Here is a 57,671-nt window from a genome sequence, read left to right as displayed (position 1 = left end):
TTGCCACAAGCCAGTTCAACAACCAGGGGTTGGGTGTTACAAAAGTAATCTTGCTTCCAATGACCTTTTATATCATTGTAAATCTCTTTCCCGCGCTCAACGACCATTGAACTTTGTGAATTGTAATCAAATCGATGCTGTTTCCTTCTGGTCACTATTGTAAATTATCTAGTTCTGCAACAATGTAATTACTGCCCGTTACGAGAATCAACTCATATTTGGTTGACATTTGTAAAGCACTAAACAGGGCCGTATTGACGTCTGGGTAGCTCTCACCGAGTTTACCGAAGTTAATTGCTTCCTGCTGTAGTTGATTGGCCGGAAGCGCGCGGGGCGACTGCGCCTGACAGAAATAATACGCAGCGTCGTTGGGTAAAATCGACAGGACTTTCTCCCGATCCTTGTCACTCACGAGCCCAATGACGATCCTGAGTTTGTCGTACGACAGCGAGCGAACCGTTTCCAGCAGGGCCATTAAACCCGCTTGGTTATGGGCTGTATCCGCGATAACCCGGGGGGATTCCTGCAGGATCTGGAAGCGGCCCAGCAGCCCCGTCAGCCTCGCAACGGCACCCAGTCCGGCCTGCTGAGCCTGGCCCGTTACGGGGAATTTCTCCTGCAATACTGAAACCGTCGCCAGAACAGCCGCCAGATTTTTGAGCTGGTACAGGCCGATCAAATCAAGTATTGTCTCGGAAGGGGTGCTGGCCGGGTATTCGTCAAGGGGAGTAATTAGGGAGGCTACCCCTATCCGACGCCGACCGTTCACCAAGCCTTGGTCGGTGAGCTGATAGTGCTGATCGGCGAACGTAATGGGCGCCTGGTTCGCGGCCGCTACAGACCGGAAAACCGGTGCCGTTTCGGGATGGGTTTCGCCCACGATGACCGGTACGTTCGGTTTGATAATCCCCGCTTTTTCCCCCGCAATCTGCGGCAGGGTATCCCCTAATATATCGGTATGATCGTAACCGATGTTGGTAATGACCGATGCCAGCGGGGTAATGATATTGGTGGAATCCAACCGCCCGCCAAGCCCTACTTCGATGATCGCTACGTCCAGGTTCTGCTCAGCAAAGTAAGCAAACGCCATAGCGACGGTCACCTCGAAAAAGGATGGCTCAACGTCTTCGATCAGCTCCCGGTGCTGGTCAACAAAGGCGGCAACCTCCGCTTCGGGAATCGGCTGGCCGTTAATGCGGATCCGCTCAGTAAACGATTTCAGGTGGGGCGAGGTATACAGGCCCACCCGGTACCCCGCCGATTGATAGACGGCCGCCAGCATATGGGAGGTACTCCCCTTCCCGTTCGTGCCGGCTACGTGGATACTTTGGAATTTATGCTGGGGATTTCCCAGCGCTTCGCACAGGCGAAGAATGTTGGTCAGCCCCGGCTTGATCGCCTTGGGGCCAATTCGATGAAAAACGGGGAGCCGACTATAGAGATAATCGATTGCTTCCGGATACTGCATTTATTTAGAAGTAATGATAAACGTAATCGTGCCGGTAGCGCTCGGTGGTGTCGCGCCCCCTTTTGGCCGAAGCCGGAGCCGCTGTACCGCTTTCCGGTACACATCCACCACGGCCGGGCTAACGGTGGTCTGACGGGTAATCACATTAACGATGTCCCCACTCGCGTCTACTTTGATTTGAAAAACAATCTTGCCGGTTTCATCTGAGTTATCGTTCACACTCGGACGCCCCGCCAGCGACCAGCCTGATACGTCGAAGGCAACCCCCGAACTGGCCCCACCGGGGGTTCCGTATAACGACTTCGCGTCGATTTTTCCGTTGGGATTTCCTTTGTCGCCAACACCACTCGCGTCATCACCGTTGTTATTGCCGCCCGTACCGGATGCTTTTCCTACGGTACCGTTGGAGCCACCGCCCCCCGACGAACGTTTGAAGAGGGCATCGTTATTAACGGTTTCTACTTTTTTGGTCGGCGGAGCCGGGGGCGCTACGCGTTCAACGGGCGCCGTAGTACGGGTAGCTACTTTGGTGGGTTCGGGGCGGGGGGGCGTACTCACCGGGCTTTCGACCTTACTGCTGATGTCGGGTTTCTCGGTGGCCGTTTTAGCTGGTTTAGCATTCTCCGCTTTAGCAACGGGGGTTACGCGGGTCCGTTCAACCCGGGGTGTTGTCGTCGTTTTCGGATCAGGCCGTTTCTCGGACGGGCGCACATCGACGGGGTTCGGCGAATCTGAGGCCTTGTTGCGGGTCTGGATCTTACCACTCCCCCGATCGTCGGTCCCGAAGTTGACTTCAACAAACTGAATCGGCGGGGGCGACACGGGCATCGTCTGCGACAGATGCACCAGCAGCAGTACCACCACCAGGGCTACGTTAATGGCCAGAGCCCCCGCCAGGGATTTCACCCGGATCTCTTTCTCGTTTTCGAACGTAATGCGGTTCATGCAGCAAATCGGTTTCAGGTCTATAACGTAGCACGGGCCCGCTTCGTTTATCCCGCAACGAGCCAATGAACGCATCCTCTAAACAAAGTAACAGAAAATCCAGCACAGATGACCGAGCGGGCTGCCGCTTCATTGGTTATGTTTGTGGCCAAAACCGTTTACACTAGTCGTATGCCCGTTCTACAACCCATCCTCTCCATTGCCGAACTATTGGTTCAGAAAGGTGTTACTGATGTCGTAGTGTCGCCGGGTTCCCGCTCAGCCCCCCTCACGCTGGCCGTGGCCCGACACCCCCGTCTTCGGGTACGGGTGCTGGCCGACGAGCGTTCAGCGGGCTTTGTGGCGCTGGGAATCGCCCAGCAGCAGGGACGGGCCGTAGCGGTGATCTGTACCTCGGGCAGCGCCGTCTACAACCTGGCCCCCGCCGTGGCCGAAGCCTTCTTCCAACAGGTCCCTCTCCTGCTGCTCACCGCCGACCGGCCCCACGAGTGGCTGCACCAGCAGGATGGGCAGACAATGGATCAGGTCGGCGTATTTGGGGCGCAGGTAAAACGGAGCTACGATCTCCCCGCCGACTATACCCACCCGGATGCCCGCTGGTTTATCGAACGGTCTCTCAATGAAGCCGTCACTCTCAGCCAGTCGGCCCCTCACGGCCCCGTCCATATCAACGTACCGGTACGGGAGCCGTTCTATCCCGGCCCAACCGAAGTTTTTGATTACGGACGCCCACGACTCATTGACGTACTGACGGCGCAGCCAACCCTGGCCCCCGAGACCTGGCACACCCTCCTCCGGGAGTGGGATCAAAACGACCGGATTCTGATTGCCGTTGGTCAGCTGCCGCGTAATCCGGTATTGGTAAACGTACTGGGTGAACTGAGCAAGGAATGGGGCATTCCGGTGGTCGGCGAAATTACGGCCAACCTTCCGCGGAACGATCGCTTCATTACCCATACCGATACGTTTCTGTCGGGGCTGTCGGCAGAACTGGGTGAACAGCTTCGTCCCGATCTCTTGATTACACTGGGGAATTCGTTGGTGACCCGCAACCTCAAAACGTTTTTCCGTACTTACCCCGCCCGGCGGCACTGGCACCTGCAGCCCACGGTGGACCGGATCAACGATTCGTTCCAGAGCCTGACGACGCTGATTCCGGCCGAGCCGCTGGCGTTTCTGGAGAAGCTGGTCGCCGATATCGATTACCAGCGGTTTCTGCAGGGTGACGACGACGATGACAACCGGGACTTTTTAACGACCTGGCAGCAGACCGACCGCCGGGCCGCCCGGCTCGTTCAGCAAACACTCGCCCAACCGGATCAGCCCCTCACCGACTGGGCCGCCGTACAGCAACTGCTCGAACACCTGCCCGATGAGTCTACCCTTCACCTGGCCAACAGCATGCCGGTCCGCTACGCGAATCTGTGCGGGGTGGCCGAGTCGCAGCAGGTCAGCGTCTGGAGCAACCGGGGGGTCAGCGGTATCGACGGGTGTCTGAGTACGGCGGTGGGCGCGGCTCTGGCCAGTCCCGAGCAACTCGTTACGGTACTGATTGGCGATGTTGCCTTTTTTTACGACCGGAACGCCCTCTGGTCGGGCCCTGTTCCGTCAAACCTCCGCATCGTGCTGCTCAACAACGACAGCGGGCATATTTTCCGAATGATCGATGGGCCCGCCCGTCAGCCCGAACTGGAAACGTATTTCGAAACGCCCCACGGCTATACCGCCCGCAACACCGCCAGCGATGCCGGGCTGATTTACCACGTCTGCGATACGCCGGAAACCCTCCGCTCCCTCCTCCCCGACTTTTTCCAACCGGGCAACCGGGCACAGCTCCTGGAGATCACGACGGATAAATACCAGAACCAGGAACAATTCTCAGCGTATAAGACGAGCATTCAGAAAGCCATTCACAACTAAAACTACAGTTATAGTTCATATATTCCGAGAATTACTATCTACTTCTCCAAAGTGGACTGCTGGTCATTTACGAACTGGCCTGCACAACCAGTCGGGTTCGATACGACATTTGCCCCAGTACGACGCACGTGACCATGGAAACAATCACCATCCGCAAAGCCTCTGCCAGCGACCTAAACCTGGTTCAACAGATTAGTCGGGAAACCTTCATTGACACATTTGCCCGGCATAACTCAGCCGCCGACATGGCAGCGTACGTGGAAAAATGTTTCAACCCCGAAAAGGTCCATGCCGAGTTGACCAATCCCAATTCGCTTTTCTTTATTGCCTGGGATGCGGACCGCCCCGTCGGCTATTTAAAAGTGAACACCGGCGGAGCACAGACGGAGCTACTGGATGAGACAGCCCTCGAGATCGAACGGATTTATGTAAACCGTACGCATCAGGGCAGGAACGTCGGCTACCTCCTCTATGAAAAGGCACTGGACATAGCCCGGCAGAAAAACAAAGAATACATCTGGCTGGGCGTTTGGGAAGAAAACCCGAGAGCCATTCGGTTCTACGAAAAACAGGGGTTCGTTCCCTTTGCTACACACCTGTTTATGCTGGGCGAGGATGAGCAGACGGATATTCTTATGAAAAAGACACTGGCCTGAAGCGCCACCTACCCTGGGCGAGGATGAAATGACCTTTTCGTTCCGGTGTTCCCGGTTCCATCCGATTTTCTCGACCCGTTTCCCCTTCTCCCGTCCGATGTACGTTCCCAGACCATTCCAGTTTACCGACAAGCCCGAGTTAATTGCGTTCATGAAACGGTACAGCTTTGCTACGATTGTTACCGTCAGGGAAGGCGTTCCGATCGCCACCCAGTTACCGTTCGTTATTGATGACAGCACCGAAGCACTACGGCTCTGCGCCCATTTTTCGCGGGTGAATGAACAGGCCAGGTATATGGAGACCGAAACATCCCTGGTTATCTTCACGGAACCCCACGCCTACATTTCCCCGTCCCACTACGACAACCGGGAGAGCGTTCCCACCTGGGATTACGTAGCCGTCCATGCCTATGGCAACGGAAAAATCCTGCCGGATCAGGAGGCCAAAACTCGTTCCCTGCTCCAGACAATTCAGTTCTACGAACCAGCCTACCTGGAGCAGTGGAATACCCTATCCGAAACCTATAAACAGAGCATGCTGCAGGGAATTGTTGCCTTTGAGCTGGAAGTAACCGATCTGCAGGGGCAGAAGAAATTGAGCCAGAACAAAACGGCGGCTGAAAAACAGCGGATCATACAGCATCTGGAAGCCAGCGAGGTTAGTGGAGAACGGGATGTAGCCGCTTACATCCGTACTCTGTAGAGCCAGCCACCTTATTCCAACTATCCTTTGAGCACCCAGGCCGTCAGTGGGCAGCGCGCTGGGCCAGTACGTCCCGAATATCGGTCCAGCGTACGGCTGGGTAACGGTCGTTGTCGAGCGGATCATTCTGTACGCTGAACATACTCTGCATGTACTGACTCTGCTGCCAGACCGGATAGAGTTCCTGCTCACCTTCGGGGTGGGCGGCCCGCTCCCGCCGGTTATACGCAGCCAGATCGTCCAGACTCCCCAGCCGAACAACGGCAAAAGGCTCCGTACCAATCTCCTTCATCACGGCCGCCAGTTCATTTGGGCTGATCTGAAAGCTGGCAATACGTAGTACCCGTGGGGTCATATTGTCCAGGGCCACCGCAGCCGTATAAGCCGCCGTGTCATCCATGGTCGTGAAATCAATCCGCCAATCGGCATCGCCCCAGTAGCCAATCTGTTTTTTCTCGAAATTCAGCAGCGGCATCCCATAGCTCAGCAGATCGGCAAACGCTCCGTTAAGAATCGAGGTGGCCTGTAGTACATCCCCCGATATACCATCGACGCGTTCATTGAATGCCCGCCGAAGATCGAAGTTCCGGTTTTCGCCCGCGGGAAGTTTTGTAAAATCACTCGAAAAATCAGACGGAATAAACCGGGGGACACCAGCCGCAATGGCCGCATCAAGCAGACGCGTTTGCGTATCAACGATTACGTCGCGCAGGCCCTGCAGGGCCGAAACCACGCAGCTTACCCCCTCGCAGGCCTTAGCCAGTTCATCCGGTTTCCCGAAATCGGCGTTAACAACCGCCACACCCTGTTGCGCCAGTTTATCAATCTTCGCCGGGTCGCTGCTCGCCCGAACCAGGGCCCGTACGTTGGCGCCCCGCTTCACTAACTCCCTGGTGATACGTCCACCAAGATTACCCGTTGCTCCCGCGACCAAGATTGTTGTTGCCATGTGTAGTCTGTCGATATACGCAGTCAACCGGCTGTCCGGGCTGAATGTTCGACGTTCGCTCATCAACCCGCCCGGTTCTACTAGCTCGTTCGGGTTACCGACACTGAACCTGCCGTTCCCGCCGGGCCAGTTCATCGCCCGCTGCATCGCCCCGTTGCCAGGCCGCACAGGCCCCCGCTTGGTTACCCGCAGCCTGTTCGGCCGTACCGATATAATAATAGAGCTGATCGACCGAGGCATCGAGCTGCTCAGCGCGCCGGAATGCAGTCAGGGCATTGGCCGTTTGCTTCTGCTTCAGGTAATAGATACCCCGGCTCCGGTACGCCCAGGCGTTCCTGTCATCTAGGCGCAGCGACTCCTCGATGAGGGGCAGGGCCTCCGCCGGACGATTCAGCATCAGCAGGAGGTACGCTTTGTTATTTTGATAGTAGGGTTGATTCGGCTGAGTTGCCAGCGCCCGGTCAACAAAGGTCAGTGCCTCGGCGTAATTGCCCTTGCGAGCTAACAGCAAGCTCTGGTTATTCAGCGCGGCATCCTGCTTGGGATTCAGCTGGATGGCTTTCCGGATATCGCTTTCGGCCGGTCCGTACGCTTTCTGGTTAAAATACAGCGCCCCCCGGTTGGTCAGGGCTTCGACGTTATTGGGGACTAGTTGAATGGCCCGGTCATAGGCCACCTGGGCGGGCGCGGGCTGATTCAGCCGCACGTACGTATCCCCCAGCCGGGTCTGATAGCCCGTCGAGTCGCGGTATTCCTTTTCAATTCGCTGGAGATCAGCCAGGCTCCCGGCTGCATCGCCGGTTTCCAGCAACACCTCCGCCCGGTTTAGGTAGGCCGCAGCAAAGTCGGGGTCGCTGTTAAGGGCTTTGGTGTAATCGGCAAGCGCTCCCTCCCGGTCGCCGTTCCGGAATTTAGCCAGCCCCCGGTTGTTGTACGCGTCGGCAAAGTCGGACTTTTTCTCGATGGCTTCGGTATAATACCGAATGGCTTCCCGGTACTCCCGCTTCTGCAGTTGCAGGTTGCCTTTCAGGAAAAACTGAGCGGCTTCGTCGGTCCGGCTGTCACAGTTGGTCAGAAACAACGTACTTTGCCCCACCAGCAGGGCCCCCATAGCCAGGCCACGCAGCCGCGGGCCAATTTTAAAATCTACCATTACTCAGTAACATCAGCCATTTCGTATGCGTTTCGTGCAGGACATTCCGCATCCCCAGTTCCGTATTGGTCTCTACGCCTGGAACAGCAAATATATCGTCAAAATCGAAGCGGGCCCCTACGAACAGACGTATAAGGTCAGCGAACTCGACGTAGCCGACCTCAACGATGTTCTAACCATGCTCGACGGACCCTTTCTGGATACCGTCACCCAGCGCTTTCAGGCTATGGACACCGACTGGCAGGCTACCGGCGAACGTAACGAGACCTTTTTATAAAGAGCATTCATCAAAGAGCGAAAGAATGATAGAGCGAAAGAGCGATTGTGCCGGTGTGGAGCGGTTTCCCCGAATGGCTTCGCTCTTTCGTTCTATCATTCTTTCACTCTTTGGCCTATCCATAACTTCTTCTTATCGCCCATAACCAGAAGTTGGGCACATTCAGAACCTTTTGCCGGTCTATTTACTTTATACTTGTACCTGAACTACTCAGAAAACAGACGCCGATTGATTTCGGCGTTTCGTTTTATCACATAGTCTTTTAACTCTATAGAGAATATACCTTATGGCTATTCACTTGACAGACCGGGTTAGCGAAGCCGCCCGGCGCGACATTCTGGATCTGGATCGTAGAATCAATTCGTTCCGCTCTGGCGAAATAGCCGACGAGGCCTTTCGGAAGTTCCGGCTGACACGGGGGGTGTACGGCCAGCGGCAGCCGGGCGTGCAGATGATCCGGATCAAACTACCCTACGGCCGTATTACCGCCGACCAGCTCGTGCGTATTGCGGATCTATCCGATACGTACGCGACCGGGAACCTACACGCGACCACCCGGCAGGATATTCAGCTTCACTTTGTCAAGCTGGAGGATTCGGTACAGCTCTGGGCCGATCTGGAAGATGCGGGGATCACCTTGAAGGAAGCCTGCGGGAACACGGTTCGGAACGTAACGGGCTCGGCCCGCGCGGGTATCGACCCGGCAGAGCCGTTTGATATCACCCCCTACGCCTACTCGATTTTCGATTACTTTCTGCGCAATCCAATTTGCCAGGATATGGGCCGGAAGTTTAAGATTGCCGTATCGTCCAGCGAGAAAGATTCCGCTTATGGCTACATGCACGACGTGGGCCTGATTCCCCGTCTGCGGGATGGTCAGCGCGGTTTTAAAGTCGTACTGGGCGGTGGCTTAGGCGCCCAGCCTTTCCCGGCGCAGACGGCCTTCGAGTTTCTGGAAGAAGATCGGGTGATTCCGTTTATTGAAGGCGTTATCCGGGTTTTCGACCGGTACGGCGAACGGCAGAAACGCCATAAGGCCCGGATGAAATACCTCCTGAACGACATCGGTCTGGAAGAGTTTCTTCGCCGGGTTAGTGACGAAACCCCTGCCCTACGCAGTCAGACCTACGCGGTTTCGCACGACGACGTCCCGGTTGTGCTGCCCCAGTACGACGGTACAGCCCAGACAGGCAGCGTTACGTCGGAAGGAGAAAACGATGCGGCTTACCAGACCTGGTTGAAAACAAACGTGTTTGAACAGAAACAGGCGGGCTGGTACGCGGTGCAGCTTCGGGTGCTGCTGGGCGATATGTCGTCCGACACAGCGCGGGCACTGGCCCAGGTTGTTCGCCAGTACGCAGCCGATGATATTCGGGTAACCGTCAACCAGGGCTACCTGCTCCGGTACGTAAAACCGGAACATCTCCCCGCCGTTTTCCAGGCGCTCAGCGCGCTGGGGCTGGCGAATCCGGGTTTCGATACCACGGCGGATATTACGACCTGCCCCGGCACGGACACCTGTAATCTGGCCATTTCGAGCAGCTACGGCATCACCCGTGCCCTCGAATCGATGATGCACGAGGAGTTTCCGGACCTGGTCTTCAACGATGACATCAAGATCAAAATTTCGGGTTGTATGAACGGCTGCGGTCAGCACTCGGTGGCCAACATCGGTTACCACGGCTCGTCGCTGAAAAACGGAGCGTATGTATTACCGGCCCTGCAGGTGCTGCTGGGCGGTGGTTTCAACGGCAAAGGGGAAGGCCTGATCGCCGATAAAGTAATCAAGATTCCATCCAAGCGGGGACCCGATTCGTTACGCTTTCTCCTGCGTGATTACGAAACCAACGGCTTTGATGGCGAATACTACTCGGACTATTACGCCCGGCAGGGGAAAAACTATTTTTATCAGTTGCTGAAACCGCTGGCCGATCTGAAGACGCTGGTCGATACGGATTACATCGACTGGGATCATACCGAGCAGTACGTCACGGAGGTTGGTATTGGTGAGTGCGCCAGCGTCCTGATTGACCTGGTGGCTACCACACTGACCGAAGCCGAAGAAAAATTAAGCTGGGCGCAGGAAGCCCTGGCCGGTGAGCGCTGGGCCGACGCCATCTACCACGCGTACAATACGTTTATCACCGGTGCCCGGGCGGGCCTGATGAGCCGCGACGTACCGACGAACACACAGCACGGCATCGTGTCGGACTTCGACCGGGTCTTCGCTAGCGAATCGCTGTTCCACCAGCAGGAAGGCGACTTCAAAGCGCTCGTTTTCAGCATCAATAAAAACGAACCGACCGAAGCGTTTGCCCGGCAGTTCCTGACCGAAGCGGAAGCGTTCTTGGGTGCCGTTCAGGCGTTCCGCGCTGAACAGATCGAACGCGAGGGTTTCTTCCCCGAGCTTCAGGAACTCGTCCAGGCCAAAGACAGCTAAATCAATGAGTGAATGAGTGATTTGCGAATGAGCGAATAGGCTGACGTCTGCTTTATTCATTCACAAATCACTCATTCACTCATTCACTCATTGACCTTATGAAACTTACCCTTGTTGGTGCGGGACCGGGTGATCCGGACCTGATCACCTTGAAAGGTGTCCGGGCGCTGCAACAGGCAGACGTTGTTATGTACGATGCGCTGGTGCATCCGGACCTGTTAAATTATTGTCATCCTGATGCCCTGAAGGTTTACGTCGGCAAACGCCGGGGTGCGTATGCCTGCATGCAGGAAGATATAAACCCACTGATCGTGCATTACGCCCGGCAGTACGGGCATGTCGTTCGCCTGAAAGGGGGCGATTCGTTCGTGTTTGGCCGGGGTTACGAAGAACTGGAATACGCGAAACAGCACGGTCTGGAAACAGCCGTCGTGCCGGGTTTGTCGAGTAGCTACGCCGTTCCAGCCTCGGCGGGGATTCCGCTGACAACGCGGGGTGTGTCGGAAAGCTTCTGGGTGGTAACCGGCACGACGAAAGCCGGCCAGTTATCATCGGATCTTCAACTGGCCGCTCAGTCTTCGGCAACGGTGGTGATCCTGATGGGGATGCACAAGCTGGCTGAGATTATGGCGGTTTTCGACGGCGCGGGCAAAGCCAATACACCCGTCGCCATTATTCAGAACGGATCTCTTCCCAACGAGCGGGTTGTCACTGGACGCGTTAGTGATATTCAGCAACGTGTCATCGAGAGCGGCATTGATAACCCCGCTATTATTGTTGTTGGCGACGTAGCGGCCCTGGGCAATGCGGCAACCAAAGCAAACTTACTCGCTCTGGATACCCCAACGGATGTTGAGTAGCTGATCGTTTTATAGCATCAAAAAAAGCCCTGACTCAGACTGAGTCAGGGCTTTTTTTGATTTAGTACTTTTGTTTACTGATCAAGCGGCATATCGATAAGCAGGAGGATGGCTCCGTCCGATAACGCTTCAAATTCCATGTCACGATGGGTATCTGCCGGCTCGTAGCGAAGGGAAAGACCGTCTTTTTCGTGCAGCAACCGGTTGGCTACTTCAAATACGCCCCGCAGGACAACCACAAAAACGTTACGTCCTGCCGCGGGCACCGTAAACGTTCCTTCGCCCCGTCCATCGTACTGACCAATAAAGCCACGGCTTGTTAGTACGGTATCGGAGCCAGCAGCCGCCGACCCAAACAGAGGCAGCAATGTATTTTTGGTGAGTAGCAGAAACCGGTTGTGCGTGACGGTAGAGCCAGCTATTGCCTCAATCCGTCGCAGCCAGAACTGAAGGAACGTAATGGTTTCGGTTTCGTAGGGATTCGTTACGGAATACGTCGTTCCGGCTGGCAACGATAGTATCCCCACCTGCCCCGGTTCCAGAAAATCGGGAGTTACTCCCGCCAGAGCCACTCCGATGGAAGTCGCTCCGGTAGAAACCGACGTGGATGCGGACGATGGGGCTATCGATTCGCGAAAATGGTATTCCAGTCCCCCCTCCAGTGGCAGCAGAATAACATCGGTGGCATCCTCCACCCGCAGATTCAACGCGGCTCCTGCCCGCAGGGTATCGTCATTCAGCAGTTGCAACGGCCCGAATGGTTGGCGTCCCTCGGCTACGTACGCCCCAAAGTTAAAGGTGTGGTAACTGCGTACTAAGTTGGTCTGCGAGCAGCCCCGCTGGTCGGCCAGGTAGATTTGTGCGTCGGTTTGGGCATTCATAGGACGAGTGATCCGGGCTGGTAAGACCAGATAGTAAGGTTCGGCTGGAGCATCAGCAGATCCGTGCTGACTTCTTTTCCCTCCGCCAGTAGTTGCCGCTGATCACCATAAGCCACAAATAACGCGTTTCCCAACGTATCAATCCAGGTAATTGGATCGCTATAGAACGTAATAGCTACTTTATGCGCGTCTTTCCGTTTGATGTCGGACGCCAGAATCTCAAACTTGAACTGGGTGAACGGCACGGCTTCCTGCCCCGACGCATTCAGCAAATCGGGAATGATCTGATTTACTTGTTGCAGGTAGCCCATCGCTACACGGCTCGTCAGGTAATGCAACTGCTCCGCTTTGGGTACGTTGTCGATCAACTCCTGAAGCGTCTGATAAGTACCGGCCTGGTCGTACTGCTGGGCCTGCATGTAAAACTCGTGGTAAGTTTCGTCAAAAACGGCCCGGTCCCAGCGCTTTGCCGACGTAACATCAATAACCTTCCGGTAACTCAGCCGAATCAACCCTTTCATATACTAATGAGTGATTGAGTGAATGAGCGAATAGGCTTACGCCTAATTTTTATTCGCTCATTCACTCAATCACTCATTCGCAATTTATCCATTTACGACGATCGTATGGGTAAGCGCATAACCAGCGGACAGACTTCCCGACAGGGTAGCCAGTTCGTTGGTGTAGCCATCACCGAACACGTTGTCCCGTTCGTTCAGGGTATCCTGCGCCCCTTTTGTGTAGCCGTACGACTGTCCGGTTGTGTACACCGTATTACAGATAGCATACGGAAAGGCAATCTGCGTGACCAGCAGCGACTTACCCACCGAGTTGTAAATATGAACGTGGACGTGCGGAGCCCGGCCTGAGTACCAGCCCGGAAAGATTGTCGTAAAGCTCACCACCCCATTTGCATCCGTCGTCTGCCGCCCCCGCAGGAAGTCAACCGTTGTGTAGTTCACGCTCTGCATGCCCGTACCGCCGTATTCCGAATAATTGCCGGCTTTGTCGCAGTGCCAGACGTCGATCAATGCCCCCGCGAGTGCATTACAGCTACTGTTGGCGTTTTTAATGGTGATGTTCATCGTCAACGCTACGCCCGTCTGGCCATCTCGAATGTCGCTTCGTACGAATTTCGCGGGTGATTTGGTGGGGAAAGGCCCTTCCGTTTCCGAGTTCGTTACGGTGCAGCTGCTAGCCGAACTGCCGTTGGTCGATCCCGTCGAGGTTGAGGTCCCCCCCGTACTTGTTGAAGTGGTTGGATCAATGTCGGTTTTGCTACAGGCGGCCATGACCGCTACGCCGAACAGGCTCCCAAAGCCACGCTTTAAAAATTCGTTCCGTTCCATTTTTTCCTTTGCGGCTATGTGGGTAAAACTTAACTCTACGTATTCGGCTACCATCATCAGACTACCTCCCTTGGGCTGCTGAGTAGTTTTACCAAATCCAGTTAATACTCGTTACGTGCTCGGGCAGCCTACCGTTGCAATAGCCTCTGAATTTGCGAAAAACAAAGTCGCTTTAGTATCGTCCAAAACCCTATAATTATTCTGTATACCTAACGCACAGTAGGCAATAATTCCCCTCGATCTCAACCAGCGTGAGACTGGCGATTGTACCAATATTGCCATATATACTCAGCGGCTGAACCGGTAGCAAGCACCTATTTGAAGACAAAATTGTAAGCCAGCGATACGATTGGAGCCGCGAAGATCTGGAGTTGATACGGATTGGTCTTCCCGTTCTCCGTGCGGAAAAAGACGGAATAGGCGTTCGGCTGCCCGTACAGATTATAGATAGTAAACGCCCAGCGTCCCTCCCAGCGCCGGTGCCGCATACTGGGGTTGTAGATGTTCCAGGCCAGGTCCAGCCGGTGGTAGTCGGGCAGCCGCTCGTTGTTTCGCTCGCCATAGTACGGAAACTGCGCGCCGTTGATACTGACGTAGCCCGTCGGGCTTGAATAGGGTCGGCCGGTGCTGTAGGCAAACGTAAAACTAAAGGTGTTGTGCCGCCCCACGTCGATGGTCATGTTAGCGTTGAGAGTATGAGGGCGGTCGTAGTTGGCGCGGTACCAGCGCCCCGCGTTGATCGCCTGCTCAACCGAGACGCCCTGATTCACCTGGTTCAGCGTCCGGGCATAGGTGTAATTCACCCAGCCCGTCAGATCCCCTTTCTTCTTACTCACCATCAGTTCCAGCCCGTACGCCACGCTACGTCCCTGCAAGAGTTGCGTTTCGGGGTACGGCTGTAACAAAAAGTCAGCGCCGGGTTTGTAGTCGATGATGTGCTGCGTGGCCCGGTAGTACCCTTCGGCCGTCAGTTCGTAGATGTTCCGTTTGAAACTAAGGAAATACCCCGCGGTCACGAGCTGACTCACCTGGGGGCGGATATTGGCATCCGCGGTTTTCCAGCGCGACGTCGGCAGGGGCGTTGTGGTATTGGTGACCTGTTGCAGATACTGCCGCATCAGGTTATACCCAAATTTCAGCGACGCGTTGGGCGACAGCGAGTACCGAATTCCCAAACGAGGCTCCGGCCCGCCGTACGCCTTGCTCACCTGCCCCGCCCGGTACAAAACTGAGTCGATCACCGAAAAATCATCCCGCGACTCCCCAGCCGCGTACCGGCGAACCAGCGCCGGCCCCAGCGATAAAAAGCCCGAATACCGAAGACCTGCCGAGAGGGCCAGCCGCTCACTGACATTACGTTCGTAATCAGCGTGCAGGGCCACTTCCAGTCCATTTTCGGTGGGCGTCGTTACGTAGTTCACCTGCTGACTCTGCCCCGGCAGCAGCGTACCAGGTTCAATACGGTAATGGGTGGCGGTCAGGCCGACGTCCAGTTTCTGATTCAGTTTCTGATAATTGAGGGTTGAACTGAACTGCCGCTGTAGCACCGAGGAACGTAGGCTGACCAGATTACCATCCAGTTCGGGCGACAGAATCCGGGGAACGTAATGCACGTATACCAGCGAGGTTTGCAGGTTTAGCTGTGGTGACAGGGCTGTAAACCAGCGCAATAGTCCATTCAGCGTCTGGTGGTCGTAGCGGGTCGCGGTACCGTTTACGTTGGGCAGATTCGCCAGCAGGGGCGTCTGGAAATTGTCTTTACTGCCATAAATCATTCCCGTCAGTGTGTTCCGGTCGTTTACCCGCCAGAACGCTTTGATCACGCCATCGCCAAACTGGGCCCGAATACCCCGCAGCCGCTCGCTCGCCAGGGGCAGCAGAAAGTCGTTGAACGCCCCGCGACCCGACACCAGGATCGCCAGGCGGTTTTTCACGAGTGGCACCTCCAGCGTCAGTTTGTTGGAAACTACACTAATGCCCCCCGATCCCCGCAGCGAATCCAGGCCGGGATTGCGCAGGGAAACGTCCAGCACCGAGGCCGCCCGCCCACCGAAGCGAGCCGGTACGTTGCCCTTGTATAGATTGACCGAGCCAAGCACATCGGGCGGGAACACGGAAAACAAGCCAAACATGTGGGTCGGGTTAAATATTGGTGTCTCGTCGAGCAGAATCAGGTTCTGATCGGTAGTGCCGCCCCGGATATTGAGCCCGTTGGCGGCTTCACCCACGCTGCTAACGCCGGGCAGTACCTGCAACCCCCGCAGCAGATCAACTTCGCCCAGCGCGGACGGCAGTTTTCGCAGCGCATTGATATTGAGCTGATTGACACCCAGGATGGGCTGACGTATTGTCTGGTCGAACCCCTTTGTGGTCACGATCACTTCTTCCAGGTGACTTTCGACTGTCACTAGGCTAATATTCACGGTGCGGGGACCGGTGCTACGGGGAACGACCCGGCGCACCGGCGTGTAGCCCACCAGACGGACAATGATGATGTGCTCCTGGGGCGATACGTCGAGGGCGTAGTGGCCGTGCTCGTCCGTGTGGGTTCCCGTCAGGTGTTTCTGATAGTCGATGATCACGGCAGCCCCGACCAGCGGTTTCCCCGTGGCCGAATCGCTGACAATGCCACTGAGCCGGATCGTCTGCGCCCGAACCAGCCCACTCAGCAACACTCCTACCATCGCCAGCCGTATCATTCTCCCCATTGAAACGTTTGTTAAACCTTCCGTTAAGCGGTTTTCATGCACCAGTTACCAGCCGGGCGGCACCTGATCAGTCCGGGAGCGGCTGGGAATACAGACGGCCGATGAAACACCGGAAAATCCCTGACCGCCGTTCCGGCCCGTTTCCAGGTTCGGCATCCGCCCGTTGACGGCATTGAACAGGCCCTGAAACCGCCCCGCCGACGCCGGTACGTTCGAACGCACAATCCGGTGACTGCTGGTCGACACGGAAGCCGCCGAGAAATACCCAACGACGTTCTCGGTCGGGTCGGCCAGGTTCCGGACGTTTCCCGCAATTGGCGCCGGGGGCGAGTCGGCCAGCGTTCCCGTGTTCTGCGTCTGTTCGGCGAACAGTTTGTAATAGCGGTACGCATCCGCCGATAGCGACAGTTGCTCGATAGTAATTGACGCCTTGTCAAGCTGGTAGATCGGTACGCTCGCTACTTTATGCCCCACCTGGAGTTGCCCGTTGGTATAACTGTCGGCGAACACATCGATATCCTGGTTGTAAAAAATATCCCAGCACAGGCCCCGGCACGGGTAATCGAATAGATTTCGCGTCGGCAGGGTCGTATCCCGCACGCAGCCTAGCACCATTAAGGGGCCACTTCCCAACGGACCGATATCCTGCACGACGTACCGCCCCTGCTCACAGGTAGCGCACCACCGCTGAGTTTCGTAGAGTCGCCACCGCCAGAGATAAAAATTACGGGCACCCGCCGGATCCTGAAAATCGACGTAAATATCGTTGACGGGCGTCGGTAACGCATCCGCCGTTTTCTTGGGTCCTAGGGGGTTATACGTATCATACGTTCGAAGAATAGCCGGTACGCCGACCATCGTTTCCACCGACGACTGATAGGCGACTCCCTCTTCTGTCCGAAACCGTAGTTGGTAGGTGTTACCCACTTTGCCCACGAAGCCGTCGGGCAATTGATATTCACCCGGCTGCACCTCCCGCAGCGAAACAATAGTTTCCCCGTTAACGGCCAGCATTATAGCGGCCCGCTGGATTGGCGTGGTAGCGCTGGAGTCCGCGCTCGATCGCGCCCGGCTCAAGAAAATGGTCTGCGTTCCAGGCTGATCCGTAATGATCCCATTGACGACCACCAAGTTGGCGCTCAGTTGTCTGTTTGCATCATAGGGACTAACGCAGCCCTGGCTCAGGCATAGCCACCCCCCTAATCCCAGGAGTAACCAGTTGACCAGGCGTCGGTTGTTCTGTTCGTTGTGTTTTCCGTCCCGTCTCATCGATTTATTTGGCACCACTAATGGTTGGATAGATCCCAACTGTTTTGTTCCGTTGCGCCAGCACCGGGCTCGACACAATAACACCCCCCGTCTGGAACGACCAGCGTACTCGGCCCGACGACCGATCAATAGCATAGAAACGCGTATCATTACTTCCTACGTAGACCGTACCGCCCGTCACCAGCGGGGTTGCGTACAGATCATAGTTAGCCTGAAACAGCTGATTTCCCCGCCCCGTAGCCGCATCTATTACGTAAAGGGAATGATCGCGACTGGCCAGGTAGACCAGGTTGCCCACGACGACCGGGCTGGCGTAAATCGACGTATTAGTCCGGAACCGCCAGCGCACCGTGCCCGTGGCCGCGTCCAGCGCGTACAGGTTGTTGTCGTAACTCCCCACGTACACGACACCGTTGGCTACTACCGGACTGGCGTAAATAATCTCGTCGGTGGCAAAAGCCCAGCGCCGGGTCCCCGTAGCCGCGTACAGCGCGTACAGCCGTTTGTCCGAGCTGCCGATGTATACGGTGTTCCCAACCGCTATGGGGCTCGATAGAATATGCCCCTGAGTCCGAAATCGCCAGCGCAGCCGACCGGTAGCCGCGTCGACGGCGTACACGTCATTATCCTGACCCCCAATATACACCATCCCGTTCAGCACGGCTGGACTACTATACAATCCATACACGCGACTCGCCAACCCGAAGGACGTATTCAGCACCCAGAGCAGGCTACCCGTCGTGGCATCCAGCGCGTACAGCGTTCCATCCTGGCTGCCCACGAACAGCCGCCCGTCGACGACGGTAGGACTTGAATAAACGGCCGCGCCCGTCCGAAAGGTCCAGCGACGCGTTCCCGTCGCGGCATCCAGTGCGTAGAGGCTGTAATCGTTGCTGCCCACGTAAACCATACCATAGGCAACAACCGGGCTGGAATGAATGGACGTATCGGCCCGAAACGACCAGCGTACCGCTCCATTGGTGGTATCCAGGGCGTAGAGGTGGTTATCGTAACTGCCCACATAGACAAATGGTACGGTCAGGCTGACGCTGGGGGGCGTGGTCACGACGGGAACCGGCGCAGGGCCGGCTGACGGAATAACGGCATCGGGCGCGTGACAGCCGACAACCGCTACTAAAAGCAGCAGCCACAGCCCTATGGCAGCGTTATTCTTGCCCCCTCCGACCTGTCCGTTCATACACCCAAAAAGCCTGATTGATCGGCTTCTACCCGGCCAAAACGAAAATTACCCGTTGCAAACCTCACCGGTACTTTTCCGGATCATTGGCAACGGGTAATTTATACGAAGAAACGATCCAAACAGGGTCAGTTGGCTGACCAGTTCAGCTGAACCAGTTCATCCTGGGCCACCCGGCGCTGTTCGCCGGTGACCATATTTTTCAGGGAGACGGTATTGGTCTGTACTTCCTCGGAGCCGATCAGCGCTACGTAGGGAATCTGTTTGGCGTTGGCGTAGTCGAGCATCTTTTTGACCTTCACCAGATCGGGGTACACCTCGGCGGCAATACCCGTGGCCCGTAGCTGACTCAGCAGCGGCAGAGCCACCGCACGGGCCTCTGCCTCGAAAGGAACGAATAAAACAGTGGTCCCCTGTCCGGCGCTGGCCGGAAACAAATCCAGTTCGTCCATGACGTCGTAAATCCGGTCTACCCCAAAGGAAATCCCGACACCCGACAAGCCCGGCATGCCAAAGGCCCCCGTCAGATTGTCGTACCGGCCGCCCCCACTGACGCTGCCAATTGAAACGCCATTCGCTTTGACCTCAAAAATAGCCCCGGTATAGTACGATAGGCCACGAGCTAATGTGATATCAAGTTCGTACTTCGCCTGCAAATCACTCAGGCCATATTCTTTAACCAATCGGAATACCTCTTCTAATTCTTCTACGCCATTCTCGCCTATTGCTGAATTATAAAATAATCCTTTTAATCTGCGTAATACGTCCTGATTATTTCCCACATTTTGGCTAGAAAATAATTGGTCTAACTTATTAAGCGTTTCTTCATTGAATCCACGCTCACGAAGTTCATTCATCACACCATCTGTACCGATCTTGTCGAGTTTGTCGATGGCAACGCTGAGGATTGCCTCCTGCCCTGGTGCACCAACTACCTCTGCGATACCCGCCAGGATTTTCCGGTTGTTAACTTTCAAAGTAAAGTCAGCAATCCCCAGATTTTGAAACACCTCATGGATCATCAGAATAATTTCGGCTTCGCATAGCAGCGAGTCCGTCCCCACAACGTCAGCATCACATTGGTAAAACTCCCGGTAGCGCCCCTTCTGCGGTCGGTCGGCGCGCCAGACGGGCTGCATCTGGTAGCGCTTGAAGGGCAGCGCCAGCGAGTTGCGGTTCATGACCACGTAGCGCGCAAACGGCACGGTCAGATCGTAACGTAGTCCTTTCTCGGCGATTTTTGGTGTCAGGGCTTTGCTACCCGCAGTCAGGTCCGGTTCGGTCAGCCCACCCGCGAAATCACCGGAGTTAAGGATTTTAAACAGCAGCTGATCGCCTTCATCACCGTATTTCCCCGTCAGCACCGACAGATTTTCCATTGAGGGGGTTTCGAGGGGCTGAAAGCCAAAGCGTTGGAACGTCTGGCGGATGGTATCAAAAATAAAAAGCCGCTTCCGCATCTGCGTCGGGCCGAAATCACGGGTACCTTTGGGTAAGGTTGGTTTTTGCATTGTACGGGGTGCCCGGCGCAAACGCACGGGCGATCAATCCAGAAAATAGTGGTGTTTAGCCGCTCAAAGGCCCTAAACAAGCCGCAAAATTACGGCGAAGGATTTACTTTGTCCCGCAAAAACGCTATTTTTGCGCCTGCTTTGTCAACAGTCTGGGTCTCACCGACGCGTCATTGTTGTCAGGCAATCGAACGAGAACCGACAATTTCACTTAAATAAAGTCATGGGAGTTACTGAACTGAAACGTAAAGGCCGCCGGAACCGGGCCATTGCTAATAACAAAACCAACGCCATCAAGCAATTGCTGCGTAAACCGATCATCAAAAATGTTGATGTGGACGCGATCAAAGCATCGTTCGCCGAGAAGAAAGCAGCGTAAACCGCCGTTTACTTTACCTCGTCAGGAAGCCTCGCCCCGATTCGGCGAGGTTTTTCGTTTTTGACGGGGCCGTTCCCGGCTTACTTTTTTCAGCTCCCGGCGCACGAACCGGCGGTAATCGATTTGTACCCGGAAGCGCACCGCCTGCCCAAACAGGGACAGCCCGCCATTAAATAAAATCAGGCTATACGTCCCCCACAGAAACCATTGCCGGAATGGAGCTCCCATCTGTTTAGCGTGGGCTGCTTCGCTGAACACACACAACCCTGCGCCAACCAACAGCAGACTGACCGGAGCCAGCAGCAGCCATTTGGTGCGGGTGCTCATGCGTTTGATCAATTGTCGGCCGGGTGGTTGTACAGGTTTTGCCATGAATGCTCAGATCGGGAATAGGTTACAATAATTTAACGTAACACCCGCTAATTTAGTTACGAACGGGCAGTTCTACGACGGATATTCTATATCGGCACCGGTTTCCCGAAACTGCTTCGGCTCCCACAGGCGTTTCCAGCCTTCTCCCAGAAACCCGATCCCGTAGGCGGTTAACTGCACAAAAGCGGCTTCCACGCTGAGCAGTCCCACCCGCAGACTACCTTCTTTCCGGGTAGCATCGATCAGGATCAGCACCGCCAGCAGGACCAGCGCCCCCACCGCCAGGGCGAACAGCACCGGACTGACCAGCGCCCACAGGGGTACCGAGAACAAAAACAGCGTGAACAGGGCCGGAAAGGTATGCACCAGCTTCAGTTCGCTGGGGTAATAGCGGGAAATGTTGATCCGGGCGCGACCAAAGAAGCGAATCTGCCGGAAAAACTGCGCGAAGTTCGTCCGGCGTTTGTGGTAGATAAAGGCGTTGGGAATCAGGCCCGTTTTAAAGCCGTGCTCAATGATCCGGATCGCGAACTCGATATCCTCCCCCATCCGGCTCAGTTTGTAGCCGCCCGTTGTTTCCCACACTTCGCGCGACAGGCCCATGTTGAAGCTGCGGGGATGGTACGTTCCGCCCAGATTTTTCTTGCTGCCCCGAATCCCCCCCGTTGTAAAGGGCGACGTCATGGAATAGCTGATGGCTTTCTGAACCGGCGTAAAATCAGCATGGGCGGCATCCGGCCCACCGTAGGCGTCCAGCCAATCAGTCGTCAGCCGTTGCTGCACAGCCTCGAAATAATGCGGGGGAATCAGCGCGTCGGAGTCAAAAATGACGAAGTAATCGCCTGTCGCCCGTTCGAAGCCGTAATTCCGGGCAAACCCCTGCCCGGAATTTGGCTTGACATAATAGTGGATCGCAAGTTTGTCAGTAAACTCGCCCACCACCGCATCGGCTTTCTGCACGGAACCGTCTTCGATCACCAGCACCTCAAACCGGGTGTACGTCTGCCGGGTCAGGCTCGTCAGCAGCTCACGCAGTTCGTCGGGACGATTGTAAACGGGAATAATAATTGAGAATAGCATACCGCATCAAAGCCGCTTGAGTATCCACTCGTGAAACGTACCAACCGACTCAAACATCGCATCCGGCTGTAGCTCAGCCAGCCGGTCTGGCTCGGCGGTACTGGCCCAGGCAGCCGCGGCAATAGGCACGCCGGCCTGCCGACAGGCCAGAATATCGCTGGGTGCATCACCAACGTATAGGACGTCCTTTGGTTGAACCGCCCAGTTAGCAACGATCCGGTTGATGTTACCGGTTTTACTATTGGCAGCCAGATTGCCGTACCCGAAATCGCTGAAGTACGGAGTCAACTGGTAAAAATCAAGCGACATGACAGCGCTACGTTCTCCCTTTCCCGTTACGAGTGCCATTCGTACTTGCCGACTTCGGAGATCGTCCAGTAAGGGCGAAATCCCCGGAAAAAGGTCGGGATACTCGGCATGATACTGCTGATAGTAATCCAGGTACGCGGTTACCCCTTCCTCATAGGCGTGCGGAATCAATGCTTGAATTGTCCCTTGTTCGGACGGACCGAACGTAGCAATAATCTCTGCATCGCTTACCGAACGGCCCAGACGCGGCTCAATGGACGAGCGAAACGCCCGAATGCACAAGGGTAACGTATCGGCTAATGTGCCGTCAAAATCAAAGATGATTCCTTTAATCATCACTCCTGTCTAACCAACAATCTCCAGTAAACTTTCTTCGTTCGCCCGAATAATCTGGTCGATCAGGTCGTCGGTCAGGGCGACGGAGAGAAACAGGCTCTCGAACTGCGACGGCGCCAGATACACCCCCCGCTTCAGCATGGCGTGAAAATAACGGCCAAACAGGGGCAGATCACAGGATTTAGCTTCCGTAAAATTCGTGACCGGCCGCTCGGTCATAAACAGCGTAAACATGGACCCGATATGATTAATGGTATAGTTCAGCCCCGCTTTCACTAGTCCATTCCGGAAACCGGTAACGAGTTTATCGCCGATTTCCTCCAGTCGTGTGTACACTTCAGGGTGCGCATTCAGGTGATGCAGCATAGCCAGCCCCGCCGACATGGCGATGGGGTTGCCCGACAGCGTACCCGCCTGGTACACCGGCCCGGCCGGCGACACGACGTTCATGATATCAGCCCGGCCGCCGTAAGCGCCAACGGGCATACCGCCCCCGATAATTTTTCCCATCGTTGTGAGGTCGGGCGTAATGCCGAAGCGCTCCTGCGCTCCTCCTTTCGCCAGGCGGAACCCCGTCATCACTTCGTCAAAAATCAGCAGGATACCCTGTTTAGTACACAATTCCCGCAGGCCCGTCAAAAAACCGGCTTCGGGCAGGACACAGCCCATATTCCCGACAACGGGCTCCAGAATAATAGCAGCTATCTGGTTGTGATTGGCGTCGAGCAGGGCTTCTACGGCCGCCAGGTCATTGTAGGGTGCCGTCAGCGTATCAGCCGCCGTGGCTTTGGTTACGCCGGGTGAATCGGGGGTGCCCATCGTTACGGCTCCGCTACCGGCGGCTATCAGGAACGAATCGCCGTGGCCGTGGTAGCAGCCTTCAAATTTGATGATTTTGTCCCGACCGGTAAAGCCGCGGGCCACCCGGATCGCGGCCATGGTGGCTTCGGTGCCGGAGTTCACCATACGCACTTTTTCGACCGACGGTACCATCTGCGTAATCAGCTCGGCCATCTCAACCTCTTTGCGGGTCGGAGCCCCGAACGAAAACGAATACTGGATTGCATCCCGAACGGCTTTTTCCACCGGCTCGAACGCATGCCCCAGGATCATTGGTCCCCAGGAGTTGATCAACTCGATGTACTGATTACCGTCCTCATCGGTGATGTACGGCCCTTTGGCCGATTTAATAAACAGCGGATTACCGCCTACCGCCCGAAACGCCCGCACGGGTGAGTTCACCCCACCGGGAATCAGGGTCTTTGCCTTCTCGAAAAGTTGTTCGCTCGTTGTCATAGGTTGAATGAGCGAATGAGCGAATGAGTGAATGAGTGATTAGCCTGCGGGCCAAAAGCTTGCGGCAGCTATTCACTCATTCACTCATTCACTCATTCACTAATTAATTCGTACAAACCGCCCATCCTGGTATTTCACGATGGGGACGTTCTGGTTGTCGTTGCTTTGGGTATAATCAAATCCAGCCAATAGGTAATCGTCGGCGTCGGAACGCATATCGTTTCGGTTCACCGGACCGGGACCGTTCTTTGCCAGCTGCCGACCGAAAAACAGCAGCATGTCGTATCCCTGCCGGGCAAAGATGGAGGGAATTGTATTCCGTTTCGCCAGATATTCGTCGTCAAACGCAGCCACCGATGGACGGGCCGCGTCCACAAAATCGGGACTGATCAGGTACACATCACGGCGCGAAAAGGTCGAACCCGGATTTTTATACAGATCGAAGGCACTCGAGGTAGCCACCACGGGCGCGTTGGCTTTTCGGCGGCTGAGGGCCTCGACGAGTCGCGGACCATCGGCTTCGTTGCTGCTGGCCAGGAATACGTGGTGCAGCGTCGGACCGACTGACGAAGTATAGCCCCCCGCCGGGGCGGCATTCGCCGGACCCGTTCCGGTCAGTTTCATGGTGGTTGCCATGTTCTGGGCGGAGCCGGTCAGTTTCCGAAAATCGACCACCTGATACCGCTGGGCCAGTAGCTCCTGCCGGTAGGCCGTGGCCAGTAGAGAATCCTTGCGCGAAGTTCCATAATAGATAGCGACACGTTTTGCGCCCGAAAAAGACTGCGCCTGCTCGGCGGCTACCCGTGCCTGCTCGTTCAGTGACGGCTGAACCAGAAACGCCATCGGCTGCTCGGCAACCAGATCGCTATTGGTCGCAATGGGATTCAGCAGCCAGATGTTCTGCTGGTTGGCAAAGGCCGTAGCAATGCGGTTCGGTTCGACGTAGAGTGGACCGATCATCAGGTCGGTGCGCGAGAAACCCGGCGAACTAACCAACTCCAGGGTCTTATTCGGGTCGTTATCCAGGTCGTAGGCCATCAGGTTCACCCCGACCCCCTCCGCCTGGAGTTTCTCGTTGGCGAGTTTCATGCCGTTATACAGGTCGTACACGTACTGATTCGCCCGGCGCTTATTGATGTCAAACTCATCCAACCGGAACGGAAACAGCACCGCTACTGTATACCCATTTTTGGGGCGACCGGTACGTTGGACAGTCGAGGTCGCGGCTGCGTTCGGGGCCGCAGTTTCGGGGGACGATGTCGACGACTGCGCTGCCGCGTTAGCCGCCCCGCCAAATCGGTTGGTCAGTCGATCCGAAAGTTCCAGGTCAGCTTTGTCGCTGCCCGTCCGCTGGATCAGCTCGACCAGCGCCAGGCCCACCGTCCGGTTTTCGGGGAATTCCCGGTTCAGGTTTTTCAACCGCCGTAGATCGGTGATTCGGGGAATAAATGTCTGTTCGAGCTGCGTCATGGCCGGCCGCATGATTGCATCCCCAATGCGGCCCAGCGCCGTCAGCGCGTCTTCGTACTGCCCCATCTCCATCGCACTGGCCGCCAGCAGATACTGCGCATCGTCCAGCTGTACCCAATCCGGGTACCGGGCGATCAACTGCTTCAGCATGAGCCGGGCCTGCGCGTAATTCTTCTGCCGGAACGAGGCCAGGGCGTAATAGTAATGGGCGAATGGTGCGTAAGGCCCCTCCCGCTGAATAATGGTATTCAGCTCGGTTTTCGCCTTCTCGTAGGCCTTGCTCTGCACCAGCCGGACGGCGGCCTGATAGCGGCTTTTGCCCTCAACCAGAGACTGCGCCAGGCTCGTCTGTAACCCGATCAGACTAACGATAAATCCGGTATATCCAAGTATTCGGCTATTCATGATTTTGTGTGCAATGAATACACAAAAGCAACGCACCGGCGTTGCTTTTGTTTGTAAACAAATGGGGGATGCCCGCAGAAGCGTCATCACGCCGGTACGGTCGTTTATTTTTTCGGTCTGGCTTTCCGCTGCGCTTCTTCGGCCTGTTTCCGGGCTTCGTCGGCGGCCGCCAGCTGGCGTTGCAGCAGGGCCTGGAAACCGCCCGGCTTTTTGCCTTCACCTTTTGCATTCTTGGCCCGGTTTTCGTCCAGAATCGCGCGAATCTTGCCCTCATCCACGAACCGACGGATCAGCTGTTGCTGGGTGATGGTCACGATGTTCGACACAAAATAGTAGAACGTCAGACCGGCGGGGTACGAGTTCAGTACGAACATGAACATCAGCGGGAACACGTAGCTCATCGCTTTCATGTTCACGGGACCGGGCTGCGTAGGCGTCGTCTGGTTGTTATAATAGGCATACGCAATCGACGACGCCGTCATCAGCACCGTGAACAAACTCAGGTGGCTGCCGATGAACGGAATCGTGGGGAACGTAATGAAGGCATCGTAGGTCGACAGGTCACCGGCCCACAGGAACGCTTTCTGCCGCAGTTCGATCAGGTTCGGGAACAACATGAACAGCGAGAACAGGATCGGCATGGTTGCCAGCACCGGAATACAGCCACTCAGCGGACTTACGCCCACCTCCTGGTACAGCTTCATCTGCTCCGACTGCTGCTTGGCCATGTCGTCGCCCACGCGCTCCTTGATCTCGTTAATCTCGGGGGCCAGCACCCGCATTTTCGCCATACTGACGTACGAACGGTACGTTAACGGAGTCAACAGCAGCTTCACGAACACCACCAGCGCAATAATCAGCAGGCCGTAGTTCGAGATAAACTTCTCCAGGAAGCTGAACACCGGTACGAAGAAATATTTGTTAATCGGCTTCAGGATCGAATAGCCCAGGTACACGTTCTGGTCGAACTCCGGTGCTACGTCGCCCAGCAGCTGAAAATCGTTGGGACCGTAGTAAAACTTGTACTGTCCTTTGCCGGATTGCACATCGGCAATCGGCAGACTCACGTCGGCAATGGCAGTTTTTACGATGCTGTCGCCGGGGTTGACCAACGCTTTAAACGTAGCCTTTTGCAGGGGGGTATTCTGGGCCACAAAAGCCGACAGGAAATACTTGTGCTTGATGGCAAACCACTGCACCGGCTCCTCCAGCGTTGCTTCTTCGCTGGCGTCGCTTTCCTTCAGTTTGTCGAAGTTCTCGTCTTCCGTCAGGTAATCGATGGTAGCCGCCCGGCGGTTGTTCATGAAGTCATTCTCATACTGCTTCATCTTATCTTCCCAGAAGAAGCGGATATTCTGACCAGCTACCGTATTGTTCAAGCCGTTCATTTTCAGGTCGTAGCCCAGTACGTACCCTTCAGCGGGCATGGTGTATACCTGCTCCACGGCGTTGCCGCACCCCGTCGTTGCCCGGAAGCTAATCTGCTTGGGTTGTCCGCCAACGGGGCCGCTTTGGGCGTCTGTCTGGTAGTACAACTGGTGAAGATCAACTTTACCCTGGCGGGTGGGCAGTTCCAGTACAGTCCGGCTGCTTTCCTTGTCGATCAGCACGAGTGGTTTCTGATCGAATGTCTTGTAGTTTTTCAGGACAACTTCCTTCACGCGGCCACCCAGGGTGCTGAAGGTCACTTTCATGTCGTTGTTCTCCAGGACAATCTCCTGCTCCTGGCCCGTGGCGGCCGACGCAAAGTCACCGAACTGGGCGCGGGCAGCCGCGGAGTCCAGCGGTTGTTCAGCTTTATCAATCGCAGCAGCCGCGCTAGATGCGGACTTTGGTTTACTCGTCTGGGTTTGCTGCGCCGGTTTCTTTTCCGGTGCAGGTTTTGGCACCAGGTACTGGTAGCCGACCAGCATTGCCAGAATCAGGACAATGCCGATAATTTGATTACGATCCATTCTATAAGTTTGAAAGTCAACCCCGTCCGGCCAGTCTGGCCGGACGGGGTCACTTGTGTCGCGCAAAAATACGCCAATCCGGGCGGTTAATCAACCACGTCCGCGGTTTCTACATGAGTGGTCAGCGTGCTGGCATCAGCGGACGAAACCGGCGCTTCCTGCTTTTGCCGGTGATACGCCAGCCCCGCTTTGACGAACTGCACGAACAGCGGATGGGGATTCATCACCGTACTTTTCAGCTCGGGGTGGAACTGAACGCCCACGAACCAGGGGTGACTGGCTACCTCAACGATCTCGACCAGACCGGTTTCGGGGTTGATTCCCGTAGCGCGCATGCCCGCCTTGGCAAACGACTCCAGGTAGTCGTTGTTGAACTCGTAGCGGTGCCGGTGCCGCTCGCTGATCTGCGTTTTACCGTAGATCTGGTAGGCCCGCGAGTCTTTTTCGATCTTGCAGGGATACGCGCCCAGCCGCATCGTGCCGCCCATGTCGGTCACTTTTTTCTGCTCCTCCATCATATTGATGACGGGCGCGTCGGTATGCGGATCCATTTCGGTCGAGTGGGCGTTCTCGATCCCCAGTACGTTCCGGGCGTATTCGATGACCGACATCTGCATGCCCAGGCAGATACCCAGGAATGGAATGTTATTCTCCCGCACGAAACGAACGGCGTTGATCTTGCCATCGATACCGCGCTCGCCGAAGCCAGGGGCAACCAGCACACCGTCCAGGTCACGCAGGGTTTCGGCGCAGTGGTGTTCGTCGACCAGCGTTTCGGACTGAATCCACTCCAGCTTTACTTTACACTCGTTCTGCGCCCCGGCGTGAACAAATGATTCAGCAATGGATTTGTAGGCATCATGCAGTTCGACGTACTTCCCGACCAGCCCGATCCGTACGGTTTCGCCGGGATTTCGCAGCCGCCCCAGAAAGTTTTTCCAGGCGTCCAGCTCAGCGTCCTTGTCGTTGTACATGCCCAGCATGTACAGCGCCCGCTGGTCGAGCCGCTCCTTCTGCATCAGCAGGGGAACGTCGTAAATTGTATCGGCGTCGATGGCTTCAACCACTGAGCTGACCTGTACGTTGCAGAACAGGGCAATCTTCCGCCGGATATCCTGCGGCAGCGGGTGCTCCGTCCGGCAGACAATGATGTCGGGCTGTACCCCGTTTTCCAGCAGCATCCGGACCGAGTGCTGCGTGGGTTTAGTTTTCAGCTCGCCCGCTGACTGCAGATACGGTACCAAAGTCAGGTGCACAACGAGCGTATCCCGTTCGCCCAGTTCGAACTTCAGCTGGCGCACGGCCTCCACGAAAGGCAACGACTCGATGTCGCCCACGCAGCCGCCAATTTCGGTGATGACGATGTCGTACTCACCCGTATCACCCAGCAATCGGATGTTCCGTTTGATCTCATCGGTGATGTGCGGTACGACCTGTACGGTTTTTCCCAGAAAATCGCCCCGGCGTTCGCGGGTGATGACGTTGTTGTAAATACGGCCCGTGGTGATGTTGTTGGCCTGTGAAGTGGGGCGATTCAGAAAGCGCTCGTAGTGCCCCAGATCCAGGTCCGTTTCCGCTCCGTCGTCGGTAACGTAGCATTCGCCGTGTTCGTACGGATTAAGCGTACCAGGGTCGATGTTGATGTACGGATCGAATTTCTGGATCGTTACCGTAAGCCCCCGAGATTGAAGAAGTGTCGCTAATGATGAGGCAATGATGCCTTTACCAAGTGATGAAGTTACCCCGCCCGTAACAAAAATATATTTCGCGGATTTTGGTCCCGTAGCCGCCATGATGCAAACCTGTTTTGGTCGTTACGGGGCATAAAAGTACGCAAAATTCGGGGGTATCGTATGGTATTTCTGGTTAAATGTTCCCCCATTCCTCCTTGACATGAGTCAGTAGGCTGATTACCGGTGTTTTACCCAGCTTTGTTTTTCTGATCAGCTATAAAGAGCGAGTGGGCAAGCGCACGAATACAGGGAGATCTTTTCCGAACAGGAGCCTTCCTGGCATCGCGATCGTCTAATAAGTGGCCGCGGTTATTGTTGCTTTGCTTCATGGCTATCCGAACGAAGCCATGACCCTGGCGTTATTTTGTATCTGGCAACAGGGTAACTGATCCAAACAGTCTCACACACAAGGCAATAAGAAAGCCCTCGGCTGTGCAGTCGAAGGCTTTTTTATTACTAGTCTATGGAATTAGACGATAGCGTCGACGCCCGCCTGGGCAACAGTATGGTCGTTGTCAACGGTACTCCCCGACACGCCAATGGCCCCAATGATCTCCCCCTGTGCATTTTTGATCGGAATTCCACCCGGAAACGTAATCAGGCCACCGTTGGCGTGTTCTATGTTGTAGAGTGAGCCACCGGGCTGCGAAAGTTTGCCTAGTTCACCGCTGGGCATGTCGAAATAGCGGGCGGTACGGGCTTTTCGCATGGCGATGTCGACAGAACCCAGCCAGGCACCATCCATGCGCACAAAAGCGGTTAGGTTAGCGCCAGCATCAACCACGGCAATGTTCATCAGCGTACCGATCTCGCTGGCTTTTTGTTTAGCAGCCTCTACAGCCTGCTGGGCTTGAGCAAGGGTAATATTCATAAATTCTGGATTAGGGTTCGTAATACTAACCAGCGGTAATTCACTAAGGTTTTCAACCAATCCTATCAATATTATCTTCCAGTTACCTCCAGTTACCTCAAACGCCGGTTTAGCCACTAACGGCCGAGGCCCCGCTCATCGAACGGGGCCTCGGCCGTTAGTGGAAAAGTTTTACTTAACCTTTGTAATCGTATCCTTTCAGTTCGCGCTCTTCGTAGGCCAGCCCGTACTGTTTCAGTACGTCATCGGGCACACCGTCCCACTGGTTAGGCACGTTACCCACGTAGCCGAGGTCCTTAACCCCCATCTGGCTGCTGTAAAAGCCCGACGCCGTCAGGTTACGCATCAGCGAGAAGAAGGCTGCCCCCTGCGTCATGTCGGGTTTCGCCAGTTTCGGGTACGCAATCTGGTCCACCAGTTCGATCTGCTGCGCTTTTGTGCATTCAACAAATGGTTTACCGTACCGTTTGGTGCAGGTGTTGTCCAGCCAGCGGATGCCGCCCCGCATGGGGGTCTGGTTCTGCGGCATGTCTTTCATGATAAACTCGATGAAAGCGGGGACCCCGGCCTGCGACGCACTACCCGACCGCTCATCGGCCGGGATGATAATGTCCGACAGTACGGTTACGGTCTGCAGTTCGTGGGGCGTAAAAAATTTCTGCGCGTTCAGTTTGGCATCCCGCTCGGCCTCAAACTTCTGCCGGCCACCCGGTATGACCAGGGGTTTTTCGGGGGGCGCTGGAATAGCGGCTTCGACGGGCGTGACGGCCAGGCCAAAACCGGTCAGCGATAACGCTTTTAAGGAATCTCTGCGTTTCATGGTCAGATATTTTTCTTTTTCACCTCGTCAATCAGATACTCCGACGTACGCATGGATGACGCCAGGATCGTCCACGTTACGTTTTTGTCCCCCTGCGATGGGAACGCAGCCGCGTCCACCACGAACAGGTTCTTCACGTCGTGGGCCTGCTGGTACCCGTTCAGCGCCGAGTTCTTCGGATCTTTACCCATGCGGGCCGTTCCGACCTCGTGGATGATTTTGCCGGGTGCTTCCAGTCCGTAGTTGTTTTCCGGACCGGGTTTCTTACCCAGTGCAATCCCGCCCATCGAGTGAATAATTTCCTCGAACGTATCCTGCATGTGCTTGGCCTGCTTCACTTCGTAATCCGACCATTTGTAATTGAAGCGGAGTACCGGAATACCGTATTTGTCCACAACGTTCGGGTCGATTTCGCAGTAGTTGCTTTCGAGGGGGACGGGTTCACCGCGCCCGGCCATCCCAACGTACGCGCCGTAGAACCGGCGGTAATCGTCTTTCAGACCGGCTCCGTAGCCACCGCCGGCTTTGTTTTTTCCATCGCGGCCCGGAATCATTTCGTTCATGCCTTCAATGCCCCAGCCAAAGCCGTAAGCCGGCATGCCCATGCCGCCCCAGTATTCGATGTGGTAGCCCCGCGGGAAATCCAGTTTCTTGTTATCCAGCCACCAGGGGGTAAAGACGTGCATCCCGCCTACGCCATCTTCGTTGTAGCGTTTGCGGTCCATCAAGGCCGGAATGAAGGCCGACCGGGATGCGCCCGTGGAGTCATTGATGTATTTACCGACCACGTTGCTCGAGTTGGCCAGGCCCGTTGGGAAACGGCTCGACTTCGAGTTAAGCAGCAACCGCGCCGTTTCGCCCGCGCTGGCAGCCAGCACGACAACTTTGGCTTTTACGGTTACTTCCTGCAGGGTCTGGGTGTTGACGTAGCTTACGCCGGTCGCCAGGCCCGTGTTCGGATCGGTCAGGACTTCGCGTACCATCGCGCCGTTCACCAGCGTTACGTTACCCGTTTTCAGGGCTGGTTTAACGAGTACCGACGACGACGAGAAATCGGCATAGGCCTGGCAGGCCCGGCCGCACTGGCTGCAGTAGAAACACTGGCCGCGCTCCTCATTGATGGGTTTGGTTAGGATCGACAGCCGCGACGGAATGACCGGAATACCGATGCTGCGGGCTCCTTTCCGGATCATCAGCTCGTGCAGACGGGGCTTCGGCGGGGGCAGGAAGATGCCATCGGGCTCGGACGGCATGTTCTCAACAGAGCCGAATACGCCGATCAGGCGGTCAACGCGGTCGTAGAAAGGTTTCAGATCATCGTAGCCGATCGGCCAGTCCTCGCCAACGCCCGTCATACTTTTCCGGCGGAAATCGTCGGGGGCGAAGCGGAGCGAAATCCGGCCCCAGTGGTTAGTCCGGCCACCCAGCATCCGCGACCGGAACCAGTGGAATTCAGTGCCTTTCGCGGTTGTGTAGGGTTCCCCTTCAATGTCCCAGCCCCCCCAGGCCGCATCGAAATCACCGAACGGACGGGTTGTGCTGGCACCACGACGGGGTGACTCCCAGGGCCATTTCAGCTGAGTAATGTACTTCGGATCGGCAGGGTCAAAATAACCACCAGCTTCCAGCAGGGCTACTTTGGCCCCGGCTTTCGCGAGGGTGTAAGCGGCCATGCCGCCCCCGGCACCAGAACCAACGACGATGACATCGTATACGGTCGGGGCTTTTTGAATCTGAAACGGGTCCATGTAAAAAGGGTATGTTTAAACGTACGCAAAACAGGCTAAATATAGCCAGAATTGTTCTATTACCGGGAAATCACGATCACACAACCGATTTGTTCCGATATTCTTTTATACTAAATCATTCACCGCTGACCGGTTAATTGATGTACAACCACTTCTTGTACAGTGCTTTTTGCTCGGCGGTCTGATTCGGAAGCGGTGCCAGCCGGTAACTCGCCAGCGGATTTGTCGTCAGCGTAACCGGCAGCCGGCGCAGAAAGCCGCCCCGGTTCACCAATACATTCAGCGTTTCGCCCACCCGGCGACCGCTGATCAGCCGCAGCAGATCGTCGCCCACCCGCACGCTATCGATGGAAATAATCTCATCGCCTACGTTCAGCCCGTCGGTGTAGGCAGCAGAACCGCGACGCACACCCGTTACGTACACCTTCCCGTTCGTTACCGTCGTGGCGGTGCCCAGATAGCCATCCTGCGTTTTGGCTGCCCGGTTCTGCAGTTGCAGACCCACTGGGGCAAAGTACCGGTTGTAATCAATCGGGTCGGCGGAGTTGACGGCGATGGAAAAGAAATCGTTCAGCGGCTGACCGGCTATCTGCTCGGCCGCCTGCCGGAACTCCTCGTCCGTAAAGCCACGCTTCTGTTTTTTATAGTACTCGGTGTATAGATACCGCATCAGGTCGTCCATACTCCTTTCTCCGGCACTTCCCGACAGAATCGCCAGATTTAATAAAGTCCCGAGTACGCTTCCTTTACTGTAGTACGAGATCGTTGTGTTGGCTGAATTCTCGTTGGGGCGGTACTCCTTGATCCAGGCATCCCAGCTCGATTCAGCGGCCGACTGCACATGGCTGCCCGGCTGGTTTTCAACCCGGGTAATATCCAGTGCAATAATATCCTGGTAGGCTTCGGGGGTATGGTAACCGGCCCGGCGCAGGATATAATCTTCGTAAAACGACGTACACCCCTCCGATAGCCAGAGCATGTGGGTGTAGTTCTCGTTCTCGTAGTCAAACGGACCGAGCGCGATGGGCCGGATGCGTTTGACGTTCCAGAGGTGAAAATACTCGTGCGCCACCAGCGTCAGGAAGCCTTTGTAGTTGGCTTCGGTGGCGTAGGCAAAGCGGTTCGTTTCGAGGGTTGTGGAGTTGAGGTGTTCCAGACCGCCCCCCCCCTGTGGGATGTGGTGCACAATAAAGGTGTAGTCCTGACAGGGATGCTCGCCAACGACACTGGCGGCCGTTTCGCAGACCCGTTTGTAGTCAGCCGCCAGCCGCTTTTCGTCGTACTCCACCTCACCGAACATGGCCACTGTGTGCGGTACGTTGCTGGCCGTGAACGAGAACGTTTTATGATTACCGATCTCAATCGGTGAATCCACCAGCCGATCGTAGTCCGGCGCTTCGTACGTATAGGCTGCACCAGACACCGGTTTCAGACCGGTTGCCACGTTCTTCCAGGTAGTGTACGGTTGCACGACAACCCGGTGTGGCTGGCTTTTGAGCGCGTCATGAAACATAAACATGCTGGCCGGAGTAACGTAGCCGTGATCCGCATCCACGAAGCTCGTCCGCACGGTGAGTTCGTTGGCGTACACCCGGTAGCGAATGGTCAGGTCGTCGTCATTACTGAACACCCGCCAGGCATTCTTGCGAATTTTTTCGCTCCGCACGGGTTTGCCACTGGCAGTTGCCGAAAAGCCTTCTACGTTCTTCGCGTATTCCCGGATCAGGTAAGACCCCGGTGTCCAGACGGGCATCTTGATATCGACGTAACCGTTCTTCCGCGCTCCCGTTGCTACGGCCGTGTTTTTCAGCTGCATGGTCACCTCAAAGTAATGCGTTTGGGGTTCAGGCATGGCCAGCGTGTAAGTAATGCTGGCGGCTGGCGCGACCGGATTCGGGTCTTCCGCAGCGCGTGGCCGGGCAGCTAAAGAAAGGGAGGCAAAAAATGTCCAGACAGTAAGTAAATAAAGCAGCCGGGCGTTTTTTTTCATACGGAAACAAGGAATACGTCGTTTTTTGTCCAGATTTGACCTGAACTTTGGCAATCCGTCGGCGAAGCTACGACGCATTCCAAGCATTCACAACCGTTGATTTTGTTTATGCCCCATTCCCAAACCCGGTTGGATCATAGCCGGCCAGTCGGTTTCTCATATGCCCGGTTGGTTTCTACGCTGATCCTTGGGCTGTTTACGACGCTGGCGGCTTCGGCCCAGCGCACCCTGAGTTATGCCGAACCCGATTATCATTATCGCAACGGCCTGGAGCTATTTGAAAAAAACAATTATGCAGCTGCCCGTTACGAGTTTCGGCAGTACCTGGAGCCTCTGCGCGGCAATGGCTCCCGCACACTGCTGAATACCAACAATCAGAACGTGGTGGAGGCCGAGTACTACGTTGCGCTCACGAGCCTGTACGTTGACGAACCCGGCGCGGAACTGCTTGTCGACCGGTTTGTCAAGAACCACAGCGAGCACCCGAAATCCAGCCAGCTCTACGGTGACCTGGGGACGTATTATTTCAACCGGCAGGATTACGCCAAAGCCACGGGGTTTCTGGAGAAAGCCATCGCGCAGGGCGGCAGCAATGCCCAGCAGACAGCCAATAAATACAAACTGGCGCTGTCGTATTACAATACCCAGGATTTTCAACGGGCGCTTCCGCTGCTCAACGAGGTGAAGAACGATGCCAGTTCACCCGACGCACCGGCGGCTTCCTACTACGCGGGGGCCATTAATTTCCAAAACCGCAACTTCAACGAAGCGGTCACCGATTTCCGTAAGGTCGAGAAGAATCCACTCTACCAGGATCAGGTTCCTAACTGGATCGCGCAGGCCCTCTATCGCCAGCGTCGGTTCGACGACCTGCTGGCTTATACCGAGCCCTTGCTCCGGCGCTCCAACGCAGCCAACCTGAACGACGTAGCTCTGTTCACTGCCGAGGTTTACTACCAGCAGAATCAGTTCGCGAAGGCTATCCCCTACTACAAACGCTACGTAACAGCCGCAGGAGCCCGCACGCCGGGAGCGGTACGTTTCCGCTACGGGCAGTCGCTGTTCCGGACCAATGCGTACCAGGAGGCCATCACGCAGCTCAAAACGCTGTCGGGCGGCAAGGACACGACAGCTCAGTACGCAGCCTATACGTTGGGGATTAGTTACTTACAGACGCAAAATCCAACGTTCGCGCTATCGTCTTTCGATCAGGCAGGTCGACTGGCGTATAACCGCCAGATTCAGGAAGAAGCCCGGTTCAACCACGCCAAGCTGCAGCTGGACCAGAATAACGGGGCTGATGCGGTAAAAGAACTGACGGCTTTTCTTAAGGATTATCCCGGTAGTACGTTCGAAAACGAAGCTAACGAGCTTATCAGCGAAGCGTATTTTGCCTCGAACAATTACCCGGCGGCCATTGCCTACATCGAAGGGCTGAAACGGCGGACGCCCAAGATCAACGGTACGTACCAACGACTGACCTACAACCAGGGCGTGAGCGATTTCAACGCCGAACGATACCCGCAGGCGGTAGCCAACCTGGACAAATCACTGAAGTTTCCGGTTGACAAAGACCTGCAGCAGGGTGCTCAGTTCTGGAAAGCCGAAGCTTATTCGGCGGGTCGCCAGTACGATACGGCTATCCCCCTCTACACCACGGTTAGTCAGGGGGGCAGCGAGTACGCTATCCGCAGTTTATACGCCCTGGGATACGCGTACTACAACAAAAAAGAGTACGCCCGGGCGCTCCCCTACTTCCGCGATTTCGTAGCCCGCGGTAAAAGCGCCGACGGTGCCGACATGGCCGCTCAGGTGCAGGATGCCACCATTCGACTGGCCGATTGCTATTTTGCGGGTAAGCAGTACGAAAACGCGATGCGTTCCTATGACCAGGCCATCGCCCAGAACGCGCCGGACAAAGATTATGCGGCCTACCAGAAAGCCGTCATTCTGAGCTACGTAGGCCGCGATTCGGAGGCCAAGGCCCAGTTTGATCAGGTGCAGCGGCAATTCCCCAATTCCCGCTTCGTGGATGAATCGCTCCTGCAAACGGCGAACGTAGATTTCGAAAAAGGATCGTACCAGGCCGCCATTCAGGGCTTCACGAAGCTGATTCGCGACAAACCACGGAGCACGCTGGTGCCAGCCGCCCTGCTCAAACGTGCCATTGCCTACGGAAACCTGCAGCAGTACGACAACGCCATTGGCGACTACCGGAAAATCCTGGCTGATTACGGCGACTCCGAACAGGCGCAGAGTGCGCTGCTGGGCATTCAGAATACCCTCAGCGACGCTGGTCGCCCCGAAGAGTTCTCGCAGGTGCTGGGACAATACAAGAAGAATAACCCAACCAGCACCGACGTCGAGCGCGTTCAGTTCGACAACGCAAAGAACATTTATTTCAGCGAAAAATACGACCAGGCGGTTCAGTCGCTACAATCCTTTATTCAGGACTATCCGGCCAGTCCGAACCTGAACGAAGCCCGGTTCTACCTGGCGGAAGCGTACCGGCAGACCAACGATCCGGCCAGTGCTATCCGGTACTATAACCAGATTGTTTCGAGCAACCAGACGGAGTTTCTGGTGCGGGCGGCCACGCGGGCGGCAGAGCTGGAATCCAGCCAGAAAAACTACAGCCAGGCCATCCGGAACTACCGGGCGATCCTGAACCGGGCGCAGAATCGGGCCGATCAGGTGACAGCACAACTGGGCCTGATGGATACCTATTTCGTGTACCCCAAGCTGGATTCATCGCTGACGATCGCCCGCGAACTGGCAGCAGGGGGTAGCGTCGTTGCGGGGGCTCAGAATCGGGCGCAATTGATGCTGGGCAAAATAGCGTTTGCGCGTAATGACTACAAAACGGCTAAAACCGAGTTCGACAGGACGATCGCACTGGCCAAGGACGTAAACGGCGCCGAAGCCCAGTACTACCTCGGCGACATCCTGTTCCGGCAGAAAAAGTACAAGGAATCGGTGGCTACGCTGCTGAAATTCAACGAGAATTTTGCCGAGTTCGAATACTGGAAAGGCAAAGCGTTCCTGCTGGTGGCGGATAATAACATCGCTCAGGACGAACTGGCCCAGGCCAAAGCCGTGCTTAATTCCATCATCGAAAACTCATCGGATCAGACCATCATTGCCGAAGCCAAACAAAAACTGACGGGACTGGAGGGCAAATAAAAGGCCCTCTGCTCCTGGTTGTTTGGTTTCAGTTAGTATCCATGTCTATGCATCATCCCAATCGTTCCTGTCTCCTGCTGTCTTCTTTGCTGCTGTCGACAACGCTGTTTGCGCAGCAGCGCCCTACGCGCCCTACCAAGGAAGGCGAAGTAGAGACGCAGGAAATTACCATCGAGAAAAGCCGCAAAATTGAACTCCCGCCCGCTAACCGAATCTTTAACCGAATCCCGTCGGTGAAGCCATCAGCGGAGCAGCGTAAAATGACGTACGAGTTCGAAGACCGCAAACTGACCGTCGGCGACCCGCGTATTACACCGGGTGTCTTGGCTCCATCGGCTACGCAGGCAGAAGAAAACCCCGCCTACACTAATTACGTCAAACTCGGCGCGGGCAATTACAGCTCGTTTCTGGGGGAAGGATTCGTGGGTATCGATAATGGCTCTAACCTGTCGCTCGAAGCCTCGGCCCAGCACCTGTCGTCAGCCATTGGCCCGGTCGACGGGCGTAACTCCGGTCAGAGCGACACCCGCGCCCGCGTAACGGGTAAGTACCTGACGGATGCATTCAAGCTACAGGCCGACCTGGGTTTCGACCGGAATGCCTATGGGTTCTATGGCTACAGCCGGGCGTTTGCAGGTAATGAAGGCGTTTCCCGAGACGCGATTCGGCAACGCCTGAATATAGTAAATTTCAAAGTTGGTATCGAGAACGTCAACGCCGAAAACGCCATTGATTACTCGCTGCAGACGGGGATTACAAACCTGCGTGATTTGTATAATGCCGGGGAGCTTGACTGGGGTACCAACTTCAATGCCTCGCTGGGCATCAGCGATAATTTTTTCGCGTTGGTAGCGGCCGATGCATACGTAACCCAGCGTACCGATGGTCCCATCGTAGACAATCGTAATTTGTTCCGGGTTAAACCGACGTTCAAATACACCTCCTCTCTGTTCACCATCACGGCGGGTATCAACGCCGTTAATCAGACCGATCAACGGCAGAACATCAATAACACCCGGGCGTTCCCGGTGGTCGATATTGACGTGGTGCCAGCGGGCAACATTCACTTTTTCGCAGGTCTGGACGGCGATATTAATCGGAATACACTCCGGTCATTCCTCGGTGAGAACAAATGGCTAGCTCCTCAGGTACTGTTGGTTAACACTGTTAAGTCTCTGGATATTTATGGGGGCTCGAAGGGCGCACTGGGTGGTGGCTTCTCATACGAAGGTAAAGTATCGTTTGCCCGGTACCGGAATTTCTCAACGTTCAACAACACCCTCCCCGACACCAGTAAATTCTTTGTGCTTTACGACGGTGGCCTCGCTCAGCTGCTGACTGTTTCGGGACAGCTCAGCTACGCCCAGAAAGATAAATTTCGCTCAACACTGAAAGGTGATTTTTTCCGCTACGGTCTCGACCGGCTCGAAGAAGCCTGGGGTCGTCCCCGTTTTGCGGGTTCCTGGACCAATTCCTACACGCTGAACAAGAAATTATTCATCACCGCCGATTTGTACTTTTTGGAGGGAATTAAAAACAAGAACCTGGTAACGAACACCGTCTACACGCTGAAACCCATTTACGACCTTAACGTAAAAATTGACTATTTCCTGGGTAAACAGGTGGCGGCTTTTGTTTCGTTGAATAATATCATTGGCCAGAACTACCAGCGTTATTTGTATTATCCAACCCAAGGGCTTAACTTTCTGGGAGGAATTAGCTACTCGTTCTAATTACTGTCCCGGCACTCGATGGCATCTATAAACGAATATCTCAAAAAGCTTCTCTATCAGTATGACTGCGTAGTCGTTTCTGAACTGGGCGCTTTCCTGACGCATTATCAGCCAGCTACCTTTATCGAGGCCAGCGGAACGTACCTGCCGCCCCGCAAACGGGTTGCCTTTAACGAAGCGCTGCGGCTCGACGACGGCATTCTGGCGAATTATATCATGCTGCACGAGCCACTGACCCGTGAGGGGGCTCAGCGCCACATCGGCCGGTTTGTAGAGGAACTACGCCAGCAGATTCAGGCACAGGGTCATTTTGACCTGGACGGTATCGGCACATTTACCTACAATGAAGAAACCCGGCTTCAATTCGAGCCCAGTTTGCGGCACAACTTCTTCGGCGATGCCTACGGCATGACCGCTCTGAACGCCCAGTCACTGGTGCCTCAGGCTATTGAGCCCCAACTGGTTGAAACGACTCCAACAGTAGCACTTGGTCCTGTTCGTTCGCTAGCGAATGAACCCGTGTTTATGCCTCTACCCGCATCTCGCTCGTACTGGCGGTATGCCGCGGCTGTTCTATTGATCGGCTCCCTTGGGCTGGTTAGTTATTTCTCCGTTATAAAACCCGGGCAGCCGTTACAAAGCAGCCTCGATCCGGCCAACCTGTTCCGGATGCCCGCAGCCTGGATTGCCAGTTCTACGGAGACAGCAACGCCCGTCCAGCCTGTGGTCACTACGCCCACTAACGCAGTCGTTGTCAAAGACACGCCGTCACCTGTAGTGGAATCAACTCCAGCGGTAGTAGAACCAGTAGCGACAGTAACACCTGAGCCAGCCCCAACCCTTGCTGAACAACCTACTGTAACCTCAGTCGCTCAACCAACCAATCGTCCAGAGGTAGCCGTTCGCACGGTTCCTCATTTCACCGTGATTGCAGGCAGCTTTGCCAGTAAAGCAAATGCGCAACGGCTAAAGCGTAAACTGCGCAAAGCGGGTTACGACGACGCGTTTGTTATTATTCCTACGCAGAAAGGCCAGCTCTACAAAGTAGCTGCCAGTGGTTCGGCCGACCGAGATGTCGTCATTGCCGACCTCGAAACAATCAGCGATCTCACCGGTACCCGTGCCTGGATTTATACGAACTAACTGAAGTCTCTTTCAGAGTTACGGTTTATTAATTACACAATACCCGATCACATTGATCGGGTATTGTTTTTTGCAGTCATTTGAGCGTATCATTTTAGTTCAATCAAGACAAAATACATGAATCCCAAGGCTGATTTTCATTTCGATAAGGACCAGAAGTGGCAGCAAGAGCTGTCGAAATTGAGAACGATCCTGCTCGACTGTCAGCTAACCGAAGAGTTGAAATGGGGCGTTCCCTGCTACACATATCGAAAAAGCAATGTAGTGTTGGTCCACGTTTTCAAGGAATACTGCGCATTACTGTTTATCAAAGGCGCGCTGTTGCAGTATTTTGATTCAGCAAACAGAGAATGTGCAGGCGGGGCGTCAGATTCGGTTTACCAATATACAACAGATAGTTGATTTGCAGACAACTCTCAAAGCCTACATTTTTGAAGCGATCGAAGTCGAAAAAGCCGGGCTGAAAGTTGAGCGTAGACAAACTACGGATTATGCCGTCCCTGACGAATTCCAGCATCGATTACATACGATCCCGAGACTGAGAGCAGCGTTTGAGGCATTGACGCCGGGTCGGCAACGGGCCTATCTTCTTCATTTTTCGGCTCCTAAACAGGCTAAAACCCGGGAATCGAGAATTGAAAAATGTATGCCGCAAATTCTGGAGGGGAAGGGATTGAATGATTGAGGTTAGAGCCTTCCCTCTCCTAATCCACTTCCAGCAGACGTACCATTCTCTCTTTTTAGGCATAAAAAAAAGCCCTCGCTTACGCAAAGGGCCTTTTTCACAAACAGGATCGTTTATTTATCCTAGGTACGTTTTCAACGCTTTCGACCGGGAGGTGTGCCGCAGGCGACGAATGGCCTTCTCTTTAATCTGACGAACGCGCTCGCGGGTCAGATTGAATTTCTCACCAATCTCTTCCAGGGTCATCGCGTGTTCGCCGTTGAGACCAAAATATAGCATGATCACGTCAGCTTCCCGCTGGGTAAGCGTTGATAACGCACGCTGTACCTCTTTGCGGAGTGAATCATTAATCAGACCAGAATCGGGTTTGTCCTCACCGTCGTTCTCGAGTACATCCAGCAGACTGTTTTCTTCACCCTGTACGAATGGAGCGTCCATCGATACGTGCCGACCCGAAATTTTCAGTGTGTCAACCACTTCAGCAGCCGAGATTTCGAGCACGGCGGCCAGTTCTTCAGGTGAAGGCTCCCGTTCAAACTTCTGTTCGAGATCGGAGAACGTTTTCGATATTTTGTTGAGCGAGCCAACCCGGTTCAGGGGCAGACGAACAATCCGCGACTGCTCGGCCAGTGCCTGCAGAATCGACTGACGAATCCACCACACGGCATACGAAATAAATTTAAATCCGCGGGTTTCGTCGAAGCGTTGAGCGGCTTTGATCAGACCCAGGTTACCTTCGTTAATCAGATCACCCAGTGAAAGCCCCTGGTTCTGATATTGTTTAGCTACCGACACCACGAAACGAAGGTTTGCCTTGGTCAGTCGCTCCAGCGAGAGTTGGTCCCCCTCCCGGATTTTCTGCGCCAGCGTCACCTCTTCGTCGGGCGTAAGCAGATCCACCTTACCAATTTCCTGCAAGTACTTGTCCAGGGACTGGCTCTCGCGGTTGGTAATTTGTTTTGAAATTTTTAGCTGTCTCATAATACGTTTACACCGGTGGCGTGACTTAATAACGCCTTCTTTAGACGTTGTATTACGCGTTTAGGTAACAATTGACTAGGCGGTTTTGTTCTCTGGTTTCGGCAGCAGAACCTTACGGGATAAACGGTATTTTCCGGTCTTTTTATCGACATCAATCAGCTTAACCGTCACTTCTTCGCCAACCTGTAAAACGCCTTCCATCGACTCGAGCCGCTCCCATTTAATTTCCGAAATGTGCAGCAGTCCGTCTTTGCCCGGCATGAATTCAACGAAGGCACCGAACGGCTGAATGGTCTTCACTTTACCAACGTAGGTCTCTCCTACTTCCGGTACAGCAACGATACCCTTCACGCGCGACACGGCTTTGTCCATGCTTGTTTTGTTGGTCGCAAAAATGCTCACCCAACCCGCGTTGTCGTGCTCATCAATGTTGACGATCGCACCCGAGTCTTTCTGTATGTCCTGAACGACTTTACCGCCGGGTCCGATAACAGCACCGATCTGGTTCGTATCGATCTTGATCACAACGGCACGTGGTGCATGTGGTTTCAGATCGGAACGTACCTCGGCAATACCTTTCCGCATTTCACCCAGAATGTGCAGCCGACCCGCGCGTGCTTGTTCCAGCGCCTGCGCCAGTACTTCATACGACAGTCCGTCTACTTTCAGGTCCATCTGGCAGGCAACAATACCTTTCTCGGTACCCGTCACCTTAAAATCCATATCACCCAGGTGATCTTCGTCCCCCAGAATATCCGATAGAACAGCGTATTTCTCACCATCTGAGATCAGCCCCATGGCGATACCAGCTACGGGCGCCTTGATTTTCACCCCGGCGTCCATCAGCGCGATGGTACCCGCACAGACCGTAGCCATCGACGAGGATCCGTTCGATTCCAGAATGTCCGATACGATCCGGATCGTGTAAGGATTCTCCGTTTCCGGAGGAAGTACTTTCTTAATCGAGCGGTGAGCCAGGTTACCGTGACCAATCTCGCGACGGCCAGCCCCCCGGTTAGGTTTTACTTCACCGGTTGAAAAGCCAGGAAAGTTATAGTGCAACAGAAACTTGCTGAATCCCTGATACATCGCTTGGTCAACAATCTGCTCGTCGGTTTTTGTACCAAGCGTCACGGTTGTCAGCGACTGAGTTTCCCCCCGGGTGAACAGCGCCGATCCGTGGGGACCGGGCAGATAACCCGCTTCCGCCGAAATGGGCCGGATCTGATCGAGTGCCCGACCGTCCAGACGGGTACGCTCGTCGAGCACCAGCCGACGGGAAGCTTCCCATTCCAGATCGTGGAAATACGTTTTGATCAGCCCAACGTTCACGATGGCATCTTCGGGGAACGTAGCGAGGTATTCTTCGCGCACGGCCCGAAAGCCTTCGGCGCGGCCTTTCTTACTAGGGTTCTGCCGACGTGCTACTTCGTAGATTTTGTCATAGCAATACGCCCGAACAGCCGCCCGCAACTCTTCGTCGTGCGTTTCGTGGTTATATTCCCGCTTCACGGTTTTTCCCACGTTGGCTTCCAGTTCTTTCTGAGCCTGGCATTGTACTTTGATGGCTTCGTGAGCGGCCTTAAGCGCTTCCACGACTTCGGCTTCCGAACATTCGTCCATTTCGCCTTCCACCATACAGATATCTTTTTCGGTCGCAGCAACGATCAGGTCAATCGTGGCCCGTTCGATGTCGCTCGTTTTAGGATTGATGACGTACTGCCCATCGATCTTGGCAACCCGCACCTCCGAAATTGGCCCGTTAAAGGGGATATCCGACACAGCCAGTGCCGACGAGGCAGCCAGGGCAGCCAAGGCGTCTGGCTGAACTTCCGGATCGGCCGAGATCAGGGTAATCATCACCTGCGTGTCCGCATGGTAATTGTCGGGGAAGATAGGACGCAGCGCCCGGTCAACCAGGCGGCTGATCAGGATCTCGTGATCGCCCAGGCGACCCTCCCGGCGCTGGAAGCTGCCAGGAATACGGCCAGCCGACGCAAATTTCTCTTGATAATCAACGGATAGGGGTAGAAAATCTACGCCTTCTTTCGCGTCTTTACTGGAAACAACGGTGGCCAGCAGCATCGTATCGCCCAGGCGTACGGCCACCGCACCATCCGCCTGACGGGCTAGTTTTCCGGTTTCAATGGTAATTTCCCGCCCATCGGGCAGCGCAACAGATTGCGTGGTGATGTTAAACATAGATAACTTTTAAAATTCTCTTCTCTTACAGCGTTACAGCAAAAACAGCTTTACTTATTGGTATAACCCCAAAACAGGGCCTTCCAGTTCTGGAAACAGGCCCTGTTTTAAGAATACTTTCTGGCACTAAGTAAACCAAAAAATCAGGGAATCTACTTGCGCGGATTCCCTTCTTTATGGAGCGATTACTTCCGTAATCCAAGCTCAGCCAGAATTGCCCGGTACCGGGTGATATCTTTCTTGAGCAGGTAGTTCAGCAGTCGACGACGCTTACCTACTAATTTTAACAGACCCAGTTGTGTGCCGTAATCGTGCTTGTGGACTTTCAGGTGCTGGGTCAGGTGACTGATCCGGTACGTGAACAGCGCGATCTGGGATTCGGCCGACCCGGTGTCAGTTGCACTTTTGGCATGACCCGAGGTGGAGAAGATCTCCTGCTTTTTTTCGGTCGTTAGATACATCTTCAGACAGCTAATAAATGAATAATTGAGTTGAATTCAGGGGCAAAGGTAGCAAAACATCAGGATTATACCTACACCATTTTTTACCGGACCCGTTCCCGGCCAAGGCGCCCAGTTTTTAGACGGAAGCTGGCTCACCCGTCGATCGCTGGCGATACGCCTGCCAGCGCTGTTTCAGCCGTTGCCAGGCAATGACGTAGACATCCTTATCAAACAGTCGTGAGTCGTGCCGGGCACGCTGCATCAGAAACAGCCCGACCGGGAACAGCACCAGATTGGCCATCCACGCACCCAGCGGTACCCATACCAAACCATCTTTGGCGTACTTATCGCCCGTCAGCGTCAGCACGTAGAGCAGAATAAAGAAGATAATCGAAACCAGTACCGGCAGACCAAAGCCTCCCTTTTTAATAATAGCCCCCATCGACGCGCCAATCAGAAACATGACAAAGACCGACACTGACTGGGTGAACTTGTGCTGGGTTTCCAGTTGATACCGCCAGATATTTTTTTCTTTATCGTTCAGGTACGTTACGTTCGAGCTGGCGTAGGACAGTATATTCTGTGCCTGTCCCAGCGCCATCTGGGATCCCGCCGACTGGAGCGCCGATTTTTTGGCCAGCAGTGAGTCAACCCATTTTCCGTCTTTCAGGGGCTTGGGCTGGGCCGGGGTAACTACGGGTGGGGTTGTGCTCGCTTTAAACTGATAGGTATAATACTGCCGCGATGTAGTTGATACGTTCTCGCTGGTTTTAACGTAATCCTTCTTCAGCGAATCGGTCAGGGTAGTCAGTTCGCCGAGGTTCTTCATGAACTCGTGGTATTCGAACTGGTTTTCATCGGTACGTTTGATCCCGAACGACTCCAGACTGATCACGAGCCGGTAGTCTTTGAACCCATTTCGAACGAACTGCCCGCCCTGGTTGGGGCCGTTGCTGGCGTAGCTAACCGTGCTATTACTGCTGTATTCTTGGTAATCGTTACCGTTAAAGAGTTCAAACACCAGATACGTCCGGTCCTTATCGGTGTACATCCGCCCCGAATCGGCCAGAATAATTTCCCGATTGCCCGACTCAACCCCATTGGTCGCGTGTTTATAGATGATCAGGCCTTTAAGCAGATCTCCCGTCGTGCTTTCCTCTGCCGCTTTCACTTTCGTATCGACCTTTATACTGTAGCCGGGCAGGTCATTGTAGAAAATTCCTTCTTTCAGGTTCAGCGTCGCCTTGGCCGTTTTAATGTCGTACAGTAGACTGTACCCCTTCAGGTTGGCCCAGGGCGACACGTTGTTATTGAACCAGAACGAAAAGAAGCTGATGAAGAGTGCGGTAATCAATAGTGGCCGCATAGCCCGGGTCAGGGAGATGCCGGCGCTTTTCATAGCCGTCAATTCAAAAAACTCACCCAGGTTACCAAACGTCATAAGCGACGACAGCAGCACGGCGAGTGGAAGCGCGGTGGGAATGGTTAGCAGGGCAAAGTAGAACAGCAGTCGACCAAACGTAGCAATATCCAGATCTTTGGAAACGAACTCGTCGATGTAAAACATCAGCAGCCGCATCAGGAAGATAAAGATGACAACGCCGAGGGTAAGAATAAACGGCCCCCAGAATGAGCCGAGTACTAGTTTATCAATTTTTTTCATGCAGCCGGTTACGGGAAATGGGCTGAAGCGCGACGATTCATCCGTTCTCAGAGAAACGTCAGTGACCGGAAAAACGTCGGTCGATTGCGTTAGATTTAGTATTTTTTAACTACCAACAATCTCTTTCAGCTTATCCATTAAACCGTCCCAAAGATCATAGAGTTCGTCTTCCTCGGTTGTGGACGAATAATCAGTAATGCGTAGAAACGTAGATTGGGTCAGTTCGGACTGGTCAATTCGAAAATCAACGTAGTTGTTTTCCGAATCAGCGTCGCCCGTCTCCAGAAACTCAAACCGAACCCCCTTATTCTGTCGCATGGATACCTGACGGGCAATGTGGCTTTCGTTATCCCACTGAAAATCGAGCCGCTGCTCGGGCAGGGTGTTCACTTTGCTGGCAAACCACTGTGAAAGGCCTGATGCGGTACTGATATAAGGAAACAGCACTTTAGGAGACGCCCGAAGTTCGTACTCGACTACAAATTTAATTTTCTCCATATCAGGCAATTAAAAAGGGGGTGTGAGCAAAGGTAAACGATTTTTTTTGCGAAAGTCAACGTGCTTGTTTGCTTCCGGACAATTTTTGCCTACTTTTGTGCCATCAACCCGGCGGGGTAGCTCAGATGGTTAGAGCGTAGGATTCATAACCCTAAGGTCGGCAGTTCGATCCTGCTCCCCGCTACCTAGTCAAAAGCCGTTACGTTCGAAATGCGTAACGGCTTTTTTTATTGGGCGTAACATACGGACAGCCAGTGGCTTTGTCGCCTTTCCTCCAAAATTTTTCTGTAGCCTCTGTTTGATGGCTCCTATCTTCTACTCTGGTTTTACACCCAACAAGCGGCATTGCTTGATTCCGGCAACGGCGTCCGTTACACGGCGTCCGCTACGTTGTCTTGTACCCCCGGCTCCAGCACGCGTCTTATAGCTCTCCTGTAGGTTAACGACACCTATTATTTTGGCCAATCAGTGATTGCGTCAACCAGCCGGACCTGCCTTTTCTCGTTCGCAAGTTTCTAAAAAACGAAGCAAAGGATACCATCCGTTTGTATAATGAAAGGGTTAGTAAGTACTTATTATAGAAAACTAAGTTACACGTACTCAGTTTAGGTAAATCATCAAGCCTCTAACTCACAGACTTATGGACCAATTTTTAACTGATCTTGACGGCCTAAATCGAATTGTTTTCTCGATTGGGGTTTGTCGAGCTGAAAAAAATCCAGATCAGGTAACGCCCCAGGTAGTGGATACATATCTAAGATTACATTTGTCGATTCGAGACTGGATTTTATGGTCCCGCGTTAGTAGCTGCCTACTTAGTAATGATGGGCCAGTTGCTAAAACGTAAGTAGTAACCGGCAAAATCTGCTATTTCCCCTCCCAATCCTGTAAATACAGTCGGGTGCCGTAATACTGCATCTTCTCGTCGAATAGGTGTTCCCGCTCCGCTACATACAGTGTCTCAGCACAACCTGGCCAGAAGTTCTGTCGTACATCGACGGGTATTTCCAGCCAATCGTTAGCAGTGGGCATAAACGGCAATACTATTTGTGGCTCACCTTCGAGATAGTCGTTGTGCCGCAGAAACAAGGTAAACATAAAGCCGGGGTTAAAACATTGGCGACTAAGGTAGCCATCATTCCAAGGGAAAGCAGCCGTCTATTACTTTCTTACTACTTCTATTGTACAGCCGAAGCCAGGCATTTCTGTTGAGATAGCCCGGCTTCGCCTGTAACTACGTCAGACAGTACGGTATAACCTATAAGCCGTTTTTACACGTACTTATTCAGCACCGGGCTTGGTTCTTATTCTGTAATGATCAGGTCGTATTTTTTCAATAGACCGGGTAAATTATGCAGGGAGAAGCGGGCCTTTTTCAGTTTGTTCTCATCTGGGTCCAGACCAAGGTTATACGAGCTGGAAAAATCGACCTGGCTTAGGTTATTCTTCTCAAAGCGCGCCAGCTCCAGGTTACACCGACCGAATACAGTTCCTGTCAGATCGCAGTTCAGAAACTGAACCTCCCGGAGGGAACAGTCAACAAATCGGCTTTTTTTGAGCTTTCGATCCAGAAAAATGGCGTAGTCGAGCTGGCAGTCCTCAAAATCTACGTGGAACCCGAAAGGATTACAGGCACCAAAATCAACGTACATCAGTTTACAGGACGCAAAATTGACGTCGTAGAGTTTGGCGTTTTTTACCTCGGCCTGCGTCAGCACACAGGCGTCAAACCGGCAGTTGATAAAGTTAGCCCCGCTCAGACTGGTTCGCGATAAATCCAGGTTTCGAAACGTACATTGTTCAAAATCCTGTCCGTTCCAGCAGTCCGGCAGGGTATCAGACGGGGCAAACATCTGGTTAAAATACTCCATACGTAGCGTAATAAATCTCGGGTAAAACTACAACCTCATTCGGAATATGCGCCTACTACCTACAGGACCGACTTACCCAGCATTTTATTCACTGATTAACAGACCTTTGCCTCAAGTACACTCATTTGCTGGCAACCTTTGCGAACGCAGGTGGTTGGTTTACTGAAGACATCACTCTCGTCAGGACCAGTACGCTCCCTGCCGTTTTCAATTTTCCTGAACCAGTATGGAACCCAAGCAACCCAACACGGGCTTATCAGCCAGCCGCCCCGAAACCGATGGTTTGGCCGAACCCGTCAACCAGCTCCCCAGAGCCGTTCTCCGACCGAACAACTATCTGCTGCTTGACGGCGAGTGGCAATTTTCCCTTGACCCTGACGATCTTGGATTAACAGATCGCTGGTTTGTCGGTCATACATTCGACGGTACGGTTCACTGGCCAGGTTCCATCGAGGACCACATGGCCCAGGCCCGGGGCCAGTTGACGCCAGCGGGCTGGCAGGATAAAGTGGTAGCCTGGTACGAACGTGAATTCACCCTTCCCGCCCGCAGCGGCTCACAGGCGCAGTCCCTGATTCAGCTTACGTTCGGGGCCTGCGGGTATGAAACGCGCGTCTGGCTCAACGGACATCTGTTGCACACCATCGAAAATGAGGACGTTCACCTCGGAGAATATACGTCCTTCTCGTACGAGCTGCCCGACGAATGGCTCCGGGAAACAAACCGGCTCACGGTACGGATTGCCGATACGATGGATGCCGAAATTCCCCGGGGAAAGCAGGAATCGCACGTATTCAAGCGGGGTGGTATCTGGTATCAGACCTACACGGGCGCCGTCCGGAGTATCTGGATCGAAACGGTGGAACGGAACCGGCTCCGGTCCAGAGTGGGTGTTGTGAGCATTGTGGAGGACCAGCTGGTTCGCTTTACACTAACTACGCGTATCCATGATCCGGGCGACTATATCATTCGCCTTCAGGCTTTTGCAATGGGCGATCCGGTTCCAATGGCGACGTCTGACTATCCGATCCGACTGGACGCCGGGCAGAAACAGCAGCGGCTTGTTCTGGATCTTGAAGACGCGCAGCTATGGTCTCCCGAAACACCCGTACGCTACAAACTCGTCGCGCAGCTTATCGACAATACGGGTTACGCGGCACAGATTGAAACCCATTTCGGCCTGCGTAAAATTGAATCCCGCGGACGTCATATCTACCTGAACAATGAACCGGTTTACCTCGATGGCATCCTGTACCAGCCCGGAACGGCTACGTTCGAAGAGATACAGCAGCACATGCGGTCGATGAAAGAACTGGGGTGCAACCTGGTCCGGGTTCACATTGCCGGGGTTGATCCGCGGATCTATAACCTGGCCGACGAACTGGGTCTGCTCCTGTGGGTTGAAGTTCCCAGCCCGCATGTATCGACGGCGCTTAGCCGGACCAATCACCAGGCTGAACTGCAACGCATGGTAGCGCTCATTGGAACGCACCCTTCGGTTGTGATCTGGAGCCTGTACAACGAAGACTGGGGTGCCGAAGATATTGCCACTAACCCTGAAACCCGCCGATATATCGTTGACACGTACCACTATATGCAATTGGCTTATCCCCAGTTCCTAGTGGTTGATAACGACGGCTGGCACCATATTTCTTACGAAGGGCGTCTGAAATCAGATTTGCTGACTGCTCACCTTTATACCCCCGATCTAAACCGCTGGCGGGAGCTGCTGGAACGCCTGGTGGCGGGGGAATTGCTGGGCGTTGCGGCCTTCCCGCTGGTGGTGGGCGATCCGTTTTTCTACCGAGGTCAGCTGCCGCTGATTGTCAGCGAGTGGGGCGGTTTTGGCTTTGTGAATTATGGAGGTCCCGACGAAGCTGGAGACCGTGCCGATCGCATCCGGCTGTTTAAGGAAGAATTGCGGAAGCACCCTATTGCGGGGGACATCTACACGCAGGCCACCAACATCGAAGATGAACGTAACGGCCTGATCGATCCGCATACGGGTGAACTGGATGTGCCTGCCGGACTTCTCAATTCCAGGTCTGCCCATCCAATCCTCCTCAAATAGTAAACCGGCAGGTCGCCAAACAGATGTCACATTGGGCCTAAAAGCGTGAGGATACGGCGTAGTAGTTCCGTATCCTCACTATTTACTGGCATCGAATCGGTTCTCCTCCATTCGAGCAACTTTACGCCGGCATTCCTGTTGTCTTTTTATCTGTCTCCCTACGTTTGACCCCGGGTTGCCCGTGGGTCAACTGCCCTTAAGTTACTTATGAGTGTTATAAAGCCCGCCCTGCAACATCCCGACCTCATTGCCTACTTTGCCGGTGCCAACAATTATTGCTGGCTTCATTTCCGCGACGGCCAGAAGAAGCTACTGGCAAAACCAATCAGTTATCTGGAGACGCTGCTGCCCGGTTTTGTGCGGGTTCATAAAACGATTCTGATTAACCCGGCCTGCGTACAAAGCCTGCACCAGCCCCCTCGCCCCAAAATGTCGGGGGAAATCCGACTGACGACGGGTGACGTATTTCCGATAAGCCGCCGGCGTTGGCCTGATGTCGTTGGTGCTCTGCAAACGCAGGTTGCGATCAGCCCAACCGTCACTCCGGAACAGGTAACCGTTAAGCGGCCCCTGCCCCCCCCTTCTACCCTGAAACCTTACGTGATGCTGGTTTCAGACGACAGCCGAAATAACGAACTGACCAAAGCCGCCTTCAGCGATCGCTGGCAGTCTCATCATTTTCATGTTTTAAATCAGAGCACCAATCTGATTGCCGTTCTCAGCCAGTTACCAGTCAGCGAGCTTCCCGCTTTGTTATTCCTCGATGCCCGCACCGCTACGCAGGAACGACTCCGGGTTCTTCAGCAGCTAAAAGCCAGTCGTCAGCTGAACTATATCCCGGTGATTCTGCTGGTACAGCCCAGAGATGAGTCGGTACTGGCTGGTTATGCCCTTCAGGCTAACTCCGTTATTGCCATTGCCAGCCAGTCCCCAACCCTCACCGCTATCATTGAACGAGCCTGTAATTTCTGGCTGCGTGCGGTAGCGCTGCCCACCTATCATCAGACAATGGGCCAGGCACGCCCACAGTAGCCCTCCCCGCCGGTTTCTGAGTAGTTTACAACGTTGAAAACCGCATTGGTGGCAGACTAACCGTTTCCCACCAATACGAGCGTAATTCCTGAAAATAAGCCGCCCATTCCGAAAACGTAACCGGTTTGACCAGATACGATGCACTACCCCGTAGGTAGGTTTCGTTGATGTCGTCAGTTTCGTTGGAAGCGCTGAACATCACAACCGGAATCTGGCTACAGGGTGCCGGAAGCGCCTTGATTTGCTGCAATAGGTTCCACCCCTCTTCCCGGGTAGGGAGATACAAATCCTGCAGGATCAGTTTAGGCACTTCCCATTCCTCCTGCCCCCAATCATTCAGTAATGCCAGGGCTTGCTGAGCTGAAGCTACCCAAACGGGAGCTACTTCACTCAGATACTGCTGTAACGCATTTTTGATCAACTGCCAATGATCTTCATTATCTTCAATAACCAGAATTTTAGCCCGTCTGAAATTAGTTTGAATTGATGTTTCCTTTATCGATGGCATATACGCGGTGTACGTAGTTAATAAGCGAATTTACCATTATTTTATGTATGAAATAAGAATCCGCCCCCTTATCTGCTACGGGTTTTCTCAGTAACGTAAACACCGATAACTTAACGGATATTTATAGCCCAAACGGCCGGTTTTAGCCGGTACCAGCAATCAATTGCGTCGCCTGACCGCCCCAAATTGCGTTACCTTTGTGCATGGAGTATTTTACCAGACTGCTGGAATTGTTAACGATTGAACGCAGGGAGGACAGCGATCAGTACCGTCGCCTGACCGAGTCAACCTCGATTACCGAGCGCCGGGCAAATGGACTTGTCTGGTATCCCATTGCCATCCGGGGCTCTGAACTAAGCCGGGGCGATTACCTGACCGTAGAACTAGAACGTACAACCCACCAGGACATATCGCATCAATTCCGGGCCGGTATGCCCGCGCTGTTTTTCAGCAACCACGATCCTAAAACAGACCGGGTTGAAGGGACTATTTCTTATCAGAGTGGTAACCGGCTCAAGATTACTCTGCGCACGGATGAATTACCTGACTGGTCGCGGGATGGTAAATTAGGTATTGAACTCCTGTTCGACGATACCACTTACGACGAGATGCAGGTGGCTCTGAAAGAAGCTAATACGCTCGCCGAAACCAAGAAAAACCGGCTGGTTAGTATTCTGGTTGGCGAACATGAGCCTAGTTTTCATACCCAGCTCACCACGCCCGCTATCCCACAATTAAATCCCAGTCAGCTTCGGGCAGTAGGCAACATTCTGGCGGCTAATGAGCTGGCTATTGTCCACGGCCCTCCTGGTACGGGCAAGACCACAACGCTGGTTCAGGCCATCAAAGCGCTTGTTCAGCGGGATCAACAACGAATTCTGGTGGTAGCCCCCAGCAACACCGCCGTGGATCTACTCAGCGAAAAGCTGCATGAGCAGGGATTGAACGTACTGCGAATAGGTAACCCGGCCCGTGTATCCGACCGGCTGACGGCGCTCACCCTGGATCACAAAATGAGTGAGCATCCGCAGATGAAGGAAGCCAAGAAGCTCAAAAAGCAGGCTGCTGAATTTAAAAATATGGCGCACAAGTACAAGCGTAATTTTGGTAAAGCTGAGCGCGAACAACGTAAAGCCTTGTTTGACGAAGCGCACCGAATTATGAAGGACGTAACCAACACAGAGCAATACATTATTGACGACCTAATTACGCGCGCCCAGGTTATTACGGCCACTCTTGTCGGTTCGGTTAACTACACAATCCGGGATCTTGATTTCCATACCGTTGTTATTGATGAAGCGGGGCAGGCACTGGAACCAGCCTGCTGGATTCCGATTCTTAAAGGCCAGAAACTTATTCTGGCTGGAGATCACTGCCAGTTATCACCAACCATCAAATCAAACGAAGCCGCCCGTAAAGGGCTTAGTACCACCTTACTGGAAAAAAGCGTGGCCCTGCATCCCGAAGCCGTTACACTGCTCGAGGAGCAATATCGGATGCACGAACACATCATGGGGTATTCCTCGCAGACATTCTATCAGAATCAGCTACGGGCGCACACGTCCGTAGCGACACATACACTCTTTCCGGGCGACAGTTCACTGGTATTCATTGACACGGCCGGTTGCGGTTTCGACGAAAAGCTGGACGGTACGAGTTCAACAAACCCCGAAGAAGCCGCCTTACTGATTCGGCACCTAGCTCAGCTAACCGAGGAATTGAGCCAGCATTATTCACCCGCATCGTTCCCCAGTATTGCTGTTATATCTCCTTATAAGCAGCAACTGAGCGTTCTGAATGAGCAGTTAGCGCACGCTACGTCCCTGCAACCGTATCGGTCACGCATTGCGGTCAATACCATCGACAGTTTTCAGGGTCAGGAGCGCGATATTGTGTATATTTCCATGACCCGCAGTAATGCGCAAGCCGAAATTGGGTTCCTGGCCGACGTTCGCCGGATGAATGTCGCCATGACCCGCGCCCGAAAGAAACTGGTCATCATTGGTGATAGCGCTACGTTGGCGGGACTTCCTTTCTACGCCGACTTTATCACATACGCCGAGTCACTTAATGCGTACCAGAGCGCCTGGGAATGGATGTAATTTGCCTACGCTTCTTTCATAGCGTTACGCAAAAAGGAGTTTAGTCGGGTAAGCAAGAGGTACTTACTCGACTAAACTCCTTTTTTATGTGAGTAGCTGTCGCTGGTTTCCGTTAGATAAAAGCCTGCTTGTACGCGATTCACAGGTTGGTATATTGACCAACCCTGAACACGGCTACACCGTTTTATCTGCCTCACTCATGACACCCTCTACACGCTATTCCCGTACGAGCTGGTTTTTCAAATGCTGCGAATGCTTTCTGGCAGCCATCGCCATCCTCAACATCCTGATGATGCCGCTGGAGCTGTTACCTCAGTCTTTCTGGCAGACATTTGGTCAGTATTTCGACTACATGCTGCCAGGCATTCTGATTATCTCATTGACTATCAGCGCAGTTTATACAATAGTCTGGCAACGACGCGAGCGAGTCAATACGGACCCAACTGATGTCCATCCCGCCAGTAGCCGTCTTCCATTCTTGCGTTTCCTGAACCAGCCTGTAAACAGTAGTATACGTCATGCCTGGCTACAGGCCATTATCCGGTACTGGCTGGCCTTGTCCATCTCAACCTATGGCTTCGCCAAAATTCTGAAAACACAGTTTCAATCCCCCAGCTACCGACTCGACATGCCGCTGGGCGAAGTGAACGGCTTTGGGTTAACCTGGTATTATTTTGGGTATTCGTATACACTGTCCGTTATTCTTGGGCTCATTCAGATTGTTGGTTCGGTCCTACTGCTCTATCGACGAACGACGTTGCTCGGCGTCATGGTATTGCTGTGATGGTCAACATTATCCTTATCAATGTCTTCTATAGCATTGCATCTGGTGCCTTTTTCAATTCAGTTGTTTTTACGCTGGGACTCGTATTTTTTCTAGCTGTTGACTGGGACAAACTCAAGGCTACGTTCTGGGATTTGGTTGACCATCTGCCACCGGTTACGCTAGGCCGTAACTGGGTCAAACATGCGATTCGGGTTCTCCCTATTGCGATCGCGTTTGCCTTTATCAAATGGGCCATTGCTTCCCGCCCCAACGAAGCAGTCCTTAAAGGCACCTGGAAAGTCGAAACAATGGTCCGTAATGGGAAGGTAGTGCCAAGTAATGCCTGGCTAACCGACACAACAGCCTGGAATCGAGTGTATTTTGCGGGTTGGCAGGGGTGCGCATTTAGCCCCAACCCTTACCGATACGAACCTACCGAGAGCCTGCGGGGTGCTTACGAATTTGATAGTCTGAAAAACAGTCTGCAAGTTCTAGTCTATACAGGTCAGAAAGATCCGAAAGCGGCCGATACGCTACGGGCTACAATCAGCAACCGGACCGCCAAAACGATGCGACTTCGCAGTGTTTTCCGACGAGATACGTTAGACATGCAATTAGCCCGACTACGTTAACGCAATTATCGCAGTCTCTAAACGCGACCAGCCAGCGTCGTTGCTTTGGCCGGTGCATAGGAGACATCAAGAAAGGACATAAAAAAAGCCGCTATCAGTCGATAGCGGCTTCCAGTTTCTTAGGTGGCACCTTCCTACTCTCCCACTTGTGACAGCAGTACCATCGGCAGTACGGGGCTTAACGGCTCTGTTCGAAATGGATAGAGGTGATCACCCGCCTTAACAACACCAACCTAAGTATATCGTCCGGGAACGTTTCTGGCGAAACACCCACTCAATACCCTCGTCTTTTTCCTCACAGAGAGAAAATCAAATACACAATCCCAGACCAGCATAACAAACCGGCAAACTCGCTCTCGGGCACATTAGTACGGCTCGGCTCCATGGCTCTCACCACCTCCACCTGCCGCCTATCAACGTTGTCGTCTCCAACGACCCTTCCTATATAGGACCACTCATCTCGGGGCCAGTTTCGCACTTAGATGCTTTCAGCGCTTATCTGATCCGCACGTAGCTACTCAGCCATACCACCGGCATGATAACTGATCCGCCAGCGGTGCGTCCATCCCGGTCCTCTCGTACTAAGGACAGACCCCCTCAGTAGTCCAACGCCCACCACAGATAGAGACCGAACTGTCTCACGACGTTCTGAACCCAGCTCGCGTGCCACTTTAATCGGCGAACAGCCGAACCCTTGGAACCTTCTCCAGCCCCAGGATGTGACGAGCCGACATCGAGGTGCCAAACCTCCCCGTCGATGTGAGCTCTTGGGGGAGATCAGCCTGTTATCCCCGGCGTACCTTTTATCCTTTGAGCGATGGCCCTTCCATGCGGAACCACCGGATCACTATACCCGACTTTCGTCCCAGATCGGCCTGTATGCCTCACTGTCAAGCCCGCTTCTGCTATTGCACTCAACCGCCGATTACCGTCCGGCGTGAGCGGACCTTGGGAAACCTCCGTTACCCTTTCGGAGGTGACCACCCCAGTCAAACTACCCACCAAACACTGTCCTTCGTTCAAAGTTAGGCAGCCGGTCAGCCAAGGGCGGTATTTCAAGGTTGGATCCAGGACGCCTGGCGACGCCCCTTCAACTCCTCCCGCCTA

General features: G+C 54.3%; 48 protein-coding genes, 1 tRNA gene and 2 rRNA genes (2 of these 51 running past the window's edge). 18 read left to right on the top strand and 33 right to left on the bottom strand.

What is annotated here, in order from left to right; genetic code table 11:
- The 3 genes in view from trmB to HU175_RS15520 are tightly spaced (each overlapping or abutting the next) and all read right to left on the bottom strand, a layout consistent with a single transcriptional unit that may run on beyond the window.
- On the bottom strand, positions 1 to 155 hold the 5' end (the start) of the coding sequence (gene trmB / locus HU175_RS15530; protein ID WP_176567461.1) for a tRNA (guanosine(46)-N7)-methyltransferase TrmB. It extends 508 nt beyond the left edge of the window; only the first 155 of its 663 coding nucleotides appear in the window; it begins with the start codon at positions 153 to 155; the stop codon falls past the left edge of the window.
- A complete protein-coding gene (locus HU175_RS15525) occupies positions 155 to 1,468 on the bottom strand; it encodes a bifunctional folylpolyglutamate synthase/dihydrofolate synthase (protein ID WP_176567460.1) in 1,314 nt (437 codons plus the stop codon). The genes trmB and HU175_RS15525 overlap by 1 nt, the downstream gene beginning before the upstream one ends.
- Entirely contained in the window at positions 1,469 to 2,413 is a 945-nt protein-coding gene (locus HU175_RS15520) for a hypothetical protein (RefSeq protein WP_176567459.1), read from the bottom strand.
- Positions 2,414 to 2,584: 171 nt separating this feature from the next.
- On the opposite strand from HU175_RS15520, the gene menD reads away from it, so the two are divergent.
- The 3 genes from menD to HU175_RS15505 all read left to right on the top strand — a co-directional run bounded on the left by menD (position 2,585) and on the right by HU175_RS15505 (position 5,692).
- A complete protein-coding gene (menD, locus tag HU175_RS15515) occupies positions 2,585 to 4,333 on the top strand; it encodes a 2-succinyl-5-enolpyruvyl-6-hydroxy-3-cyclohexene-1-carboxylic-acid synthase (RefSeq protein ID WP_176567458.1) in 1,749 nt (582 codons plus the stop codon).
- A 134-nt stretch (positions 4,334 to 4,467) separates the two neighbouring features.
- A complete protein-coding gene (locus HU175_RS15510) occupies positions 4,468 to 4,989 on the top strand; it encodes a GNAT family N-acetyltransferase (RefSeq protein WP_176567457.1) in 522 nt (173 codons plus the stop codon).
- Between the two features lie 28 nt (positions 4,990 to 5,017).
- On the top strand, positions 5,018 to 5,692 hold the full coding sequence (locus HU175_RS15505) for an FMN-binding negative transcriptional regulator (protein WP_218036995.1): 675 nt from the start codon (positions 5,018 to 5,020) through the stop codon (positions 5,690 to 5,692).
- A 43-nt stretch (positions 5,693 to 5,735) separates the two neighbouring features.
- On the opposite strand, the gene HU175_RS15500 is transcribed toward HU175_RS15505, so the two are convergent.
- Positions 5,736 to 6,641: an aromatic alcohol reductase gene (locus HU175_RS15500; RefSeq protein ID WP_176567456.1), complete on the bottom strand. Its 906-nt coding sequence runs from the start codon at positions 6,639 to 6,641 to the stop codon at positions 5,736 to 5,738.
- 94 nt (positions 6,642 to 6,735) lie between these two features.
- The gene (locus HU175_RS15495; protein ID WP_228724427.1) at positions 6,736 to 7,752 is read right to left on the bottom strand and encodes a tetratricopeptide repeat protein; all 1,017 of its coding nucleotides are present in this window, start codon (positions 7,750 to 7,752) and stop codon (positions 6,736 to 6,738) included.
- 67 nt (positions 7,753 to 7,819) lie between these two features.
- Here HU175_RS15495 and HU175_RS15490 point away from each other — a divergent pair, with 67 nt between their 5' ends.
- From HU175_RS15490 to cobA, 3 genes are all read left to right on the top strand, one after another.
- Positions 7,820 to 8,071: a hypothetical protein gene (locus HU175_RS15490; RefSeq protein WP_176567454.1), complete on the top strand. Its 252-nt coding sequence runs from the start codon at positions 7,820 to 7,822 to the stop codon at positions 8,069 to 8,071.
- Between the two features lie 286 nt (positions 8,072 to 8,357).
- Positions 8,358 to 10,511: a nitrite reductase gene (locus tag HU175_RS15485; RefSeq protein WP_176567453.1), complete on the top strand. Its 2,154-nt coding sequence runs from the start codon at positions 8,358 to 8,360 to the stop codon at positions 10,509 to 10,511.
- Between the two features lie 98 nt (positions 10,512 to 10,609).
- A complete protein-coding gene (cobA, locus tag HU175_RS15480) occupies positions 10,610 to 11,371 on the top strand; it encodes a uroporphyrinogen-III C-methyltransferase (protein ID WP_176567452.1) in 762 nt (253 codons plus the stop codon).
- A gap of 74 nt (positions 11,372 to 11,445) precedes the next feature.
- On the opposite strand, the gene HU175_RS15475 is transcribed toward cobA, so the two are convergent.
- The 7 genes from HU175_RS15475 to hisS form a co-directional block, all read right to left on the bottom strand.
- Positions 11,446 to 12,252: a pirin gene (locus tag HU175_RS15475; RefSeq protein WP_176567451.1), complete on the bottom strand. Its 807-nt coding sequence runs from the start codon at positions 12,250 to 12,252 to the stop codon at positions 11,446 to 11,448.
- Entirely contained in the window at positions 12,249 to 12,773 is a 525-nt protein-coding gene (locus tag HU175_RS15470) for a hypothetical protein (RefSeq protein WP_176567450.1), read from the bottom strand. Before HU175_RS15470 ends, HU175_RS15475 begins: the two co-directional genes overlap by 4 nt.
- Before the next feature lie 84 nt (positions 12,774 to 12,857).
- Entirely contained in the window at positions 12,858 to 13,601 is a 744-nt protein-coding gene (locus HU175_RS15465; protein WP_176567449.1) for an intradiol ring-cleavage dioxygenase, read from the bottom strand.
- A 314-nt stretch (positions 13,602 to 13,915) separates the two neighbouring features.
- Positions 13,916 to 16,309 (bottom strand): TonB-dependent receptor, encoded by a 2,394-nt coding sequence (locus HU175_RS15460; RefSeq protein WP_176567448.1) that lies wholly within the window; start codon positions 16,307 to 16,309, stop codon positions 13,916 to 13,918.
- Positions 16,310 to 16,354: 45 nt separating this feature from the next.
- The gene (locus HU175_RS15455; protein ID WP_176567447.1) at positions 16,355 to 17,578 is read right to left on the bottom strand and encodes a DUF4249 domain-containing protein; all 1,224 of its coding nucleotides are present in this window, start codon (positions 17,576 to 17,578) and stop codon (positions 16,355 to 16,357) included.
- 4 nt (positions 17,579 to 17,582) lie between these two features.
- A complete protein-coding gene (locus tag HU175_RS15450; RefSeq protein WP_176567446.1) occupies positions 17,583 to 18,776 on the bottom strand; it encodes a PQQ-binding-like beta-propeller repeat protein in 1,194 nt (397 codons plus the stop codon).
- A 128-nt stretch (positions 18,777 to 18,904) separates the two neighbouring features.
- Positions 18,905 to 20,287: a histidine--tRNA ligase gene (hisS, locus tag HU175_RS15445; RefSeq protein WP_176567445.1), complete on the bottom strand. Its 1,383-nt coding sequence runs from the start codon at positions 20,285 to 20,287 to the stop codon at positions 18,905 to 18,907.
- Positions 20,288 to 20,510: 223 nt separating this feature from the next.
- Here hisS and HU175_RS15440 point away from each other — a divergent pair, with 223 nt between their 5' ends.
- Positions 20,511 to 20,666, top strand: coding sequence for a hypothetical protein (locus tag HU175_RS15440; protein ID WP_176567444.1), 156 nt, complete (start codon positions 20,511 to 20,513; stop codon positions 20,664 to 20,666).
- A 21-nt stretch (positions 20,667 to 20,687) separates the two neighbouring features.
- Here HU175_RS15440 and HU175_RS15435 read toward each other — a convergent pair whose 3' ends face one another.
- The 11 genes from HU175_RS15435 to HU175_RS15385 form a co-directional block, all read right to left on the bottom strand.
- Positions 20,688 to 21,038, bottom strand: a complete 351-nt coding sequence (locus tag HU175_RS15435; protein ID WP_176567443.1) for a hypothetical protein — start codon at positions 21,036 to 21,038, stop codon at positions 20,688 to 20,690.
- Between the two features lie 72 nt (positions 21,039 to 21,110).
- Entirely contained in the window at positions 21,111 to 22,118 is a 1,008-nt protein-coding gene (locus HU175_RS15430; RefSeq protein ID WP_176567442.1) for a glycosyltransferase, read from the bottom strand.
- A 6-nt stretch (positions 22,119 to 22,124) separates the two neighbouring features.
- A complete protein-coding gene (locus tag HU175_RS15425; protein ID WP_176567441.1) occupies positions 22,125 to 22,763 on the bottom strand; it encodes an HAD family hydrolase in 639 nt (212 codons plus the stop codon).
- Positions 22,764 to 22,772: 9 nt separating this feature from the next.
- Entirely contained in the window at positions 22,773 to 24,059 is a 1,287-nt protein-coding gene (gene hemL, locus HU175_RS15420; RefSeq protein WP_176567440.1) for a glutamate-1-semialdehyde 2,1-aminomutase, read from the bottom strand.
- A 99-nt stretch (positions 24,060 to 24,158) separates the two neighbouring features.
- Entirely contained in the window at positions 24,159 to 25,934 is a 1,776-nt protein-coding gene (locus HU175_RS15415; protein ID WP_176567439.1) for a tetratricopeptide repeat protein, read from the bottom strand.
- Positions 25,935 to 26,038: 104 nt separating this feature from the next.
- Positions 26,039 to 27,889 (bottom strand): membrane protein insertase YidC, encoded by a 1,851-nt coding sequence (gene yidC / locus HU175_RS15410; protein ID WP_176567438.1) that lies wholly within the window; start codon positions 27,887 to 27,889, stop codon positions 26,039 to 26,041.
- Between the two features lie 86 nt (positions 27,890 to 27,975).
- A complete protein-coding gene (locus HU175_RS15405) occupies positions 27,976 to 29,682 on the bottom strand; it encodes a CTP synthase (RefSeq protein ID WP_176567437.1) in 1,707 nt (568 codons plus the stop codon).
- 409 nt (positions 29,683 to 30,091) lie between these two features.
- Positions 30,092 to 30,493, bottom strand: a complete 402-nt coding sequence (locus tag HU175_RS15400; protein WP_176567436.1) for a GlcG/HbpS family heme-binding protein — start codon at positions 30,491 to 30,493, stop codon at positions 30,092 to 30,094.
- Between the two features lie 175 nt (positions 30,494 to 30,668).
- Positions 30,669 to 31,313 (bottom strand): gluconate 2-dehydrogenase subunit 3 family protein, encoded by a 645-nt coding sequence (locus HU175_RS15395; RefSeq protein WP_176567435.1) that lies wholly within the window; start codon positions 31,311 to 31,313, stop codon positions 30,669 to 30,671.
- A 2-nt stretch (positions 31,314 to 31,315) separates the two neighbouring features.
- Entirely contained in the window at positions 31,316 to 33,061 is a 1,746-nt protein-coding gene (locus HU175_RS15390) for a GMC family oxidoreductase (protein WP_176567434.1), read from the bottom strand.
- 133 nt (positions 33,062 to 33,194) lie between these two features.
- Positions 33,195 to 35,051, bottom strand: coding sequence for a M61 family metallopeptidase (locus HU175_RS15385; protein ID WP_176567433.1), 1,857 nt, complete (start codon positions 35,049 to 35,051; stop codon positions 33,195 to 33,197).
- A gap of 108 nt (positions 35,052 to 35,159) precedes the next feature.
- On the opposite strand from HU175_RS15385, the gene HU175_RS15380 reads away from it, so the two are divergent.
- The 5 genes from HU175_RS15380 to HU175_RS25030 all read left to right on the top strand — a co-directional run bounded on the left by HU175_RS15380 (position 35,160) and on the right by HU175_RS25030 (position 41,795).
- Positions 35,160 to 38,234, top strand: a complete 3,075-nt coding sequence (locus HU175_RS15380) for a tetratricopeptide repeat protein (RefSeq protein ID WP_176567432.1) — start codon at positions 35,160 to 35,162, stop codon at positions 38,232 to 38,234.
- A gap of 47 nt (positions 38,235 to 38,281) precedes the next feature.
- Positions 38,282 to 39,967 carry a TonB-dependent receptor gene (locus tag HU175_RS15375; RefSeq protein WP_176567431.1) on the top strand — a complete coding sequence of 562 codons (1,686 nt, stop codon included), beginning with the start codon at positions 38,282 to 38,284 and terminating at the stop codon, positions 39,965 to 39,967.
- Between the two features lie 18 nt (positions 39,968 to 39,985).
- Entirely contained in the window at positions 39,986 to 41,110 is a 1,125-nt protein-coding gene (locus tag HU175_RS15370) for an SPOR domain-containing protein (protein ID WP_176567430.1), read from the top strand.
- A 117-nt stretch (positions 41,111 to 41,227) separates the two neighbouring features.
- On the top strand, positions 41,228 to 41,512 hold the full coding sequence (locus HU175_RS25035; protein WP_317167742.1) for a DUF1801 domain-containing protein: 285 nt from the start codon (positions 41,228 to 41,230) through the stop codon (positions 41,510 to 41,512).
- Positions 41,442 to 41,795, top strand: coding sequence for a YdeI/OmpD-associated family protein (locus HU175_RS25030; protein ID WP_317167741.1), 354 nt, complete (start codon positions 41,442 to 41,444; stop codon positions 41,793 to 41,795). Before HU175_RS25035 ends, HU175_RS25030 begins: the two co-directional genes overlap by 71 nt.
- 117 nt (positions 41,796 to 41,912) lie before the next feature.
- On the opposite strand, the gene HU175_RS15360 is transcribed toward HU175_RS25030, so the two are convergent.
- The 5 genes from HU175_RS15360 to HU175_RS15340 all read right to left on the bottom strand — a co-directional run bounded on the left by HU175_RS15360 (position 41,913) and on the right by HU175_RS15340 (position 47,582).
- Positions 41,913 to 42,776 carry an RNA polymerase sigma factor RpoD/SigA gene (locus tag HU175_RS15360; protein ID WP_176567429.1) on the bottom strand — a complete coding sequence of 288 codons (864 nt, stop codon included), beginning with the start codon at positions 42,774 to 42,776 and terminating at the stop codon, positions 41,913 to 41,915.
- 75 nt (positions 42,777 to 42,851) lie between these two features.
- A complete protein-coding gene (gene pnp / locus HU175_RS15355; RefSeq protein WP_176567428.1) occupies positions 42,852 to 44,978 on the bottom strand; it encodes a polyribonucleotide nucleotidyltransferase in 2,127 nt (708 codons plus the stop codon).
- 185 nt (positions 44,979 to 45,163) lie between these two features.
- Positions 45,164 to 45,439: a 30S ribosomal protein S15 gene (gene rpsO / locus HU175_RS15350; protein ID WP_176567427.1), complete on the bottom strand. Its 276-nt coding sequence runs from the start codon at positions 45,437 to 45,439 to the stop codon at positions 45,164 to 45,166.
- Between the two features lie 118 nt (positions 45,440 to 45,557).
- Positions 45,558 to 47,084, bottom strand: coding sequence for an LptF/LptG family permease (locus tag HU175_RS15345; protein ID WP_176567426.1), 1,527 nt, complete (start codon positions 47,082 to 47,084; stop codon positions 45,558 to 45,560).
- Positions 47,085 to 47,189: 105 nt separating this feature from the next.
- Entirely contained in the window at positions 47,190 to 47,582 is a 393-nt protein-coding gene (locus HU175_RS15340; protein ID WP_176567425.1) for an START-like domain-containing protein, read from the bottom strand.
- A 110-nt stretch (positions 47,583 to 47,692) separates the two neighbouring features.
- On the opposite strand from HU175_RS15340, the gene HU175_RS15335 reads away from it, so the two are divergent.
- Positions 47,693 to 47,766, top strand: a tRNA-Met gene (locus tag HU175_RS15335).
- A gap of 683 nt (positions 47,767 to 48,449) precedes the next feature.
- Here the strand turns inward: HU175_RS15335 and HU175_RS15330 are convergent.
- Complete coding sequence (locus HU175_RS15330; RefSeq protein ID WP_176567424.1) at positions 48,450 to 48,680, bottom strand: hypothetical protein; 231 nt, start codon at positions 48,678 to 48,680, stop codon at positions 48,450 to 48,452.
- A gap of 206 nt (positions 48,681 to 48,886) precedes the next feature.
- On the bottom strand, positions 48,887 to 49,453 hold the full coding sequence (locus tag HU175_RS15325; protein ID WP_176567423.1) for a pentapeptide repeat-containing protein: 567 nt from the start codon (positions 49,451 to 49,453) through the stop codon (positions 48,887 to 48,889).
- A 226-nt stretch (positions 49,454 to 49,679) separates the two neighbouring features.
- On the opposite strand from HU175_RS15325, the gene HU175_RS15320 reads away from it, so the two are divergent.
- Positions 49,680 to 51,524 (top strand): glycoside hydrolase family 2 protein, encoded by a 1,845-nt coding sequence (locus HU175_RS15320; protein WP_176567422.1) that lies wholly within the window; start codon positions 49,680 to 49,682, stop codon positions 51,522 to 51,524.
- A 207-nt stretch (positions 51,525 to 51,731) separates the two neighbouring features.
- Entirely contained in the window at positions 51,732 to 52,556 is an 825-nt protein-coding gene (locus HU175_RS15315) for a response regulator transcription factor (protein ID WP_176567421.1), read from the top strand.
- A gap of 25 nt (positions 52,557 to 52,581) precedes the next feature.
- Here the strand turns inward: HU175_RS15315 and HU175_RS15310 are convergent, their stop codons facing one another.
- Positions 52,582 to 53,064, bottom strand: coding sequence for a response regulator (locus HU175_RS15310; RefSeq protein WP_176567420.1), 483 nt, complete (start codon positions 53,062 to 53,064; stop codon positions 52,582 to 52,584).
- Positions 53,065 to 53,267: 203 nt separating this feature from the next.
- Between HU175_RS15310 and HU175_RS15305 the strand changes: the two genes are divergently transcribed.
- The 3 genes from HU175_RS15305 (at position 53,268) to HU175_RS24860 (ending at position 56,564) form a co-directional block, all read left to right on the top strand.
- On the top strand, positions 53,268 to 55,166 hold the full coding sequence (locus HU175_RS15305) for an AAA domain-containing protein (RefSeq protein WP_176567419.1): 1,899 nt from the start codon (positions 53,268 to 53,270) through the stop codon (positions 55,164 to 55,166).
- Between the two features lie 199 nt (positions 55,167 to 55,365).
- Complete coding sequence (locus HU175_RS24865) at positions 55,366 to 55,950, top strand: hypothetical protein (protein WP_228724176.1); 585 nt, start codon at positions 55,366 to 55,368, stop codon at positions 55,948 to 55,950.
- Positions 55,950 to 56,564 (top strand): hypothetical protein, encoded by a 615-nt coding sequence (locus HU175_RS24860; RefSeq protein WP_228724175.1) that lies wholly within the window; start codon positions 55,950 to 55,952, stop codon positions 56,562 to 56,564. Before HU175_RS24865 ends, HU175_RS24860 begins: the two co-directional genes overlap by 1 nt.
- A gap of 121 nt (positions 56,565 to 56,685) precedes the next feature.
- On the opposite strand, the gene rrf is transcribed toward HU175_RS24860, so the two are convergent.
- Together rrf and HU175_RS15290 are read right to left on the bottom strand one after the other, a co-directional pair.
- Positions 56,686 to 56,797 (bottom strand): 5S ribosomal RNA (gene rrf / locus HU175_RS15295).
- Between the two features lie 111 nt (positions 56,798 to 56,908).
- A 23S ribosomal RNA gene (locus HU175_RS15290) occupies positions 56,909 to 57,671 on the bottom strand; it runs 2,073 nt beyond the window's last position.

This window comes from Spirosoma sp. KUDC1026 (assembly GCF_013375035.1).
Lineage (GTDB): Bacteria > Bacteroidota > Bacteroidia > Cytophagales > Spirosomataceae > Spirosoma.
Note: the sequence above shows the minus strand (reverse complement) of the source record. Positions and strands in the feature narration are given on the sequence as shown.

Coding starts and splice junctions, on each gene's coding strand:
- HU175_RS15525 (WP_176567460.1), bottom strand. CDS start 1,468: ATGCAGTATCCGGAAGCAATCGATTATCTCTATAGTCGGCTCCCCGTT.
- HU175_RS15520 (WP_176567459.1), bottom strand. CDS start 2,413: ATGAACCGCATTACGTTCGAAAACGAGAAAGAGATCCGGGTGAAATCC.
- menD (WP_176567458.1), top strand. CDS start 2,585: ATGCCCGTTCTACAACCCATCCTCTCCATTGCCGAACTATTGGTTCAG.
- HU175_RS15510 (WP_176567457.1), top strand. CDS start 4,468: ATGGAAACAATCACCATCCGCAAAGCCTCTGCCAGCGACCTAAACCTG.
- HU175_RS15505 (WP_218036995.1), top strand. CDS start 5,018: ATGACCTTTTCGTTCCGGTGTTCCCGGTTCCATCCGATTTTCTCGACC.
- HU175_RS15500 (WP_176567456.1), bottom strand. CDS start 6,641: ATGGCAACAACAATCTTGGTCGCGGGAGCAACGGGTAATCTTGGTGGA.
- HU175_RS15495 (WP_228724427.1), bottom strand. CDS start 7,752: ATGGGGGCCCTGCTGGTGGGGCAAAGTACGTTGTTTCTGACCAACTGT.
- HU175_RS15490 (WP_176567454.1), top strand. CDS start 7,820: ATGCGTTTCGTGCAGGACATTCCGCATCCCCAGTTCCGTATTGGTCTC.
- HU175_RS15485 (WP_176567453.1), top strand. CDS start 8,358: ATGGCTATTCACTTGACAGACCGGGTTAGCGAAGCCGCCCGGCGCGAC.
- cobA (WP_176567452.1), top strand. CDS start 10,610: ATGAAACTTACCCTTGTTGGTGCGGGACCGGGTGATCCGGACCTGATC.
- HU175_RS15475 (WP_176567451.1), bottom strand. CDS start 12,252: ATGAATGCCCAAACCGACGCACAAATCTACCTGGCCGACCAGCGGGGC.
- HU175_RS15470 (WP_176567450.1), bottom strand. CDS start 12,773: ATGAAAGGGTTGATTCGGCTGAGTTACCGGAAGGTTATTGATGTTACG.
- HU175_RS15465 (WP_176567449.1), bottom strand. CDS start 13,601: ATGGAACGGAACGAATTTTTAAAGCGTGGCTTTGGGAGCCTGTTCGGC.
- HU175_RS15460 (WP_176567448.1), bottom strand. CDS start 16,309: ATGGGGAGAATGATACGGCTGGCGATGGTAGGAGTGTTGCTGAGTGGG.
- HU175_RS15455 (WP_176567447.1), bottom strand. CDS start 17,578: ATGAGACGGGACGGAAAACACAACGAACAGAACAACCGACGCCTGGTC.
- HU175_RS15450 (WP_176567446.1), bottom strand. CDS start 18,776: ATGAACGGACAGGTCGGAGGGGGCAAGAATAACGCTGCCATAGGGCTG.
- hisS (WP_176567445.1), bottom strand. CDS start 20,287: ATGCAAAAACCAACCTTACCCAAAGGTACCCGTGATTTCGGCCCGACG.
- HU175_RS15440 (WP_176567444.1), top strand. CDS start 20,511: ATGGGAGTTACTGAACTGAAACGTAAAGGCCGCCGGAACCGGGCCATT.
- HU175_RS15435 (WP_176567443.1), bottom strand. CDS start 21,038: ATGGCAAAACCTGTACAACCACCCGGCCGACAATTGATCAAACGCATG.
- HU175_RS15430 (WP_176567442.1), bottom strand. CDS start 22,118: ATGCTATTCTCAATTATTATTCCCGTTTACAATCGTCCCGACGAACTG.
- HU175_RS15425 (WP_176567441.1), bottom strand. CDS start 22,763: ATGATTAAAGGAATCATCTTTGATTTTGACGGCACATTAGCCGATACG.
- hemL (WP_176567440.1), bottom strand. CDS start 24,059: ATGACAACGAGCGAACAACTTTTCGAGAAGGCAAAGACCCTGATTCCC.
- HU175_RS15415 (WP_176567439.1), bottom strand. CDS start 25,934: ATGAATAGCCGAATACTTGGATATACCGGATTTATCGTTAGTCTGATC.
- yidC (WP_176567438.1), bottom strand. CDS start 27,889: ATGGATCGTAATCAAATTATCGGCATTGTCCTGATTCTGGCAATGCTG.
- HU175_RS15405 (WP_176567437.1), bottom strand. CDS start 29,682: ATGGCGGCTACGGGACCAAAATCCGCGAAATATATTTTTGTTACGGGC.
- HU175_RS15400 (WP_176567436.1), bottom strand. CDS start 30,493: ATGAATATTACCCTTGCTCAAGCCCAGCAGGCTGTAGAGGCTGCTAAA.
- HU175_RS15395 (WP_176567435.1), bottom strand. CDS start 31,313: ATGAAACGCAGAGATTCCTTAAAAGCGTTATCGCTGACCGGTTTTGGC.
- HU175_RS15390 (WP_176567434.1), bottom strand. CDS start 33,061: ATGGACCCGTTTCAGATTCAAAAAGCCCCGACCGTATACGATGTCATC.
- HU175_RS15385 (WP_176567433.1), bottom strand. CDS start 35,051: ATGAAAAAAAACGCCCGGCTGCTTTATTTACTTACTGTCTGGACATTT.
- HU175_RS15380 (WP_176567432.1), top strand. CDS start 35,160: ATGCCCCATTCCCAAACCCGGTTGGATCATAGCCGGCCAGTCGGTTTC.
- HU175_RS15375 (WP_176567431.1), top strand. CDS start 38,282: ATGCATCATCCCAATCGTTCCTGTCTCCTGCTGTCTTCTTTGCTGCTG.
- HU175_RS15370 (WP_176567430.1), top strand. CDS start 39,986: ATGGCATCTATAAACGAATATCTCAAAAAGCTTCTCTATCAGTATGAC.
- HU175_RS25035 (WP_317167742.1), top strand. CDS start 41,228: ATGAATCCCAAGGCTGATTTTCATTTCGATAAGGACCAGAAGTGGCAG.
- HU175_RS15360 (WP_176567429.1), bottom strand. CDS start 42,776: ATGAGACAGCTAAAAATTTCAAAACAAATTACCAACCGCGAGAGCCAG.
- pnp (WP_176567428.1), bottom strand. CDS start 44,978: ATGTTTAACATCACCACGCAATCTGTTGCGCTGCCCGATGGGCGGGAA.
- rpsO (WP_176567427.1), bottom strand. CDS start 45,439: ATGTATCTAACGACCGAAAAAAAGCAGGAGATCTTCTCCACCTCGGGT.
- HU175_RS15345 (WP_176567426.1), bottom strand. CDS start 47,084: ATGAAAAAAATTGATAAACTAGTACTCGGCTCATTCTGGGGGCCGTTT.
- HU175_RS15340 (WP_176567425.1), bottom strand. CDS start 47,582: ATGGAGAAAATTAAATTTGTAGTCGAGTACGAACTTCGGGCGTCTCCT.
- HU175_RS15330 (WP_176567424.1), bottom strand. CDS start 48,680: ATGTTTACCTTGTTTCTGCGGCACAACGACTATCTCGAAGGTGAGCCA.
- HU175_RS15325 (WP_176567423.1), bottom strand. CDS start 49,453: ATGGAGTATTTTAACCAGATGTTTGCCCCGTCTGATACCCTGCCGGAC.
- HU175_RS15320 (WP_176567422.1), top strand. CDS start 49,680: ATGGAACCCAAGCAACCCAACACGGGCTTATCAGCCAGCCGCCCCGAA.
- HU175_RS15315 (WP_176567421.1), top strand. CDS start 51,732: ATGAGTGTTATAAAGCCCGCCCTGCAACATCCCGACCTCATTGCCTAC.
- HU175_RS15310 (WP_176567420.1), bottom strand. CDS start 53,064: ATGCCATCGATAAAGGAAACATCAATTCAAACTAATTTCAGACGGGCT.
- HU175_RS15305 (WP_176567419.1), top strand. CDS start 53,268: ATGGAGTATTTTACCAGACTGCTGGAATTGTTAACGATTGAACGCAGG.
- HU175_RS24865 (WP_228724176.1), top strand. CDS start 55,366: ATGACACCCTCTACACGCTATTCCCGTACGAGCTGGTTTTTCAAATGC.
- HU175_RS24860 (WP_228724175.1), top strand. CDS start 55,950: ATGGTCAACATTATCCTTATCAATGTCTTCTATAGCATTGCATCTGGT.